The organism is Kitasatospora sp. GP82 (assembly GCF_029892105.1).
Classification (GTDB): domain Bacteria; phylum Actinomycetota; class Actinomycetes; order Streptomycetales; family Streptomycetaceae; genus Kitasatospora.
This window is the reverse complement of sequence record NZ_JARZAJ010000009.1, coordinates 172,268-229,938: the sequence shown is the minus strand read 5'-3', so window position 1 is coordinate 229,938 and position 57,671 is coordinate 172,268. Positions and strand designations below refer to the sequence as shown.

Annotated in this window: 34 protein-coding genes (2 of these 34 running past the window's edge); 13 read left to right on the top strand and 21 right to left on the bottom strand. The window is 71.5% G+C overall.

The features are described 5' to 3' along the window. From P3T39_RS12180 to P3T39_RS12170, 3 genes are all read left to right on the top strand, one after another. Positions 1 to 587: part of a non-ribosomal peptide synthetase coding region (locus P3T39_RS12180; RefSeq protein ID WP_280697505.1), annotated on the top strand (this coding region is incomplete at its 5' end). The annotated region extends 7,553 nt beyond the left edge of the window; the window shows 587 of its 8,140 annotated nt. A 105-nt stretch (positions 588 to 692) separates the two neighbouring features. Next, complete coding sequence (locus tag P3T39_RS12175) at positions 693 to 1,937, top strand: MFS transporter (RefSeq protein ID WP_280697504.1); 1,245 nt, start codon at positions 693 to 695, stop codon at positions 1,935 to 1,937. 123 nt (positions 1,938 to 2,060) lie between these two features. After that, a complete protein-coding gene (locus P3T39_RS12170) occupies positions 2,061 to 3,005 on the top strand; it encodes a ribose-phosphate pyrophosphokinase (RefSeq protein ID WP_280697503.1) in 945 nt (314 codons plus the stop codon). Positions 3,006 to 3,165: 160 nt separating this feature from the next. On the opposite strand, the gene P3T39_RS12165 is transcribed toward P3T39_RS12170, so the two are convergent. Then, a complete protein-coding gene (locus P3T39_RS12165) occupies positions 3,166 to 4,080 on the bottom strand; it encodes a MerR family transcriptional regulator (RefSeq protein ID WP_280697502.1) in 915 nt (304 codons plus the stop codon). A gap of 250 nt (positions 4,081 to 4,330) precedes the next feature. Here P3T39_RS12165 and P3T39_RS12160 point away from each other — a divergent pair, with 250 nt between their 5' ends. Beyond that, positions 4,331 to 5,971 (top strand): serine/threonine-protein kinase, encoded by a 1,641-nt coding sequence (locus tag P3T39_RS12160; RefSeq protein ID WP_280697501.1) that lies wholly within the window; start codon positions 4,331 to 4,333, stop codon positions 5,969 to 5,971. A 53-nt stretch (positions 5,972 to 6,024) separates the two neighbouring features. On the opposite strand, the gene P3T39_RS12155 is transcribed toward P3T39_RS12160, so the two are convergent. Next, positions 6,025 to 6,336 (bottom strand): hypothetical protein, encoded by a 312-nt coding sequence (locus P3T39_RS12155; protein ID WP_280697500.1) that lies wholly within the window; start codon positions 6,334 to 6,336, stop codon positions 6,025 to 6,027. Between the two features lie 154 nt (positions 6,337 to 6,490). Here P3T39_RS12155 and P3T39_RS12150 point away from each other — a divergent pair, with 154 nt between their 5' ends. Then, entirely contained in the window at positions 6,491 to 6,985 is a 495-nt protein-coding gene (locus tag P3T39_RS12150; protein WP_280697499.1) for a hypothetical protein, read from the top strand. A gap of 274 nt (positions 6,986 to 7,259) precedes the next feature. On the opposite strand, the gene P3T39_RS12145 is transcribed toward P3T39_RS12150, so the two are convergent. From P3T39_RS12145 to P3T39_RS12130, 4 genes are read right to left on the bottom strand one after another with little or no spacing between them, the layout of a single operon-like run. After that, entirely contained in the window at positions 7,260 to 7,838 is a 579-nt protein-coding gene (locus P3T39_RS12145) for a sarcosine oxidase subunit gamma family protein (RefSeq protein WP_280697498.1), read from the bottom strand. Next, positions 7,828 to 10,695, bottom strand: a complete 2,868-nt coding sequence (locus P3T39_RS12140; RefSeq protein ID WP_280697497.1) for a 2Fe-2S iron-sulfur cluster-binding protein — start codon at positions 10,693 to 10,695, stop codon at positions 7,828 to 7,830. Before P3T39_RS12140 ends, P3T39_RS12145 begins: the two co-directional genes overlap by 11 nt. After that, entirely contained in the window at positions 10,692 to 10,970 is a 279-nt protein-coding gene (locus P3T39_RS12135; protein WP_280697496.1) for a sarcosine oxidase subunit delta, read from the bottom strand. Before P3T39_RS12135 ends, P3T39_RS12140 begins: the two co-directional genes overlap by 4 nt. Positions 10,971 to 10,986: 16 nt before the next feature. Next, positions 10,987 to 12,204 (bottom strand): sarcosine oxidase subunit beta family protein, encoded by a 1,218-nt coding sequence (locus P3T39_RS12130; RefSeq protein ID WP_280697495.1) that lies wholly within the window; start codon positions 12,202 to 12,204, stop codon positions 10,987 to 10,989. Positions 12,205 to 12,598: 394 nt separating this feature from the next. Here P3T39_RS12130 and betA point away from each other — a divergent pair, with 394 nt between their 5' ends. Beyond that, a complete protein-coding gene (betA, locus tag P3T39_RS12125) occupies positions 12,599 to 14,260 on the top strand; it encodes a choline dehydrogenase (RefSeq protein ID WP_280697494.1) in 1,662 nt (553 codons plus the stop codon). Here the strand turns inward: betA and P3T39_RS12120 are convergent. Next, positions 14,242 to 14,577: a bifunctional 3-phenylpropionate/cinnamic acid dioxygenase ferredoxin subunit gene (locus P3T39_RS12120; RefSeq protein ID WP_280697493.1), complete on the bottom strand. Its 336-nt coding sequence runs from the start codon at positions 14,575 to 14,577 to the stop codon at positions 14,242 to 14,244. The two genes, betA and P3T39_RS12120, sit on opposite strands and share 19 nt — an antisense overlap. A 143-nt stretch (positions 14,578 to 14,720) precedes the next feature. Between P3T39_RS12120 and P3T39_RS12115 the strand changes: the two genes are divergently transcribed. Beyond that, positions 14,721 to 15,515: an IclR family transcriptional regulator gene (locus P3T39_RS12115; RefSeq protein WP_280697492.1), complete on the top strand. Its 795-nt coding sequence runs from the start codon at positions 14,721 to 14,723 to the stop codon at positions 15,513 to 15,515. Positions 15,516 to 15,568: 53 nt separating this feature from the next. On the opposite strand, the gene P3T39_RS12110 is transcribed toward P3T39_RS12115, so the two are convergent. Together P3T39_RS12110 and P3T39_RS12105 are read right to left on the bottom strand one after the other, a co-directional pair. Further along, positions 15,569 to 17,149 (bottom strand): amino acid permease, encoded by a 1,581-nt coding sequence (locus tag P3T39_RS12110; protein WP_280697491.1) that lies wholly within the window; start codon positions 17,147 to 17,149, stop codon positions 15,569 to 15,571. 55 nt (positions 17,150 to 17,204) lie between these two features. Beyond that, positions 17,205 to 18,692: an aldehyde dehydrogenase family protein gene (locus tag P3T39_RS12105; RefSeq protein WP_280697515.1), complete on the bottom strand. Its 1,488-nt coding sequence runs from the start codon at positions 18,690 to 18,692 to the stop codon at positions 17,205 to 17,207. Positions 18,693 to 18,947: 255 nt separating this feature from the next. On the opposite strand from P3T39_RS12105, the gene P3T39_RS12100 reads away from it, so the two are divergent. Together P3T39_RS12100 and P3T39_RS12095 are read left to right on the top strand one after the other, a co-directional pair. Beyond that, a complete protein-coding gene (locus tag P3T39_RS12100; RefSeq protein WP_280697490.1) occupies positions 18,948 to 21,434 on the top strand; it encodes an FAD-dependent oxidoreductase in 2,487 nt (828 codons plus the stop codon). 33 nt (positions 21,435 to 21,467) lie between these two features. Beyond that, on the top strand, positions 21,468 to 22,589 hold the full coding sequence (locus P3T39_RS12095; RefSeq protein ID WP_280697489.1) for an aromatic ring-hydroxylating dioxygenase subunit alpha: 1,122 nt from the start codon (positions 21,468 to 21,470) through the stop codon (positions 22,587 to 22,589). A gap of 145 nt (positions 22,590 to 22,734) precedes the next feature. Here the strand turns inward: P3T39_RS12095 and P3T39_RS12090 are convergent, their stop codons facing one another. Further along, complete coding sequence (locus P3T39_RS12090; protein ID WP_280697488.1) at positions 22,735 to 25,965, bottom strand: cytochrome P450; 3,231 nt, start codon at positions 25,963 to 25,965, stop codon at positions 22,735 to 22,737. A gap of 203 nt (positions 25,966 to 26,168) precedes the next feature. On the opposite strand from P3T39_RS12090, the gene P3T39_RS12085 reads away from it, so the two are divergent. Continuing rightward, positions 26,169 to 27,026: a LuxR C-terminal-related transcriptional regulator gene (locus P3T39_RS12085; RefSeq protein WP_348534331.1), complete on the top strand. Its 858-nt coding sequence runs from the start codon at positions 26,169 to 26,171 to the stop codon at positions 27,024 to 27,026. A gap of 75 nt (positions 27,027 to 27,101) precedes the next feature. Here P3T39_RS12085 and P3T39_RS12080 read toward each other — a convergent pair whose 3' ends face one another. Genes P3T39_RS12080 through P3T39_RS12070 form a run of 3 tightly spaced genes read right to left on the bottom strand, consistent with a single transcriptional unit; the run spans position 27,102 to position 46,254 of the window. Beyond that, positions 27,102 to 37,649 carry a neuraminidase-like domain-containing protein gene (locus P3T39_RS12080; RefSeq protein WP_280697487.1) on the bottom strand — a complete coding sequence of 3,516 codons (10,548 nt, stop codon included), beginning with the start codon at positions 37,647 to 37,649 and terminating at the stop codon, positions 27,102 to 27,104. An 8-nt stretch (positions 37,650 to 37,657) separates the two neighbouring features. Further along, entirely contained in the window at positions 37,658 to 38,332 is a 675-nt protein-coding gene (locus P3T39_RS12075; RefSeq protein WP_280697486.1) for a hypothetical protein, read from the bottom strand. Further along, on the bottom strand, positions 38,332 to 46,254 hold the full coding sequence (locus P3T39_RS12070) for a SpvB/TcaC N-terminal domain-containing protein (RefSeq protein ID WP_280697485.1): 7,923 nt from the start codon (positions 46,252 to 46,254) through the stop codon (positions 38,332 to 38,334). The genes P3T39_RS12075 and P3T39_RS12070 overlap by 1 nt, the downstream gene beginning before the upstream one ends. A 382-nt stretch (positions 46,255 to 46,636) precedes the next feature. Between P3T39_RS12070 and P3T39_RS12065 the strand changes: the two genes are divergently transcribed. Continuing rightward, positions 46,637 to 47,686 (top strand): PP2C family protein-serine/threonine phosphatase, encoded by a 1,050-nt coding sequence (locus P3T39_RS12065; protein ID WP_280697484.1) that lies wholly within the window; start codon positions 46,637 to 46,639, stop codon positions 47,684 to 47,686. Between the two features lie 36 nt (positions 47,687 to 47,722). On the opposite strand, the gene P3T39_RS12060 is transcribed toward P3T39_RS12065, so the two are convergent. Together P3T39_RS12060 and P3T39_RS12055 are read right to left on the bottom strand one after the other, a co-directional pair. Further along, entirely contained in the window at positions 47,723 to 48,850 is a 1,128-nt protein-coding gene (locus P3T39_RS12060; protein WP_280697483.1) for a PP2C family protein-serine/threonine phosphatase, read from the bottom strand. 375 nt (positions 48,851 to 49,225) lie between these two features. After that, complete coding sequence (locus tag P3T39_RS12055) at positions 49,226 to 49,981, bottom strand: TIGR00266 family protein (protein WP_280697482.1); 756 nt, start codon at positions 49,979 to 49,981, stop codon at positions 49,226 to 49,228. Positions 49,982 to 50,151: 170 nt separating this feature from the next. Here P3T39_RS12055 and P3T39_RS12050 point away from each other — a divergent pair, with 170 nt between their 5' ends. Then, entirely contained in the window at positions 50,152 to 50,481 is a 330-nt protein-coding gene (locus P3T39_RS12050) for a cytochrome P450 (protein ID WP_280697481.1), read from the top strand. 72 nt (positions 50,482 to 50,553) lie between these two features. Here the strand turns inward: P3T39_RS12050 and P3T39_RS12045 are convergent, their stop codons facing one another. From P3T39_RS12045 to P3T39_RS12030, 4 genes are all read right to left on the bottom strand, one after another. Next, positions 50,554 to 51,783: a cytochrome P450 gene (locus tag P3T39_RS12045; protein WP_280697480.1), complete on the bottom strand. Its 1,230-nt coding sequence runs from the start codon at positions 51,781 to 51,783 to the stop codon at positions 50,554 to 50,556. Between the two features lie 381 nt (positions 51,784 to 52,164). Beyond that, positions 52,165 to 53,001, bottom strand: coding sequence for a DUF4097 family beta strand repeat-containing protein (locus P3T39_RS12040; protein ID WP_280697479.1), 837 nt, complete (start codon positions 52,999 to 53,001; stop codon positions 52,165 to 52,167). Between the two features lie 89 nt (positions 53,002 to 53,090). Beyond that, the gene (locus P3T39_RS12035; RefSeq protein WP_280697478.1) at positions 53,091 to 53,627 is read right to left on the bottom strand and encodes a hypothetical protein; all 537 of its coding nucleotides are present in this window, start codon (positions 53,625 to 53,627) and stop codon (positions 53,091 to 53,093) included. Between the two features lie 264 nt (positions 53,628 to 53,891). Next, positions 53,892 to 54,215 (bottom strand): hypothetical protein, encoded by a 324-nt coding sequence (locus P3T39_RS12030; RefSeq protein ID WP_280697477.1) that lies wholly within the window; start codon positions 54,213 to 54,215, stop codon positions 53,892 to 53,894. A 523-nt stretch (positions 54,216 to 54,738) separates the two neighbouring features. Between P3T39_RS12030 and P3T39_RS12025 the strand changes: the two genes are divergently transcribed. Beyond that, a complete protein-coding gene (locus P3T39_RS12025; RefSeq protein WP_280697514.1) occupies positions 54,739 to 56,652 on the top strand; it encodes a putative Ig domain-containing protein in 1,914 nt (637 codons plus the stop codon). Positions 56,653 to 56,760: 108 nt separating this feature from the next. Here the strand turns inward: P3T39_RS12025 and P3T39_RS12020 are convergent, their stop codons facing one another. Then, positions 56,761 to 57,459 (bottom strand): transglycosylase SLT domain-containing protein, encoded by a 699-nt coding sequence (locus P3T39_RS12020; protein WP_280697476.1) that lies wholly within the window; start codon positions 57,457 to 57,459, stop codon positions 56,761 to 56,763. Positions 57,460 to 57,579: 120 nt separating this feature from the next. Continuing rightward, positions 57,580 to 57,671 carry the end of a hypothetical protein gene (locus tag P3T39_RS12015; RefSeq protein WP_280697475.1) on the bottom strand. 292 nt of this gene lie beyond the right edge of the window, so the window shows 92 of its 384 coding nt (coding positions 293-384); the start codon falls outside the window, past its right edge; its stop codon occupies positions 57,580 to 57,582.

The window sequence follows — 57,671 nt, the reverse complement described above, 5'->3', positions numbered from 1 at the left end:
TGGTCCAGGCGGACCCGAGGCGCTCCCCGGCCCTGGCGGCCTACCTGGTCGCGGGAACGGAACCGCGCCCGGCAACCGCCGAGTTGACCCGCCGGCTGCACTCCAGGCTGCCCGCCTTCATGGTCCCCGAGGCCGTGGTCTGGCTGGACGCACTCCCGCTGAAGCCCAACGGCAAGGTCGACGAGGCCAGGCTGCCCCAGCCGCAGCGGGAGGACCTGGCGGCCCCCACCGCCTGGGTGGCGCCCAGCGCGGGTCTGGCGCAGCGGATCGCCGAGGTGTGGTCACAGGTGCTGGGCCTGGCCGAGGTCGGCGCCCACGACAACTTCTACGACCTCGGCGGCAACTCGCTGCTCCTGGCGAAGCTGCACAGCCGGCTGACCGCCGCGCTGGAGCGGGACCTGCCGATCTCGCAGCTGTTCGAGCATCCGACGGTCGCGGCACTGGCGGACGCACTCGCCGACCGCCCGCAGACGGGCACCCGGGCGAAGCCGGACGGCTCCCGGAGCGCTTCCCGGGTCGACATGCGCGACCGGGCTGCCCGGTCCAGGACCGCCGCCGCTCTGCAGGCACAGCGTCTCCGACGATGACGGCGTCCCCTCCCGGCCCGTGCCGCACCCGAGACCTCCTCGGGTCGCGCGGCACGGGCCGGGAGGGGCTCGGGCATCGGCACTCCACCAACCGAAAGGGATGACATGGGATCGACGACTCCCGCCGCTCCACCGGCCCAGGCGGCCGCAGCCGGCCGCCTGGGCACGCTACGAACCCTGCTGTGCGCGGAAGTGCTGTCGATGACGGGATCCCAGTTGAGCGCCGTCGCGCTGCCGTGGTTCGCCCTGCAGAGCACCGGGTCGCCCGCCGCGATGAGCCGGGTGATGGCGGCTCAGATGGTCGCCGTCGCGGTGTTCGGGCTGCTGGGCGCGACCCTGGCGGGACGCCTGGGCCCCAGGAAGGTGCTGCTGTTCTCCGACACCGCCCGCGCACCGCTGGTCGCCCTGGTGCCGCTCCTGCACGCGGCCGGTCTGCTCAGCATGCCGGTGTTCATGGTGCTGCTCTTCGCGATCGGCTCCTTCTTCGCCCCGTACGTGGCCAGCCAGCAGGCCATCCTGCCCGCCCTCGTCGGGGACGACGAGACGCTGCTCAGCAAGGCCAACGCGCGCCTCCAGGGCGCCACCCGCCTCACCATCCTGCTCGGTCCGCCGACCGCCGGACTGCTGATCGCGGTGATGGGGGCCCCGGCCGTGCTGTTCCTGGACGCGCTCAGCTTCATGGCCTCCGCGCTGCTGCTCCGCTGGGGCCTGCCGCGCGACCTCGCCATCGCGGTCGCGCCACGCCGCGGCCGGCTGCGCGACAGCCTGGCCGTACTGGTCAAGGACAAGTTGCTCGGCCGGTGGACGGTGGCCCAGATCCTCGGCGAGGGCGCCTGGCAGGCCCTGTTCGCCCTGATCCCGGTCTTCGTGCTGCTCCGGCACGGCTCGTCGGCCCTGTCCGGTGTCCTGCTGGGTGCCTTCGGCGGTGGCGCGCTGCTGGGCACCTTCCTGGTCGGGCCCGCGCTGCACAGGCTGTCCAATCTGCGCCTGGCCGTCCTCGGCCGCGTCGGCCAGGGCATCGTCTTCCTGACGCTGCTGCTTCCGCTCGGGCCCCTCTCGCTGGCGGTCTTCCTCGCCGTGGTGGGCCTGTTGAACGGCCTGTCGAACGCTCCGATGGTCGCGGTGCGCACCGCCGCGATCCCGGCGCCGCTGCGCTCCTCCACCCTCACCGTGATCGCGGCCAGCGCGCTCTCCGGCGGCACCCTGGGCCTGGCCGCGGTCGGCACCGCAGTGGAGTCCGCGGGCATCGCGCGGACGTTCATGGGCCTGGCCGTCGTCCAGGTCTGCGGGGCCGTGCTCTTCCTGCTGGGCGCCGCGGCCGCACCCCGCCCCAGGGCGGCAGCCGGCTGACCCGCGTCACCGTGCTCACCCTCGGATCATCGCCCGCCATGACGTGATGGCATGTCAGGCCGCTTGTTCCTGAGCCAGTAGCATGTGGCTGGCATCCCAGGTTGATCACGTGAGGAGCGGTTCGTGCGAGACATCGCCGTGTTCAGCGGTAGTGCCCACCCCGAGTTGGCGGCGGAGGTCTGCGCTCAGCTGGGAGTGCCGCTCAGCCCGGTGCGGGTCGACCGATTCGCGAACGACTGCCTGGAAGTCCAGCTGCAGGCCAACTGCCGTGAGCGCGACGTCTTCCTGATCCAGCCGCTGGTCACACCCGTGCAGGAGAACCTCGTCGAGCTGCTGCTGATGTGCGACGCCGCGCGGGGCGCGTCGGCGGGTCGCATCACCGTGGTGATGCCGCACTATGCCTACGCCCGCTCGGACAAGAAGGACGCTCCACGGATCTCGATAGGCGGGCGCCTGGTGGCCGACCTGCTGGCAACCGCCGGTGCCGGCCGGGTACTGGCCGTGACCCTGCACTCGCCGCAGGTGCACGGGTTCTTCTCCGTCCCGGTCGACCACCTGCACGCACTGCGCGAACTGGCCGAGCACTTCCGCCGCTACGACCTGTCCCGGACGACCGTCGTCTCGCCGGATCTGGGCAACGCCAAGGAGGCCGCGGCCTTCGCCCGGCTGCTGGGCGTGCAGGTGGCCGCAGGCGCCAAGCAACGCTTCGCCGATGACCGGGTCACCATCAGCTCCGTCATCGGTGAGGTCGCCGACCGCGACGTCATCGTCCTGGACGACGAGATAGCCAAGGGCAGCACCGTTCTGGAACTCCTGGACCGTCTCCGCGAGTTGGGCGCCCAATCCGTTCGCATCGCCTGCACGCACGGGCTGTTCACCGCCGGTGCGCTCAAGCGCCTGTCCGACCAGCCCGACGTGCTGGAGATCATCTGCACCAACACCGTCCCGATCCCCGCCGAGGACCGCACCGACAAACTGCGGATCCTCTCGATCGCGCCGGCGCTGGCCGAGGCGGTCCGACGCATCCACAACGGCGAATCGGTGAGCGCCCTGTTCGACGCGTCCTGATGGGAGGCTGAAGTCTCCCATCAGGACCGGCCCACCCGGCGTCTCGCCGGCAACGCCACAGCCCCGCAGCCGGCAACGCCGACCGCCGTGATGGCGTGGTGGTTGGGGCAGCCTGTCCGACCCGGACTGCCCCTCCGCAGCGGAGATTCGCCAACCACGGCTATTGGGTGGGGCCGCCCGGAACAGGGGCTGGACGGGCGATCTGGGCCTTCAGGGCGACGCAGAGCCAGTAGTGGGCAGCGCCGGCGGTCGGCTCCGCCGGGCCGGACAGTTCGGCGGCGAGTTGCCAGTAGCGGATGATGACGGGATCGGCGCTCCGGGCGAGCAGGCCGGCGAGCCGGCGGCGGAAGGCGGGGGTGTCCCGCGTGCCGCGTGAGTGGGCGTGGGCGGAGACGAAGCAGTCGAGTGCCTCGCCTTCGTGCGGTGGCCGCTGTGCCCGCAGGTCCATCGAGGCCAGCGCGTACGCCTCGCCGAGACCGTCGTAGAGCACCGCCGGGCGGTAGTCCTCGTCGGGCCGGCGCGGATTGGTGGCAGGGCACGGAGCTGTGGCGATGGCGTGCAGCCGGGCGAAGGCCAGTACCTGGGCCGGGGTCGGATCGGCGGGGAGCTGCGGAACAGCCGCGTCGAGGACCATCGAGGCCAGCCGGGCCGGAAGTCGTGCGGGTAGCGTGCGCCGCCAGAAGCGGGCCAGCGCGGCCGTGTCGGGCGGGGTGGTGACGGCGCCGATCAGGCGCAGTCGGTCGGGGCGTTCGTGAGCGGTGGAGTCGCGGAGGAGCTGGAGGGCGGCTTCGCGCCAGCGCAGGGCGGTCAGTTGGGAGCCGAGTTCGCGCAGTTGCTCCGCGATGACGTCCTCCAGCGTGTCCTCGTGGTCGAGGACCCGGCCCACCTCCGAGACGGGCAGGTCGAGGGTGCGCAGGGAGCGGATCAGGTGGAGTCGGTCGAGGGCTTCGGGACCGTAGCGGCGGTGGCCTCCGGTACTGCGGGTGGTTTCGGGCAGCAGGCCGCGGTCGGAGTAGAAGCGGACGGTCTTGACGGTGACGCCCGCGTGTTCGGCGAGCTCTCCGATGCTCCACATGCCGTCAGGGGACAAGGCTTGAACCTCCCTCAGGGGGAGTTCCTACCGTACTGGTGTGCGCGGGCGGCCCGTGAGGCCGGCCGCGCGGACCGAGGTCTCATTCATCTGGGCCGGTGTCAGCGGCGCCTGGTGATGTGGGCGGCTGGGCCGACAATGGTGAGATGCTGAAGTTGCTGCCTGAGGTTGTTGCGCTGAAGGGCCGGCAGACCCCCTGCGGGCCTGACCGGGCCGGACCCATACGATGACCGCCATGAACACAGGGGGGCCGAACACCCAGCTCATTGATGGTCGCTTCGAAGTCCTGGAGCGGCTCGGCGGCGGAGGCATGGGACTGGTGTGGCGGGCCCGCGACACCGCGTTGCACCGCGAAGTCGCACTGAAGGAGGTACGCCCTCCCGACCCGGCGCTGCTCGAAGGCGACCCGAAGGCCGCGCGCGTGCTGCGCGAGCGGGTGCTTCGCGAGGCCCGTTCGCTGGCCCGTCTCAACAACCCCCACGTGGTGACGATCTATCACATCGTGGACCTGCCCGAATTCCCGCATCCTTGGCTGGTCATGGAGCTGGTGACCGGCGGCTCGCTGCACGAGCGGCTGGCGCGAGGCCCGATGTCGCCGGCCGAGGCGGCCCGGCTCGGCCGAGGTGTGCTGTCCGCGCTGAGCGCCGCTCATGCGGCCGGTATCCAGCACCGCGATGTGAAGCCCGGGAACGTCCTGCTGCGCCCCGACGGCACGCCGGTGCTCACCGACTTCGGCATCGCCGCCCTGCGGGAGTCGACCAGTCTGACCACCACCGGTTCGCTGATCGGCTCACCCGAGTACATCGCCCCCGAGCGGATCCGCGGCGAGGAGGGCAACCCCGCCTCGGACCTCTGGTCGTTGGGGATGATGCTCTATGTCGCCGTCGAGGGCCACCATCCGCTGCGGCGCGCCACCAGCCTCGCCACGCTCGCCGCCGTGCTCGATGAGCCGGTCCCGCCGCCCGTGCGCTCCGGACCGCTCGGCCCCGTGCTCTCCGCGCTGCTGGTCCGGGACACCGCGGCCCGGCCGGACGCCGAGCAACTCGACCGGCTCCTCGCCGCGGCCGAGTCAGCGGCCGGGCCGGGGCCCGGGTCGGCCGCCGGAGCCGTGTCCGAGGCCGAGCGCGCCGCGCTGGAAACCCTGAGGCTGAGCGCGCAGCCCGGCACGCCCTCCCGGACGCGGCTGGACGGCGTGCACCCCGAGCTGCCCGAGGATCTGCCGCCGCCCTCCGGCGGCCCGTCGCAGCGGCACCGGACACCGGCTGGGACGGTCCGGCCCCGCCCGGTCCGGCTCCAGGCCAGGCGCAACGCGATCCGGTCCAGCTGGGCCATGGGCACGGTGCTCGCCGCCGTGGTGGCATACGTGATGCACTACGGCTTCCAGGACTTCGCGCCGAGCAGCACCACGCCGACCCCCTCCGACACCGGCCCGGGCCTGGTCACCCCGCAGGGTGTGCGCTCCGTGGTCCAGGCCATGAGCCCGGTGATGGGAGGCACCCAGGTCGCGAGCTTCGAGGTCTACCAGGACCACGCAGCCGCAGCCGCTCCGACCGCGGCGAATCCGAGGCTCTTCGACCGGTTCGACTACCGCAAGGGCAAGACCACCCACAGTGCACTGGGTGGCGGCACCATGGGCACAGAGGACAGGACGGTGGACCTCCAGTCCGTCAACTGGGACGCACTCCCCGGGCTCCTGCAGCAGGCCGCCACCACCCTCGGCATCCAGCACCCGACCGAGGAGTACGTCGTCGTGCAGTACGACACGTTCAACCCGGGGCCCGCCGTACTGGTCTACGTCACGGACGCGTACGGCAGCGCCTACCTGTCGGCGGACTTCAAGGGCCTGGTGAAGAGGACCAACCCGCGCCCCGGGTGAACCGGTGCGGCCACGCTCCGGGTTCGGCGTGCCGCACCGGCCCCCGGCGGGCGCTACTGCGCGAACGCCTTCAGCTTGCGGAACTCGCGCACCGCGAGGAAGAGGATGAGGAGCGCGATGGCGGCCAGGACGAGGGTGACCGTGGTCTGGCCCAGCCTGTTCATGAGGTTCGCCAGCCAGGCGCCCCGGCCGTGGTGGTGCTCGCCTGCTATCTGGTCGTCCCAGAGCGAGGTGTTGAGGGCGACGGCAAGGCCCACGGTGACGAGGAAACCCATGACGTACCCGTAGAAGCCCGCGCCTCCGTCGTGTTCGTCCTCTTTGTTCTCTTCGTCGTCGATGACTCGGGTGTTGCTGGTGTCGGACATAGGGGCGACTCTAAGCCCCGGCCTTCGGCCCTGCTGACACCCCGTCGAAGCCGGGATCCGAAGCGCTCATGAATCAACTGTGCATTTGTGTCCGGTTTCTGTAGCCTGACGCCCTCATGCTGCACGAACAGCACTACTGGAAAGGCGACAACACGTGTCGCAGAACCCTGGACTGACCAGCAAGCTCGATTCCGTGGAGGGGCTCAAGGAGCTCCTCGGCGGTGGACTCTTCGGGCGACGGGCCAAGAAGAACCACGACCTGTTCTCCCGTGCGAGCACGAAGGGAGTGGCGCGCGCCAGCGTCCTTGCCACGCGTGACTACGGCGACAGCAACGTCTACCACGTCGTGGCGTTCAGCACCGGACCGGACGCCATACCCGAGGCGCGGCTCGCCGGGCTGAGGGAGCAGGCCGAGAGCATCGCCGACGAGCTGCGTACGCATGGCTACTTCTACTACGACACCCCGACGGTGTGGGACGGCGACGACCGGATCTGGATCAGCAAGAAGCCGCTGTTCCGCGATCTCAGTGTGCCGACGGAGGGCGTCTACGTCTTCCCGCTGCAGGAGAGTGGAACCGCGGGGACGCCGTCCGACGTCTCCTGGGCCGTGGTCGACGGCAAGCTGCACATCGCGGTGGTCTCGGCGTAGCAGCGAGCGAGCCGAACCGCTCTGTCCCGGGCCGTCGGCCCGGGGCCTTCGGCAGTTGAGGATTGGTAATTGGCGTCTCCTCAACCGTTGTTCCAGGCGTTTCGGGGACAAGAGCTGCCCGTGCGATGTCACCGATGCCGGCGGCGTGATCGCGTACCGGCGGGCCCCGCGCATACCGCTACTCGACGGATAGATAACGTGCAGCAGGTCGTAACCGCACAGCGCCTGCGAACCGGCTCAGCGCCTCCAGGACCATCCGCACGGTGAGCGCCGGTCAACCGATCAGCGCCGTGTCCGACATCGCGTCGAGCAGCCAGTCGGCGAGGTAGCGCGCGAACGAGCCACGGACGAGCAGTCGGTAGCGCGGCTCGGCGTCCAGTTGGTCGAGCACCACGTTGACCTTGGAGACCAGGGTCTGCGCGCAGCGGCCCGGCGTGAACGCGCGCGGGTGCAGATCCAGGGCGCAGCCCTTCTCGAGCACGGTGCGGGCACCGGGCCCGGACAGTTCGAGCGTGGTCCGGTTGGCGGAGACGTCCACCAGACAGGCGTGCTCGCCCGGCAGGGCGGTGCGGATCCGCCCCTCGGTGTCCGGAGCGGCGCCGTCCGGGCCGACGATCAACCACTCGTCCGGGCCGAGCCAGAGCAGCCGCAGGTCACCGGAGTCGGTGACGGTGTTCGGCTCGGTCGGCAGCGCTGCGCCCAGGACCTCGGCGACGCGGGCAGCGGCTCCGCCGCCGGGTGCGAGGCGGAGGTTCAGCTGGGTGAGGAAGGGGATCTCGCGCAGCCGTACTCCGTGGCCGAGCGTCTCGGGGAGGTCGCCGAGCGGACTGCGCCGGAGGCCGTCAACCGTCACGGCGGGCTCCCTTCGGGTCGAGGAGGACGGGTTCGGTGACGGTGGCGGCGACCAGGCGGCCGTCGGGCAGCGGCGCGTAGACCTTCTCCCCGATCCGGTCCCGGCCGCGCTCGACGAGGGCCAGCGCGAAGGTGCGCCCCAGTGCGGCGCTGCGGTAGCTGGAGGTGACGTGGCCGATCATCCGGACCGGTGGGCCGGTCAACGCGGTTTCGTCGGCGATGAGTTGGGCACCTTCGGGGAGCAGCTCGGCGCGGTCCAGCGGGAGCAGTCCGACGAGCCGGCGGCGGTCGGCGCGGGCGGTGTCCGCGCGGCGGAAGGAGCGTTTGCCGATGAACTGCTTGTGCTTGGCGACGATCCACTCCATGCCGAGGTCCTGCGGGGTGACGGTGCCGTCGGTGTCCTGCCCGACGATGGGGTAGCCCTTCTCGGCGCGCAGCACGTGCATGGTCTCGGTGCCGTACGGGGTGATGCCGTGCCCTTCGCCCGCGGCGAGCACCGCCTCCCAGACGGCGAGGCCGTACCAGCTCGGCACGTTGATCTCGTAGGCGAGTTCACCGGAGAAGGAGATGCGGCAGATCCGGGCCGGGATGCCGTTCGACAGCGTGGCCTGACGTGCCGTCATGAACGGGAAGGCCTCCTTGGACACGTCCAGGTCCGGTGCGAGGTCTGCCAGGACCGCTCGGGACTCGGGCCCGACCACCGCGACCGTGGCCCACTGCTCGGTCACCGAGGTGCAGTGGACCCGCAGTTCGGGCCACTCGGTCTGCAACCACTCCTCCAGCCAGTCGAGCACGGCGGCGGCATTGCCCGTGGTCGTGGTGAGGTAGTAGTGGTCGTCGGCGAGGCGTACGGTGACGCCGTCGTCGAAGACCATGCCGTCGGGGCGGCACATGATGCCGTAACGCGCCGACCCCACGGCCAGTCCGGCGAAGCCGTTGGTGTAGACACGGTCGAGGAACGCTCCGGCGTCTGCGCCGATGACGTCGATCTTGCCGAGCGTGGAGACGTCCATGGCGGCCACAGCGCCACGGGCCGCGCGGCACTCGCGCAGCACGGCGGCGTCCATGTCCTCTCCGGGGCGCGGGTAGTAGCGGGGGCGCTTCCACTGGCCGACGTTCTCGAAGACCGCGCCGTGCTCGGCGTGCCAGGGATGGATCGACGTGGTGCGGACGGGGTCGAAGAGCCCGCCGCGCTCGCGGCCGGCCAGGAGCGCGAAGGAGACCGGGGTGTACGGGCCGCGGAAGGTCGTGGTGCCGACCTCGGCCGGTGAACTCGCGCCCAGGAGCCTGGAGATGACCCCGATCGCGGTGGGCCCGGCGGCCTTGCCCTGGTCGTGCGCGGTGCCGATGGTGGTGTAGCGCTTGATGTGCTCGATGGAGCGCATCCCGGCCCGGATCGCCCGGTGCACGTCCGCGACGGTGGCGTCGCGCTGCGAGTCCACGAAGTGGTCGCGCCAGGTGGCCGGTTCGCCCTCTTCGGCCGGTACCAGCCAGACCGGTCGCGGCAGGGCGGGCCGCGGGTCGCCGACGCTCGGCGGTACCGGCGGGGCGGCGGCTTCGAAACCGGCGAGCGTCGCGGCCTCCGCTCCGGCGGCGGACCCCTCGCGCAGGCAGCCGGCCAGGTCGTAGGTGCCGCGCGCGGCTCCCACGGCCCGGACCTGCTGCGCCGCCTGCGCGGGGACGAAAGCGGCGAGCGCCTCGTCGAAGCGCAGACTGCCGCGGGACTGACTCCACAGGTGCACGGCGGGGCTCCAACCGCCGGAGACGGCGAGCAGGTCGCAGCCCAACTCGCGTACCGGCCCCCGGAGAGTGTCGTCGGGGGCGAGTTCGGCGATGCGGGCCGAGGCGATCCGGGTGTCGCCCGAGGTACCCACCACGGCCGAGCCGGCGAGCACCTCGATCCCGGCCCGGCGGGCGGCTTCGGCCAGGGCGACGGGCGGCTGCGGACGGGTGTCGACCAGCGCGGCCACCTCGACGCCGGCGGCGGCCAGGTCGAGCGCGGTGCCGTAGGCGTGATCGTTGGTGGTGAGGACGACCGCTCGGCGGCCGGGCAGCACGGCGTACCTGTTGAGGTAGCTGCGCACTGCGGCGGCGGACATGACCCCCGGGCGGTCGTTGCCCGCGAACACCATCGGGTGCTCGTGCGCTCCGGTGGCCAGGACCACCTGGCGGGCGCGGACGTGCCAGAGCCTCCCTCGGCCGGCGGCCGGGAGGGGCTGCGGGCCGAGGTGACCGGTACGGCGTTCGGCGATCAGCAGGTAGTTCTGGTCGTGGTAGCCGATCGCCGTGGAGCGGGTGAGGATCCGTACCTCGGCCGTGTCGGACAGCTCGGCACGGACGGCTTCGACCCACTCCAGGGCCGGCCGGCCGCCGATCTCCTCGTGCCCGCTGAGCAGGGCGCCGCCGAGTTCCGGCTGGTCGTCGACCAGGACGGTGCGGGCCCCGGAGCGGGCGGCGGCAAGAGCGGCGGCGAGTCCGGCCGGGCCGCCGCCGATGACCACCACGTCGGCGTGGCCGTACATCTTGTCGTGGACGGCCTCGTCGGACGCCTGATCGAGCCGGCCCAGTCCTGGGAGGCTGGTGGCCGACAGTCCGTCGTGCAGCTCCACCGTGGTGGCCGCCAGCATGGGCTCGGCGACCTGCACCAGCGCGTGGGGCTCGTCGACGCCGGCGGTGGCGATCCCGCGCGGACGCCTGCGGTAGAGGCTGGGCGCGACCTCGATCACGCCGTTGGCGAGCAGCGCCGAGGCGAGGGTGTCGCCCGGGTACCCGGTGTACTCGGTACCGTCGAAGGTGAACCGGACGGGGGTGCTGCGGTCGAGACGTCCGCCGTCGGCGAGGCGGTGGGGCTGGGTCATGCGATCACCGGCTTCGGCCGGCCGGCCGGGTGGACGGCCAGGATCTCGTGGGTGACGGTGTGGCGGACCACGTTGAACCAGCGACGGCACCCGGCGGCGTGCGACCAGCGTTCCGCGAACGGCCCCTTGGGGTTGTCGCGGACGAAGAGGTACTGGGCCCACTCGGCGTCGGAGAGTGCCTCGGGGTCGCTCGGGTAGGCGACATGGGCCTGGCCGCCGTAGTGGAACTCGACCTCGTCACGCTCGCCGCACCAGGGACAGGCGATGAGCAGCATGCGTCCTCCCGCAGGGTCAGTGGGCGACGGCAGCGGCGCCGTGCTCGTCGATGAGGGCCCCGGTGGTGAAACGCTCCAGCGCGAACGGCGCTGCCAGCGGGTGCGGTGTACCGGTGGCGATGGTGTCCGCGTACACCCGGCCGGAGGCCGGAGTCGCCTTGAAACCGCCCGTCCCCCAGCCGCAGTTGAGGTAGAGGTTCTCGATCGGCGTGCTGCCGATGATCGGGGAGGCGTCCGGGGTGACGTCGACGATCCCGCCCCAGGTGCGCAGCACATGCGCACGGGCGAAGATCGGGAACAGTTCGAGGGCGGCGGCCATCTGGTGCTCGATCTGGTGGAACGAGCCGCGCTGGCCGTAGCCGTTGTACGAGTCGATGCCCGCCCCCATGACCAGCTCGCCCTTGTGCGCCTGGCTGACGTAGACGTGCACATGGTTGGACATCACGACGGTCGGGTGTACGGGTTCGAGCAGTTCGGAGACCAGGGCCTGGAGCGGGTGGCTCTGCAGTGGCAGCCGCAGGCCCAGCAGATCGGCCAGGGTGCTGGTGTGCCCGGCTGCGGCGAGCGCGACCCGTCCGGCGCCGATCCGGCCCCGGGTGGTCTCCACTCCGACGACGCGCTCGCCGTCGCGGACGAAGCCGGTCACCTCGCAGCCCTGGATCAGGTCGATGCCGTACGCGTCGGCCTTGCGGGCCAGTGCCCAGGCGACGTGATCGTGCTTGGCGATGCCGGCGCGGGGCTGCAAGGTCGCCCCCAGGACCGGGTACCTGACCTCCGGTGAGGTGTTGACGATCGGGCAGAAGGCACGGACCTCGTCCGGGTCGAGCCACTGGGCGTCGATGCCGCCCAGCCGGTTCGCGTGGACGCGCCGGATGCCCTCGCGGACGTCCTGGAGGGTGTGGGCCAGGTTGAGCACACCGCGCTGGCTGAACAGGAAGTCGTACTCCAGTTCCTCGGGCAGCGTCTCCCACAGCTTGAGCGCGTGCTCGTAGATCGCGGCGCTGGCGTCGCACAGGTAGTTGGAGCGGATGATCGTGGTGTTGCGGGCCATGTTCCCGCCGGCCAGCCACCCGCGTTCCAGCACGGCGACGTCGGTGATGCCGTGGTCGCGGGCGAGGTAGTAGGCGGTGGCGAGTCCATGGCCGCCGGCACCGACGATGACGACGTCGTAGGCCCGCTTCGGGTCGGGGGTGCGCCACAACCAGTCGGGGTGTTCGGGCAGTTCGTGGGACATCGCATCAAGCCCCTCGACAGTGTCTCGGACTACGCACACTGTTGCGCCTACGACAACAGCCGTCAAGGGGCCGTGTACGTCTTGACGCCGTCCGACGCCACCGGAAAACTGTTGCGCCATCAGAAGCCGGTTCCGTATGAGGAAACCTGCCGGTCGACCCATCTGCTCGATCCGTCCGGCCACCAGGCGCCGTTGACCCGACCTCGCAGTACTGAGACCGACCGGCAACAGGGAGCGCGGGTCAAGGAGCGACGCCGGGGCAGGCACCCCGCCCCGGACATCAGCCGCTGACGCGGCGGGCGCTCCTTCACCCACCCCCCATTGCCGGAGGGTCCAAGCCCCGTTCGGTAGCGCACCCGCCGGGTGCCGAAAGAGAGCCAGGGCAGGAACTCACATGACCTTGCAGCAGTACGACTTCATCATCGTCGGCGGGGGTTCGGCGGGCTGCGCCCTCGCGAACCGGCTCAGCGCCGACCCCGGCAACCGGGTGCTGGTCCTGGAGGCCGGGCGACCCGACTACCTGTGGGACGTCCTCATCCACATGCCGGCGGCCCTCACCATGCCGATCGGGAACCGTTTCTACGACTGGAAGTACGAGTCCGAGCCCGAGCCCTTCATGAACGGGCGCCGGATCTACCACGCCCGGGGCAGGGTGCTCGGCGGCTCCAGCAGCATCAACGGCATGATCTTCCAGCGCGGCAACCCGCTGGACTACGAGCGCTGGGGTGCCGACCCCGGCATGAAGACCTGGGACTACGCCCACTGCCTGCCGTACTTCAAGCGGATGGAGAACTGCCTCGCCGACCGGGACGGCGTCTTCCGAGGGCACGAAGGGCCGCTCGTGCTCGAACGCGGGCCGGTCACCAACCCGCTGTTCAGCGCCTTCTTCGAGGCCGTGCAGCAGGCCGGCTACCCGCTGACCGACGATGTCAACGGCCACCGCCAGGAGGGCTTCGCCGCGTTCGACCGCAACCTGCGGCACGGCCGCCGCCTCAGCGCCGCCCGCGCGTACCTCCACCCCGTCCTCCGCCGCCCCAACCTCAGGGTGCTGACCCGGGCGTTCGCCACCCGGGTGCTCCTGGACGGCAGGCGGGCCGTCGGCGTGGAGTTCACCCGCGGCCGCAGCGGCGCGCCGCAGCGCGTACGGGGCGGGAGGGTGATCCTCTGCGGTGGTGCGATCAACTCGCCCCAGCTGCTGCAGCTTTCCGGCCTGGGCAACGCGGACGAGCTGTCGGCGCTCGGTGTCACACCGGTGCACCATCTGCCGGGCGTCGGCGAGAACCTCCAGGACCACCTGGAGGTCTACGTGCAGCACGCCTGCAGGCAGCCCGTCTCGCTGCAGCCCCAACTGAAGCTGTGGCGCAGGCCCTTCATCGGCGCCCAGTGGCTCTTCCTGCGCAAGGGCCCCGGAGCGAGCAACCACTTCGAGGGCGGCGGCTTCGTCCGCAGCAACGAGGACGTCGACTACCCCAACCTGATGTTCCACTTCCTGCCGGTCGCCGTCCGCTACGACGGCTCAGCCCCGGCCGGCGGGCACGGCTACCAGGTGCACATCGGCCCGATGTACTCCGACGCGCGCGGCTCGGTGAAGATCAGGTCGCGCGATCCGCGCCGCCACCCGGCTCTGCGCTTCAACTACCTCTCCACGGAGCAGGATCGCCGCGAGTGGGTGGAGGCGATCCGGGCCACCCGGGACATCCTCGGCCGGCCCGCCTTCGCGGAATTCAGCGGCGGCGAGATCTCCCCCGGCGCGGCCGTCGAGACCGACGAGCAGGTTCTGGACTGGGTCCGCCGCGACGGCGAGACCGCCCTGCACCCCTCCTGCACCTGCCGGATGGGCGTCGACGAGATGTCGGTGGTCGATCCGACGACCATGCAGGTGCACGGAGTCGACGGCCTGCACGTCGTGGACGCCGCCGCGATGCCGTATGTGACCAACGGCAACATCTACGCACCCGTGATGATGCTCGCCGAGAAGGCAGCCGACCTCATCCTCGGCAACACACCGCTCGAACCGGATCACGCCGAGTTCTACCGTCACCACAAGGCGGGGTGATCCGGCTCGCCGACCGTGACGTGCAGCTGGATGTAGCCGTCCGCCACGGTGACCCGGTGGGTACGGAGCGGCTGCCTGGCCGGCGGGCAGGTCGGCTTGCCGGTCCGCAGGTCGAACGAGGCCGCGTGCAGCGGGCATTCGATGAGGCGGCCCTCCAGCCAGCCGTCGGCCAGCGAGGCGTCCTGGTGCGTACAGGTGTCGTCGACGGCGTAGAACTCGCCGTCCGCGTTGAAGACCGCGACCGGAGCCGGGACGCCGTCGGTCACCCGGACGACCTCTCCGGGCGGCAGGTCCTCCGGGCGGCACACCCTGATCATGTGGGAGTCTCCCCTCCGTTGCGCAATAATCAACGCGACGCGGAATGCGCAACTCTGCATCATGGTTTCGGCAGCCTGAACCCCTGTCAAGAGGGCCGCCGAATCCCCTTCACGAGGCCGGAATCCCTGCCTATTGTTGCGCCATGAGCAACAGCTTCAGACCGTCGGGAACCCCGCGCGTGGCAGAGTCCCCGGTGCAGTCCGTGGACCGCGCCGTGACGATCCTTGAACTCCTGGCCGCCCGGGGCGAGGCGGGGGTCACGGAGATAGCCGCCGAGCTCGGCGTGCACAAGTCGACCGCGTTCCGGCTGGTCGCCACCCTGGAGGTCCGCGGCCTCGTCGAGCAGCCGGGTGAGCGCGGCAAGTACCGGCTGGGCCTGGGACTCGTCCGGCTCGCGGGCGCGGCCACGGCCCGGCTGGACCTGTCCCAGCAGAGCCGGCCGATCTGCGAGCGCCTGGCGGTGGACGTCGCGGAGACCATCAACGTGGCGATCCTCGACAGTGACGCCGCCGTCAACATCGACCAGGTGCTGGGCCCTTCGGCCGTCACCACGCACAACTGGGTGGGCCAGCGCACGGCCCTGCACGCCACCTCCAGCGGCAAGGTCCTGCTGGCCCATCTGCCGGAGGCCGCGCTGGAACGCCGCCTCGCCGAGCCGCTGACCGCCTACACCCGGCGGACCATCACCGATCCCCGGAAGCTGCGCGAGCAGCTGGGGAAGGTCCGTGCGGACGGCTTCGCCTGCACCGTCGAGGAGCTTGAGACCGGTCTCAACGCCGTCGCCGCACCGCTCTTCGCCTACCACGGGCAGGTGGTGGCCGCCGTCAGCGCATCGGGGCCCTCCTACCGGCTGACGGAGCGTCGGATCCCGGAGGTGGCGGCTGTGGTGCGGGCCGCCGCCGAGGAGATCTCGGCCCGGCTCGGGTACGTCGGGTGAACGGCGGGTGAGGGGTCTTCGGAGGGTCTTCGGCGCCCGTCACGGACGGCCCGTCAGACCTTCTCCCGCACCGGGCCCGCGGTGGACGGAGCCGGCCCGAGGCTCCGGCGCCGAGCGAGGTACAGGCCCGCGCCCACGGCCGTGATGACGGCGGTGAAGACGACGGCGCCCCACCGGTAGTACCAGTGGTCGCTGCCGTAGACGGCCGCGCGCGGCCAGGCGAGGTTGACGGTCATCGCCCCGCCGTAGAGAACGGCCACCAGGTTCACCGCGGTGCCCCAGCGCCCGAGGTTGAAGTACGGCCCGTGTCCGGGGACCGGCCACCGGCCACGGAGCCGGCGCAGCAGCATCGGTGCGGTGACCATCAGGTAGGGGATGTAGAACAGGATGATGGCGACGGAGGTGAGGATGTAGAACACCCGCTGGTTGCCGATGTTGACCAGGAGCAGGGCGATGGTCAGCACGCCGGTGAGGACGGCGGGCACCACGGGCGTCCTGGAGCGGGGCGAGACCCTGGCGATCGCGTGGCTGAACGGGAGCCCGCCGTCGCGGGCCATGGCGAACAGCAACCGGATCGCGGCGGTCTGAACGGCCAGGCAGCAGACGGTGATCGCGATCGCCGAGCAGACCAGGAAGGCGTCGCCCAGACCCGTGCCGAGGGTGGACTTGATGAGGTAGGGCATGCCCAGGGTGCCCAGTTCCCGGGCGTTGACGTCGCCGACCGCCATCATGCCGACGAGCATCAGCAGGCCTCCCGCGACGAACGCGGTGGTGATCGCGCGGATGATGGCTCGCGGGGCGTGGCGGCGCGGCTCCCTGGTCTCCTCGGCCAGTGATCCCGCGGTGTCGAAGCCGTAGAAGACGTAGGCGCTCATGATGGACGCGACCAGGAAGGCGCCGAGGTAGCCCCAGGAGTGGCCGGCGCCGGCGCCGTGGGTGCGCAGTGCGACCTGCGGGCCGCGGTGGATGTGGATGGCGAGCATGGCGATCAGCAGGGTGACGCCGATGAGTTCGACGGCCACGCCCAGGTTGTTGATCTTCGCCATCAGGCGGACGCCGACGATGTTGACGACGGTGGTGAACACCACCAGGCCGAGGGCGAGCAGGATCGCGTTCTCGGCGCCGTTCGGCGTGGCCGTCTGACCGGCATCGTCGGCACCGCCGACGATCTGGAAGGCCAGCGAGACCTGCGGCAGGATGACCTGGTAGGCGACGGCGACAGCGGCGGCCGTGACGATCGACCCGATGGCCATGATCCAGCCGGACATCCACGAGGTGGCCGGGCGGGCGATCTGCTTCGCCCACTGGTACACGCCACCGGCCAGCGGGAACTGCCCGGCCAGCTCGGCGAAGCAGAGGGCGACGGCGAGCTGGCCCAGGAAGACCGGCGGCCAGGTCCAGATGAAGGCCGGCCCGCCGGAGGCGAACCCGAAGCCGAAGAGCTGGAAGACGCCGGTCATGATGGAGATGTAGCTGAATCCGGCGGCGAAGCTGGAGAAGGAGCCGAGCGAGCGCTCCAACTCCTGGCGGTAGCCGAAGCGTTCGAGGTCGCGGCCGTCCTCGCCCGCCGGCCCTGGCAAGGCGGCGGGCACGGTCTTGGCGCTCGGTCCGGCGTTGCCTGATCGCTCACTCATGGGGACGCTCCAAGGCAGGCAGGATATGGATGGTGCGCTCGGGGGGCTTGCCGCGTCAGCTGGCGAACCAGCGCTGCGGCGCCGGGCTGACGGTGCGCCAGATGTGCTTGGTCTCCTGGTACTCGCGCAGGCCCGACGGGCCGAGCTCGCGGCCGGTACCGGACTGCTTGCGCCCGCCCCACTCGGCCTGCGGGACGTACGGGTGGTAGTCGTTGATCCAGACCGTGCCGAGCCGCAGCCGGGCGGCGAGGCGCTCGCCGCGGCCGGCGTCCCTGGTCCAGACCGCGCCGGCCAGGCCGTAGGGCGTGTCGTTGGCGAGGGCCACCGCCTCGCTCTCGTCCTCGAAGGTCTCGACGGTGAGGACCGGGCCGAAGACCTCCTCGCGCACCACGGCCATCCCCGGGTGGCAGCCGTCGAGGACGGTCGGCCGCAGGAAGTACCCGTTCCTCAGGTCCGGTTCGGTCGGGCGAGTGCCACCCGCGCGGAGGACGGCGCCCTCGGCGAGGGCGCCGGCGAGGTGGCTCTCGACCTTCGCGCGATGCTCGGCGGAGATCAGCGGGCCGGTCTCGGTCTCCTTCGCCAGGCCGCTGCCCAGTCGGATCAGGTCGGCGCGCCGGGCCAGTTCGGCGGTGAACTCCTCGTGCAGGCTGCGGTGCAGAAGCAGCCGGGAGCCCGCCGAGCAGACCTGACCGGAGTGCAGGAAGGCGGCGGTGAGGGCGAAGCCCACGGCCGCGTCCAGGTCGGCATCGGCGAAGACGATGTTGGGGTTCTTGCCGCCGAGTTCCAGCGCCACCCGTTTGACGGTTCCCGCGGCCCCGCGCATCACCGAGCGGCCGGTGGCCAGCCCACCGGTGAAGGAGACCAGGTCCACCATCGGATGCTCGGCGAGGGCCGCCCCGACAACTCCGGGGCCGAGCAGCAGATTTGCGGTGCCGTCCGGGGCACCGGCCTCGGTCAGCCGCTCCTGCAGCAGTTCGAAGAGGCGGATCGTGGTCAGCGGGGTGAGCTCGCTGGGCTTGGCGACCAGCGTGTTACCGGCGGCCAGTGCCGGTGCGACCTTCCAACAGATCTGCAGCAGCGGGTAGTTCCACGGTGTGATCAGGGCACAGACGCCCACGGGCTCGTGGACCACCCGGCTGACCGCGTCCGCCCGCCCGGTGTCCACGGTCCGCCCCGCATCGGCGGTGACGAGCGCCGCGTAGTAGCGCAGTACCGCCGTGGCGTCGTCGACGTCCGTCCGACTCTCGGTCAGCGTCTTGCCGGTGTCGAGGGTCTCCAGCAGGGCCAGCTCCTCGCGGTGCTGTTGCAGCGCCTCCGCGGTGGCGGTGAGCACGCTCGCGCGCCGGACGGCCGGGGCAGCCGCCCAGGAGCCCTCGTCGAAGGCGGCCCGGGCAGCACATACCGCCGACTCGGCCTCCAGTGCCGACGCCTCGGCGACCATGACCAGGTCGGTCGCGTCGTAGGGGTTGACGACACGACGCTCGCGACCGTCCGCGGCGGCGGTCCAGGAGCCGCCGATCAGCAGGGAGTTGGGGTTACTGATGGGCTGCACGCCACCGCCTCCTGAGCTGAGTTGCGCAATACGGGACGTCTGTCCTCATTCGCAACTCGATGCCGCCTCAGCATGGGAGGCGGACCCATCGACGTCAATACAACCGAGTTAATCCGCCGTAAACGTCCGCGAGTTGGCGACGTCGTCTTGACAGCCCTCGACAGCGAGCCCGACGCTGTTCCTCATAGCGAGCTATTTTGCATAATGCGCAACTGTGGCCTACCTCCGGAGAGGACGGACCCAGCGATGGCAGCCCGCCCCGAAGTCGCCCCCGCCCCCGACGTCGCCCCCAAGGGCTCGCCCAGAGTCGTGGTGATCGGTGCCGGCATCGTCGGCTGCGCCCTGAGCGACGAACTCACCGCACGCGGCTGGACGGATGTCACGGTGCTGGAACAGGGCCCCCTGTTCGCCACCGGCGGCTCCACCTCGCACGCCCCCGGCCTGGTCTTCCAGACCAACGCGTCCAGGACGATGACCGCTTTCGCCGCCTGCACCGTCCGCAAGTACAGCGGCCTTGAGCTGGACGGACAGTGGTGCTTCCGCCAGGTCGGCGGCCTTGAGGTGGCCACCACCCCGGAGCGCGTCGAGGAGCTGAAACGCCGTCACGGATACGCCACCGCCTGGGGCGTCGAGAGCCGCCTGCTCGACCCCGCGGAGTGTGCCGAGCTGCACCCGCTGCTCGACCGCGACCGGGTCCTGGCCGGCTTCCACACCCCGGGCGACGGCCTCGCCAACGCGGTCCGGGCCGCCGAGGCGCAGGCCCGCCGGGCAACGGCGCGCGGCGCCCGGTTCCTCCCCCGCCACACCGTCACCGGTATCGAGTCCTCGGGCGGACGGGTCACCGCCGTCGTCACCGACCGGGGCACCTTCGCCGCCGACATCGTGGTCTCGTGCGCCGGATTCTGGGGGCCGAGGATCAGCCGGATGGCCGGCCTGACCCTGCCCCTGCTGCCGATGGCCCACCAGTACGCCAGGACCACCCCGCTGCCCGCGCTCGCCCGCTCGCGCGCCACCGAGGCCGACGAGGCGCTGCTGCCGATCCTCCGCCACCAGGACCGCGACCTGTACTTCCGCGAGCACGCCGACCGGATCGGCATCGGCTCCTACGCCCACCGCCCGATGCCGGTCGACCTCGACCGCCTGGCAGCCGGCGACGTCATGCCCTCGATGCTGCCGTTCACCGAGGAGGACTTCGCCCCCTCCTGGCGGGACGCCCGCGAGCTGCTCCCCCCGCTCGCCCGGAGCAAGGTCGAGGAGGGCTTCAACGGCATCTTCTCCTTCACCCCCGACGGCTTCCCGCTGCTGGGCGAGGCACCGCAGCTGCGCGGCTTCTGGGTCGCCGAGGCGGTCTGGGTGACCCACTCCGCGGGCGTGGCCGCCGCCATGGCCGAGTGGCTGGTCGACGGGCGGCCGCGCACCGACGTCCACGAGTGCGACATCAACCGCTTCGAGGAGGTCCAGCTCGCCCCCTCGTACGTGCACCGGCGCAGCTGCCGGAACTTCGTCGAGGTCTACGACATCCTGCACCCGCTGCAACCCGCCGAGGAGCCACGACCGCTCCGGGTGAGCCCGTTCCACCAGCGGCAGCGCGAACTCGGCGGCTGCTTCCTGGAGTCCGGCGGCTGGGAGCGACCGCACTGGTACGAGGCCAACGCCGGGCTGCCCGCCGTCCGCGGCATCCCGCCGCGCGGTGCGTGGGCCTCGCGCTACTGGTCGCCGATCGCCGGGGCGGAGGCGCTGGCCACCCGGGAACGCGTCGGGCTGTTCGACATGACCCCGCTGCGCCGGCTGGAGGTCACCGGGCCGGGTGCGCTCGCCCTGCTCCAGCGGGCCACCAGCAACCAGCTGGACAAGCCGGTCGGCTCGGTCACCTACACGCTGCTGCTGGACGAGTCCGGCGGGGTCCACAGCGACCTGACCGTGGCCCGGCTCGGCGAACACAGGTTCCAGGTCGGCGCCAACACCCCCCTCGACCTGGACCGGCTCACCCGGCTGCTCCCCGCCGACGGCACCGCGCAGGTCCGCGACATCACGGCGGGCACGTGCTGCATCGGCGTGTGGGGCCCGTTCGCCCGCGACCTGGTCCAACCGCTCACCACCGCGGACTTCTCGCACCGCGGCTTCAGCTACTTCAAGGCGAAGCAGGCGTACCTCGGCGAGGTGCCGGTCACCGCGCTGCGGGTCAGCTACGTCGGCGAGCTCGGCTGGGAGCTGTACACCAGCGCCGACAACGGGCTGCGGCTGTGGGACATGCTCTGGGAGGAGGGCCGGACGCTGGGCGCCGTCGCCGCCGGGCGCAGCGCCTTCAACAGCCTTCGCCTGGAGAAGGGTTACCGAGCCTGGGGCACCGACCTGACCACCGAGCACAACCCGTACGAGGCGGGCCTCGGCTTCGCCGTCCGGCTGGACAAGGGCCCCTTCATCGGACGGGACGCCCTGCTCGCCGCGGCCGGGAGCGAGCCGCTGCGCCGACTGTCCTGCCTGGTGCTGGACGATCCGCACGCGGTGGTGATGGGCAGGGAGCCGGTGTACGCCGCCGGGTCACCCGCCGGGTACGTCACCAGCGCGGCGTACGGCTACACCGTCGGCAAGTCCATCGCCTACGCCTGGCTGCCGGCCCGGGCCACTGTGCCGGGCAACCGGGTCGAGATCGAGTACTTCGGCGAGCGGCTGCCGGCGACCGTCTCCGCCGAGCCGCTCTTCGACCCCCGGATGGCCTGCATCCGCCGCTGACCCCTGAGCCCCCATCAACGAAAGGCGACCGTGGTGACCAGCACCGATCTCCCGGCCAGTCTGCTCCGCACGCTCCCGGGCACCGCGTACACGGACCCGCGGGTCTTCGCGCTGGAGCAGGAGAAGATCTTCGAAGCCATGTGGTTCTGCGCCGTGCGCGCCTCCGAACTCGGTGCACCGGGCAGCTTCCGGACCGTCCAGGTCGGCCGGGAGAGCGTCCTGGTGACCCGCTCCCGCGACCACCGTGTCAGGGCCTTCCTCAACATCTGCCGCCACCGTGGTGCGCGGATCTGCACCGAGGAGTCCGGTGAGGTCAAACGGGCCTTCCAATGCCCGTACCACGCCTGGACGTACGGCCTGGACGGCACGCTGGTGGCCGCGCCCAACCTGACCGGCATGCCGGACGTCGACCGGAAGGCCTACGGCCTCGTCCCGGTGCATGTGCGCGAATGGCTCGGCTACGTCTGGGTGTGCCTGGCGGCGGAGCCGCCGTCCTTCGAGGAGGACGTCGTCTCGGCCGCGACCGAACGGCTGGGCGACCCGCAGGCCATCGGCCGCTACCAGGCCGACGAGCTCGCCGTGGGCCGCCGCATCCGCTACGACGTGCGCGCCAACTGGAAGTTGATCGTCGAGAACTTCATGGAGTGCTATCACTGCGCCACCATCCACCCCGAACTCACCGAGGTGCTGCCCGAGTTCGCCGACGGCTACGCCGCGCAGTACTACGTCGGGCACGGCGCCGAGTTCGCCGCAGAGGCCGAGGGCTTCACGGTGGACGGCGGCCCGGGCGTCGACCGGATCCCCGGTGTCTCGGCGGAACAGGACCGCAGGTACTACGCGATCACGGTCAAGCCGCAGGTGTTCATCAACCTGGTGCCCGACCATGTGATCGTCCTTCGGATGTACCCGCTCGCCGCGGACCACACGCTGGTGGAGTGCGACTGGCTCTTCCTGAGGGACGTCGTCGACTCGGGCAAGGACCTCACCCGCTCGGTGGAGCTCTTCCACCGGGTCAACGTCCAGGACTTCGACGCGTGCGAGCGCTGCCAGCCCGCGATGGACTCCCGCGCCTACGCCGCCGGCGGTGTGCTCGTACCCAGTGAGCACCACATCCGGGCCTTCCACGAGTGGGTCGAGGGCAGGCTCCGACGCTGACACCCGCACTCGCTCCTGACAGCTCGCGCGGACGGCCCCGGGGTAAGACCCGTTCTCACTACCCGCGAGAAACCTGGCAATCCCCTCACCGAGGACGGGCGCCCGCAGCGCACCGGGCGGTGGGCTGCGGGCGGGTTCGGTTCGGTCAGCCTCCGTAGACGTCCTCGACGTACCGGCCCTGGGCGATCAGGGTCTGCAGCCAGTGGTGGGCGCCCGCGCGGTCGGCGCCGGGGATGCGCTCCAGGTAGAGGGTCCGGAACGCGTCGCGGACGCCGGGTGCCATCCGGGCGCCGTCGCCGCAGACGTAGACCCGGGCACCGGCGTCAAGGAGGCTCCACACCCTGTCGGCCTCGGCGGTGATCCGGTCCTGGACGAAGCGCCGGCCCTCGACGGGGGCCGCGCTGAAGGCGGGACGCATGGAGACGGCCCCGGCCCGCTCGGCCGCGTGCAGTTCGGCGGCGTGCAGGTAGTCGGCGTCGGGGGCGTCGCAGCCGAAGTAGCACAGTGCCGGGGCGAGCGGGGTGTCGTCGGTGCCCTGCGCGAGGCGGGCGCGGCGGTCTGCGATGGCGCCGCGGAAGGGGGCCAGTCCGGTTCCCGCCGCGATCATGATCACCGGGGTGTCGGCGCCGTGGTCGATACGGAAGGCCTCGCGGCACGGCTGGATGCGGGCGAGCACGGTGTCGCCGGGCCGCACGGCGCTCAGATAGCCGGAGCCCGTGCCGCGGAAGGTGCCGCGGCCGGAGCGCGCGGGGGCGTGGAGCAGGGAGACCATGAGGTCGACGTGGTGCGGGTCGGTGGCCGGGGAGGACGACACGGAGTAGTGCCGGGGTCTGATCGGAGGCAGCAGCTCCAGCAGTACGGGCCAGGTCAGGGCTTCGCGCAGGGCCGGGTGGTCCTCGATGACGTCCAGCAGGCCGCGGTGGTCGGCACACCGCGCGTCGGCGTCCTCGGCGAGGGCGCGCAGGGCGGCCTGTTCGGGCGGGCAGGGGTTGACCGCCGCAAGGGTGTTCAGCTGTTCGGGGGTCGGGCGGTCCTGCAGCTCGACGTGGTGGGTGAGCAGCTCGCGAACGGTCAGCGGCCGGTCGACGGCGAGGCCGCCGCGGCGCGGACGGTTGGCGACGATGCTGAGGACGGTGTCGAGGTCGGCGTGCAGCAGCCGGGCGGCACGTTCGACGAGGGCGGGGTCGTTGGCAGGGAGCACGGTGAGGTGGTCACCGGTGCGGTAGGCCGTCCCCTCCGGCAGGGCGAGGCGGACCAGGCGCTTGACGCGCGGATAGTCCGGGCGGGTGAGGTCACCGGTCTCGGTGACGGTCATCGCCGCCATACCGTGGCGGGTGGCCAGGGCGTCGAGTGTGCCGCCGGTGACCTCGGTGACGGTGTAGGCGGGACCGTCCCGCTCGGGCCGCTGCCGCGCGGTGCCGGGGTCGCCGTGCCGTTCCAGCAGGGCGGTGCGCAGCGCGGCGGTGAACTCCTTGACGCTGCCGCTCAGATCGCCGGAGGCGTCGGCTTCGGCCCGGTCCAGGATGCGGGTGGCGCCGAGGGCCGCGAGCCGCTCGTCGATCAGGGTGGGGATGCGCTGGTAGGTGGCGGACCAGTTGCGGTCACCGACGCCGAGGACGGCGTAGCTGACGCCCTTCGCGGCACCGGGCTCGGCCGTCTCGAGCCACCGGACGAAGGCTGCGGCGTCGTCGGTGGGCTGTCCGTTGTAGGAGGCGGCGGTGATGACGACGGGCCGGTCGGTGGGCAGTGCGGCGCGGTGGGCGTCGAGCGGCGCCGTGGCGGTGTCGCACCCGAGCTCGGCGGCGGCGTCGGCAAGCCCGGCGGCGAAGCCGCGGCAGGTGCCGTAGTTGGAGCCGTGCAGCAGCAGCACGCCGGTGCCCTGCCGGACGTGGGTGGGCCGATCTGCGGCGTCGGTGGGTGCGCCCTCGGTGGGCGCGGGGGTGTCGGCCGGCAGTGCGGCACGGGTTGCGGCGCGGTCGGCGGGGGTGCGCGGGACAACGGTGAGGGTGAAGCCGTCCGGCTTGATGGTCAGTGACTGCTTCAGCGTCAGCCGGTAGTCGGCGTGGTCGATCAGCCGGTAGCGGCGGACGAGCATGCCGAGCAGCATGGTGGCCTCGTGCAGGGCGAACTGACGGCCGATACAGGCGCGTTCGCCGGTACCGAACGGCTTGAACGCATGCGGGGACCGGGCCGCTTCCGCCTCGGGGGCGAACCTGGCGGGGTCGAACAGCTCCGGATTGTCGCCCCAGGCGGGGTCGCGGTGCAGCATCGGGGTCATGACGATGACGGGCTGCCCGGCGGGCAGCGGGATGCGGCCGCCCAGGACGGTGTCCTGGCGCGCCTGGCGTCCGAATCCGGGAGCGGCGGGCCACAGCCGCAGGGTCTCGTTCAGCACCTGGCGGGTGTAACGCAGGCGGCCGACGTCCTCGAACGTGGGCTCCGGGTCGGCGGTTTCGCCCCACAGCTGGTCCACCTCGCGCTGTACCCGGTGCAGCGCAGCCGGATGCCTGACCAGATTGTGCAGGGCGAAGGCCAGGGTGCCGGAGGTGGTCTCGTGCCCGGCGATCAGGAAGGTGATCACCTGGTTGCGGATGTTCTCCAGGTCCAGGGCGGTGCCGTCACCGGGATGCGTCGCGCTGAGCATCAGGCCGAGGAGGTCCTGCACCTGGTCGCCCGGGCCGACCCCGGCTGCCGTGCGCGCGGTGACGACCTCGTCGACCACCGAGGCGAGGTAGGCGGCGTCGGCGCGCATCGCCTCGTCGTGCTCGCTGTAGTCGAGGCCGGGAGCGCGGCCGAGCCGCTTCATCGCCCAGTCCAGGCAGCGCACCATCGCGCTGACGAACGGGTGCGGCTCGTCGCGGTCGAAGGAGCCGAAGTCGAACCCGAACCCGGCAAGCCCGATGGTGTCCAGGGTCATCCGCGTCATGTCCTCGGGAACGTCCACGGGGGCGCCGGACGCGGCGCGGCGGTCCCAGGAGGTGAGGAGCCGGCGGGCGACCTTCAGCATCACCGGGTGGTAGGTGCGCATCGACCCGAGCGCGAAGGCCGGCATGAGGATGTCGTGGGCCTTGGCCCAGTTGGGCTCGTCGTTGTAGGCCGTGAACAGGCCGTCGCCGGTGAACTCCCGCACGTTCTGCAACGCGGGACCGACGGCCTTGGTGAAGCGCTGCTCGTCGGCCAGCTCGGTGACCAGGTCCAGGCTGCTGACGAACAGGGTGTCGTGGCCGTGCAGGCGCTGGACGAAGGCCGGGCCGTGGCGCCGTGCCAGCTCCATGTGCCGCAGGACCGGCGTCGCGGTCGGGCCTTCGGCGGAGACGTCGATGACGGGAACGCCGTCACCGCTGCCGGCCCGCGGTGGAAGCAGGGTCTCGGTCATGGGTGAACTGCCCTCCGGGGTCAGGGATTCCGGACTACCGCCGCCACGGTGCGGGCGGCTGGCTCCACCCTGGCGCAGCGGGAGTACCGTGTGGTCCACCCCTCCTACATGATTGTGTAGTGACCTCGGGAGCGTCGGTCTTGCGCCGTCCGGCTCCGGGGGTGTAACGGCAGGGGCGACAACACGACGATCAGGGATGCGGCATGGATTCCCACGACATGGATTCCCGAGGACAGTGTCCGGGTGGACCGCCGGACGACGGCGCCCGGACGCCGGATCGGAACCGGGCGGTCGTCTGGCGCAACTGGGCCCTGCTCCTGTTCGACCACCTGCCGGTACCGACCGCCCTCTGCGACGCCTACGGCACCGTACTGCTGGCGAACCCCGCGATGGCCGCGGAATGGGGCACCCTTCCCGGGCGGCTGACCGGACGCAACGCCCTGGACCTCTTCCGCCCGAAGACCCCGCCCCGGCTCCATCCACTCGCCGAGGCCGTACGGCTGCGCCGCAGGTCGCGGTATCCGATCGAGGTGTCCTGGTCCACCGGGACCGGCATCGAACGGCACGGCGAGCTGACCGTCGACCTGGTCAGCGACACACCGGACGCCCTTCCGCACCTGCTCCTGCTGCTGAGCGTGCTGGACGAACCCGCCCCGCCTGCCCCCGAACCCGGCACGCACGCCCGGGTGAGCCCCATGGAAGCGCGGATCCTCGCCCTGGCCGCGGGCGGCTCCACGAACACACAGATCGCCACCGCCGTGGGACTGACCGTGGACGGGGTCAACTACCACCTGGGACGCCTGTCCCGGCGCTGGGGAACGCCGAACAGAACGGCACTGGTCGCGCGCGCCTACGTGACGGGAGTCCTCGCGCCGGGCGCCTGGCCCCCGGAGCCCAGCAGCGCAGCGCCCCCAGCCTCGGCTCCAGGTCCGGCGGCCGTCGCTCCAACCGGCCACCAGGCCACGGGCGCCGCCGTCGGACCAGCGGTCCTGCTGGAGGACGGTGACCACGTGCCGCGGGTCGCGCGGGTCGACGGCAAGGTACGGCAGCGGCCGATGTGACGGTGAATCACCCGGTGCGATGCAGCGCGACGGTCCGGGGCGCCCCGGACCGTCGCGCTGCATCGCACCGACGCTCTACCGCTCACGCTGCCGGTAGCCGCAGACCAGGAAAACCCGGGCGAGCGCCCCGACGCCGTGCGGAAAGTGGAAGAAGCCCAGCTCGCGCTCGCTGCCCCGGCTGCGCAGGGGCAGCGAGGTGTCCAGCACACCGTGGTACAGCCCCTGCCACTCGGCACTCGCCAGGCAGTCGAGCTCGCGGCCGGCGCAGGTGCACTCCGCCCCGTCGGGATGCTCGGCCTCGTGCTCGGTGAGGAATCTGACGCCGAGATCGGCCCGGCAGTCCGGGTCGGCGAGTTGGACGAACAGCTCCAGTCTGGTGATCTCCACCGCCGCGGTGCTGAGCAGGAACGGGAAGTGCTCGCGCGCCAGGCGCAGCGGCAGCAGCGCCCGGCCTCCCCCGCCCGGCCGGCTCGGCCGCAGCCGGTACCAGTCGTCAGGGAAGTCGTGCCGGATGTCGAAGAGCCGAAGTCCGGCACCGGGGAGCCACCGCTGGGCGTCCGCGTTGGCGGCCCGGCGCAGCACCTCCCCGCCTTCGCGGGCGGTGTAGTTGAGATGGAGGACGGCATCGCCGAGCGTGTCCAGGTCGAACCGGTTGTTCTCCGGCGGCAGTTCGATCCGCCAGCGGCTGACCGCCCCGGCGAACTCGAACGGCAGGTACCGCTCGTCCCGGAAGTTGAGCTCGAACAGACCGGAGTCGTTCTGGCCGCTCGACGTCGCGATCGCCTCGGCAGCACCGTAGTTGCGCACCAGCCGGGGGTCGTCCGGCACGGCGCGGTAGCCGTCCGGCACCGCCTCTTCCGACTCGGTGCCGCAGGTGGTGCAACAGGTGCCGGCCGGCCGGCGGTGCCCGGGGCCGGGCCGCTCACCGCCGGCGTGGTCGCAGCACCCGGCGGGTGGCGCGGTCAGTCGCGGATCCACCCGGGTGGTGCTGCTCAGCAGCGTCAACCGGCAGTGCACTCCGGTGTACGGGCCGACCACACACGGGATCGTCATGGTGACGTTCCTGATTCGGCGCAGGTAGTGGCCGGGGTAGTCGAGGTCGAACATCCACTCCGGCACCTCGATCTCCGCCCGGCCGGCCGTCTGCAGATGCAGGAACGCCAACGGGAAGTCCAGCCGCAGCGACAGATGCTTGGTCAGCTCGTACTCGCGGCAGTTGGCGTCCAGGTACGCTCCCTCCATCTGGCGCAGCGCCAGCTGGAGGCGTTCCCCGGCGAGCAGCCCTTCGTGCAGGTTGTCCCAGTCGTCCGAGGGCAGGAACTCCCGCGCCGTGTGGCCGCGTTCGTAGTTGAACGCGCGCTGGGCCCGGCGTGCGGTGTGCCGGGCCAGTTCGTACAACTGGCGGTGCAGCGCCGCGGTCTCCTGCTGGAGGAAGAGGTAGAGCTCCGGGTTGGTGAACTTGCTCCGCAGGAAGTCCTGCACCTCGACGGAGTTCTCGATCTGCTGCTGATGGTTGTTCAGCTCGCGCAGGGCCGCGTCCCGCCGCCGCTCCGCGCCGAGGATCTGACGTTCGATCTGCTCGATCTCGATGCTGGTCACGTCGACCTGGTGGTGCCACTCGTCCAGGCGCCTGTCCCAGCCGCCCTCGGTGAGGCTCAGCCCGGCACTGGTGTTGGCGATCTCCGCCAGTGCGTTCATGATCCGCGCTGCGGTGGAGAACCCGGCGGCGAGCTTGTTGCCCAGCGGCAGTTGCTGGAACTGCAGGGGCGATCCGGCGATCCCTGCGACGCCGAGCCAGAAGTCGGGGATCATCCCGATGCCCTGGGCGATCGCCTCGGACACGTTGCCCGCGACCCGCGAGCCGATCGACACGGCGGTCAGCGCCTGGTACCCGGTCTCCCCCGCGTTCAGGCCGCGCTGGACGAGCTGCTGGTAGTAGCGCAGCCTGGTCTGCGCGCCCTCCTTGGTCCTGTCCAGTGCCTGCACCTGCCAGTCGGCGTCCCGCCACTGGTTCTTCCGGACGTCGAGGGCCAGTTCCAGCAACTGCCGTTCATGCGTGGCGCGCAGTGCGCCGAGTGCTTCCGCGTCTCCCTTCTCGTAGGCCGAGAGCAGCGCGGCGCCGAGCCCGCGTACCTCGCTGGCCAGGTCGATCGCCTTCTGCACGAGGAAGGTGAATCGGTAGGGGCTGGCGCAGCAGCGGCACTCCTGGGCGCCGTCGCAGTCCGCGTCGCAGGGGTCTTCGGACTCCCGTCGGCCGTCGCGCAGTTCGCTCGCACCCCAGTAGTCCGCGTCGCCCCACAGCCTGGTGCCCTGGCGGCGCGCGGGTCGGCGCAGCCGACGGCCGTTCAGACTGTGCCTGACCAGTGCGAGCCGGTCCGCGGTCAGGTCGTACAGGGCGAGCAGCCGGGGGTTGAGCGGCGCGGGGCGGGGCCGGAACCCCGCCACCGTCTGCGCGGTACCGACGGTGTCCCGGGCGAGGACCCGGACGGGCCGTCGGCCGAGCAGCTGGTCAAGGACGCCGAACACCACCGTGGCCTGCTGGTCCGACTCCGGCGTGTTACGGCAGAGCAGCGCGTCGCCCCACTGCCGCAGTGTCTCCAGATAGGCGAGCAGGACAGCCCGGTCGCGTGCGATGTCGTCGCCGACCGGTGACGACGGGCAGCACGCCACGTCGGGCCGGTGCTCGCCGCCCTCGGTCTCCCGCTCCTGGGCCACGCAGCGCGCCCAGGTGTTGTCGCGGTGCAGCGGCGGGTGGGCGATCTCGTACCACTTCAGCGCGGCCTCGTACCGGCAGTGGGTGCGCAGTGTGGCGGCGACGGTCCGCGCGACACTGTGGCCCGAGGGTGGGACCAGGCACGCTCCGGGCGCGACATATGCGAAGTAGGGGTAGGCCGCCAGCCCGCCGATGAAAGGGGACGGGGTCGGCAGTACCGGGAGCTGAGGTCCGGCCACCCGTGGCAGCACCACGGCGGAGTCGGTCGCCAGGTCGTAGCGGAAGCCGGGTGGCGGGATCGCGGGCGGCTGCGGTCTCGGGTATCCGACCGGCACCTGGCCGCCGGAGACCTCGAACCGCAGCGAGTCCAGTGTCCGTCCCTGGAAGAGCAGTTGGGCCGTCGGCGCCGAGTCGACCCGCACGCCCTCGGCCGAGCGCCGCACCGGCTCGAACTCGCCGCGGTGCATCCGGCTCCAGTAGAGGTGGACGACCGGCTCCGGCTCCCACCTCAGCAGCCCGGGCAGCTTGTCCTGGCGGTGCCAGTCGGAGGTCTCGTCGACCTGGCGGTCCGGGTTGGCCGGGTCCGGGTGGGCGACGCCGAGGTCGGCGTCCTGCTGCGCGTCGAAGTCGTCGAAGGCCGCGGAGTCGGCCAGCCAGAAGTAGTACTCGTCGGCGGCCGGCGGGTGGCCGCACCGGCATGGGGCACAGCAGCCGCTCGACGGTGGCTCGGGGTGCTCGGTGAAGGTGCTCGAAGCGGGTGGGATCCCGGCGGCGGCCAGCCGGACGAAGCGGGTGCCCAGGCGCACTGCCGCTTGCAGCCAGAGCGGCGGTCGGTCGGCGGTGAAGGGGGGCGGAGCGGTCGCGGCGGCGGTGGCGGCCGCGACGACGGTCTCCGCATCGCCGCCCGTCGGCCGGAGACCGTCAGGTCGCGGTACGTCCGGCGCGGACGTGGGGGCGGTCGATGGGGCCGCCACCTCGGCGAGCCAGGACGGCCGGGCGGCCCGTTCCGGCATCCCGAACACGTCCAGCCCCTCGTCCGGGGCCTTTCCCGCGGCCACCGGGGGGACGAGGCGGATCTCGGCCGGTTCACGGGCCTGCAACACCGTCAGTCCGGGGTGCTCCGGCGGTGTCCGGTCCGGCCACCATTCCAGCCCGCCCGGGACGGGAACCGTCAGGGTGGCGCGGCGCAGCTCGGCCTCCAGGAAGCGGAACGCCTCGGACTCCCTGGCGGCCCGGAGGTCGTCCCACTCGATCCAGTTCTCCCGGTACACCTCGCGTCGGCGGCAGGACTCCCAGGTGCGGAAGGTCGCGAAGCGGCGCTCCCACAGCAGCACGAAGGCCGGGCCGACCGTGAAGCCCGACGCGTCCTCAAGTCCGAGCCGGGCTCGCTGCACATAGGCCTGGACGGCGCGGACGGCATCCTCGATCCGGCTGGTCCGCTCGTCGATCCCGGCCAGGACGTCCTGGAGCAGCAGGTCCGAGAGATCGCGCGGCTCCCGGGCGAACGCCCCGGGCGTGAACGGCAGCGGTACCCGGTCCATCCCGCAGAGGTAGCCGAGCAGGGCCGTCCTGGCCCGCTCGCGCAGCCCGTCGTTGAGCCGCCGCAGGTCCTCGTAGCGGCGCGGCGCGCCGTTCTCGAAGCAGCCGTTCCGGACGAATGCGGCAAGGTCGGCGTTGCCCGACCGAGGGGGCGTCACCCATGGCGGCGCGTCCACCGGCGTACCCGGATCGTCAGAGGCCCAGAGCGCCACTCGGGCATCGGTGATCCACCGGTCGTCGCCGCGCGCGCCCGGCAGCCCGCACCGGTGCAGTCGCCGCAGCCACGTCTCGCCCTGCCGGATGCGCACCGCCCAGCGCTCGTCGGCCAGATCGAGCGCGGTGGCCGTGTCGAGGACATAGAGCTCGGGGGTGCCGGTGGTGCCGTCGGTGAAGTAGTAGTGCAGCACCTGCTGGGCGTGGCGCAGGTCGACGCCGAGGTGGCGCAGCAGTTCGGCCGGGTCGTCCGGCTGCCGTTCGCAGACCTCGGCGAAGAGCAGCCAGGCCGGGTGCTCCCGTGCGCGCCCGGTCTGGGCGCGCAGGCGTGCGTAGTCGAAGAGCCTCTCCCAGCCGTCGAACAGCGCGGCCTGCCGCCGAGCACTGGGCCGTGCCCGCTGATCGGACGCCGGCTGCGGCGGGTAGGGGTCGCCCACCGGCAGCAGGTCGAGGTCGAGCCAGGCGTGGTGGGTGGCGAAGGCCGTCGTCCCGGTCCTCGGGTAGGACGTCCCCTCGAAGGTCTCGGGATGGTCGAGCAGGTAGCCGAGCTCGGACTGCCGGTACGGGTGCACGGGGTGCGCCGAGAGCGCGAACCGCTCGGCGAGCAGCAGCGCCTTGAACGCCCGCTGGTAGGTCCGGCGGATGTCCCGGAGGGTGCTGGTGTAGCGGGTCTCCAGGTATACGGCGGCGGTCTCGTGGGCGCCGATCCGGGCGGTCGGCCCTTGCTCCTCACCGCCTGCGCCGCCTTCACCGCCTTCACCGTGCCGGACGATGCCCTCGCCGAGCGTGCCGTCCTTCTCCCGCAGGAAGAGCCTGTCGTGCGGGATCTCGCCGAGCACCCCGCCGGTGTCCGGTCCGGTGTACTTGAGCTGGAAGCCGGTGCGGGTCGGGCAGACGTCCTCGGGCCGCGCGAACTCCGGTTGGCACTGCTCGAATTCGACCGTGATCCGGTACGTCCCCCGGCGCAGCGCGAGCGGCCGGGAGGCGGCGGCGGGCGCGTCCTCCCCGGGCATCCCGTGGTTGAGGAGCACCCAGCGCCGCTGGCCGCGCTGGAGCGTCAGCCGCCAGCGGCGGCCGGGCGCCGCGGGGTCGGGCTCGTGGTCGCCCTCGGTCGGGGCACCGGCGTGGAAGCGGTAGCTTCCGCCGTGTTCGACCAGCAGCTCGCCCGTCCAGGTCACCGCGAACGGCTGGGCGCCGCCCAGCGGCGTGCCGTCGGCGTCGCTTCGGGCGAAGCCGTTGTGCACATAGACCTGCCTGCGCTGCTCCACGGTGAGGGCGTGGTCCAGCGCGGGCAGGATGGTCGGCACCGGCGCGTTGTGGGCGTCGCGCACGGCCCCGAAGGCGGTGAGCGGCCCTCTGGTCTCGCGCCAGAGGGGGCCGGGCGAGGCCCCCTGGCCGAGGCCGCGGTACTCGCCGAGCAGTCCGGTGCCGGCGATGCCGAGCAGCGCGGCGAACGCACCGCCACTGGGCTGCGGCTGCCAGGTGGGCACGGGCGGCTCGCCGGAGTCGTCCTCCCAGGGTGTCAGACCGCCGTTCTCGTCGCCGAGCAACCTGCGCAGCACCTGCCTGGCGGCCGCCCGGCCTGCTTCCGAGGGCTGACCGCCGGTCACATCGGCCACATGTGCGGCGAGATGGTCGGCGATTGCGCGACAGCGGTGGTGGAAGAGCGCGAACTGCCGCTGGAAGAAGGCGAACCGCTCCTGTTCGTCGGGCTCGCTCACCAGCCGTTCGATGGCGCTCTCTGCGTTGTCGAACAGGGCGGCGAAGGGGGCCAGCGCGGCTCGGGGCGCGAAGTACAGGTCACGGACGGCGATCTGCTCGGCCTCCCTGAGCGGGCGCAGTTCGCTCAGGGAGGCGATCACCTGCTCGTCCTTCAGCGGCAGTCCGGTCCACAGCTCCCCGGTGTGCCGGTCGTAGCCGAACGGGCCCTCGGGCGGGCCCAGCCACATGTCCGGCGAGGTGTCGTCACCGGCGAGCGGAGTGCGGTACTGGCGCCGGAGCCGGTCCACCGGATGGCCGGCGCGTTCCAGCGTCCGGGGGAAGAAGTGCTCGCCGAGCTCGGCCAACGGATCGGCACCGCCGGGCGGTGGGGCCGGGTAGCCGAACTCCTCGCGCAGCGCCGTGGTGATCCGCGCCCAGCTCCACCGGCGGGCCTCCTCCTCGTCGACCTCCACCGCGAGGACGCTGCGGCGCAGCGACCACAGCGAGGACCGGCCGTCGTCCTCGGCCGGCCCGGACTCGGGCAGCAGCAGCGGGTCGTCGCAGGACTCGTTGCGGTCCGGCAGCGGGAAGGGGTCCGAGCCGTCGAGGTGGTCGTCGACGGTGTAGAGGAACAACAGCTCGCCGACGGTGAAGTCGGAGGCGTAGATCTTGCCCAGGACCTCGGCGAAGCGGAGGGTGTGGGTCGGTAGCGCGTACCAGGTGTCCGACTCGCTGTCAGGAGCGAAGCCGGCCAACCGGGAGAGCGGGGCCAGGTTGTCCGCGACCACCTTCGCGAACTCGGGGCCGCGGCGGCGGCAGGCGTATCGGGCCTCGGCGTGGTCCTCGACCCCGTCGAGCAGCAGCTCCACCGCGCGCTGCCGGCCGGGGCCCGGCTGCTGGGAGCCCCAGAGCGCGAGCAGCGGTACTCCGCCGTCCGGCTGCCCGGGGCCATCGGACGGTTCGGGCAGCGAAAGCCGCAGGTCGGCGCAGAGGATCAGCAGGGCTGCCAGCTGGCGCGGGAAGTCCGGGTTGACCGCGCCGGCGGAGTCGAACAGGTGCAGCACCTCGCCCAGGGCCCGGAGCAGCGCGAACGAGAGCGAGAGCTCGGGCCGTTCGCCGAGTCGTCGCCAGAGCCTGATGAAGACCGCGAGCCGGTGAAGCGCGCTGCTCGGGTCCTGCCGGTCGGCCGGTTCGGTGAACCGGATCCTGAGATCGTCCGGGCAGCAGGGCTCGCAGTCGGGGAACCCCGAACCGGCCTCCCCGTCCGTACGGGCGCCGGGGCCGTCCGCGTCGAAGCCGACCACGCCGCACTTGTGCAGGTCGAGCAGCTCGCAGTAGGTCAGGCCCGTCCGCCGCAGGAACTCCGGCACGGCGAGGACGGTGTCGGCCCACTGCTGCCCGTCGTCGGGGGCGACGCCGTACAGCTCGCGCAGCAACGCGTCGTCGGCCTGGCCGGTCGCGTACAGCCGCTGGTACTCCGGCTCGGAGATCCCGAGGTACTCCAGGGCGAGTTCGAAGCGGACCGGGTAACGCCACCGATGACGCTGGAAGCCGGCCGGTTCGTGCGCGGGGTCGCTGTCGAGGACGAACTCCGTGATGTCCCGCCGGAATCGGCGCATCGCCGCGTACCGGCTCGTCCCGAGACGGCACAGGTAGGAGCGGCAGACGTCGAGCGGCTGGTCGTACGGCAGGACGGGGGCGGAGAGGTCGGAGCGCAGCGCGGCGTACGCCTCCGTCGAGGCGGTCGGCACGTCGACCGTGGCGGGGGAGGAGTGCTCGGGGAGCGCGGCGAAGAGCGTGGCGGGGTCGTGCGCGAAGCCGGCTGCCGGGTGACTCTGCGCGTTGACGCCGTCCGGGGTGGTGCCGTCGGTTCCTGCGGGGTCCGTGGCCGGGTCGTACTGCCGCAGCCGGTGCCCGGCCAACTCGGCCTGGGCCGTGTCGAAGACCGCTCCGGCGATCGAGCCCGAGCCGCCCGGTGCCACCCCGGCGGCCAGTGCCTCCAGGCTCTCGTTGACCAGGTCGATCACCGGCAGCGGCGTCTGAAGGTTGGCCCGGGTGGCGTGCAGGCCGGCGATCGGGCCCCGGCGGTCGGCCAGCGCCTGCGCCAGGCGCCGCGACTCCCCGACGCCCCGGGGGTGGTCGCAGGTGGACGTGGCGGAGGCGGCCAGCAGCTCACTCAGATATGCCACCGGGCCGAACGGCGACAGATGCGGGGGCGGCACACAGTCCGTCAGCGATCCGTCCGGGTTGACCGGGAGGAAGGTGCCGGGGTCCTGGCCCGGGTCCGGTCCGGGACCGCCGGCCTCCTGCTGGATCGCGGCGGCGTACGGGTGGGCGACCGTACCGCTCAGCGCCGCCTGGAACTCCTGTGCGGTGAGCGCGTGCACGGCGGCCCGGCTGGTGAAGCCTCGCGCGTACAGGGCCTCCAGCAGCGAGAAGCGCAGCTCCGCCGGGACGGCTGCCGGCGAGGTCAGCCGGTACAGCTCGTCCAGCGCGTGGAGCGCCTGCCTCAGCCAGGCCTGTGCGTCCGGATCGCCGGGGAAGGTCTCCTGGACGGCTTGCGTCAGTGCGTTCGGGTCCGGGTCGGTACCCAGCGTGAAGGCGCCGACGTTCTGGCCCTGATAGGCCGTCACGAACCGGTCGAACACGTCGTCGACCGATCTCCCCAGCGCCGGGATGACGGTGGTGACCTGCTGCCCGGGAGGCCCCGCCTCGATCGGCACGGTGAAGAACCGGCGCAGGTGGCGCAGGAACGCCTCGACCCGTTGGGCCGGTGTGCCGGGCGCGGCGAAGGCAGGCAGCAGATCGAGGTGCACCGGCGGGCCGAGAAAGAGCTGCCGCCACTGCTGATCGGTCTTCAGAACGAGGTCCGCCACACTGGCTACCCCGAACGCCGGTGCCTTGATCGCGGCGATCAGCGGCTGGAGGTTGCCGGTGACGATCCGCAGCACCAACTCCAGGTAGGCGGCGGGCTGGGCGGCCACCTCGTGGACCCAGAAGCCCTGGTCGATGCCGGCGCTGTCTCCCGGGTGGGCCAGCCAGTCGGTCACCAGGGTCGTGATCGGCGCGTCCAGACTGACGCTGGGCAGTGCCCCCGCCGCACCGCCGAGCGCCCGAAGCCGACGGGCCGCGCGCACCGGCTCGATCGCCCCGAGCCCCGGCGCGGTGGCGCAGCTCTCGACGGCGCCCACGCTCCCGGCCTCGACCGCCGCCCGAAGGGTCTGCAGAACGGTCGACTCGGCGGCGAACCGGGCCGCGTCGTACCGCTGAGCCGCATCCAGCTGCGGCGGGAGGACCGCCCCGAGCGCGTAGAAGTAGGCTGCGGGGACGGCGAAGGCCGGTGCCAGCCCGGTGGCGCCCGTCGGCGCGGTCAGCAGCACGGCGGTGTCCAGGAAGACCGGATGCGCGGCCGGCCCGGTGATCACGGGGAAGGCCAGGGCCGCGCTGTCCGCGGTGGGCGGGTCCGGTGGGGTGCCGGTGACGGCGTCAGGTCCTGCTGTGATCCGCTCGCAGACCATGGCGGCCGAGGCGGAGAAGACGAAGCCCGCCAGCCGGGCCGCCTCGGCGTCGTGCGTGGCGTGGTAGCCGGTCTGCTGCGCCTCGAACTTCTGCCGCTCGTTCTCGGCGTTCTGCGCCGCGTCCGAGGTGTCGCCCGGAGCGTGGGTGTAGATCGCGCCCAGCTCGGCAGGCTCAGCGGGCGGTGGGTAGCGGACGCGGTCCCACACCAGCTCGGCGGCGATCTGCCGGCACTGACCCACCGTCAGCTGCGGCCGCTGGTGCAGGTGCCCGCCGGTGCCCGGGTCCTTGTCGAGGACGTGGTTGACCGCGTTGACGAGCTGGTCGAAGTTGGGCGCCGAGCCGTCCGCGGGCAGCTCGACCCGGTCGGGGACCGGCCCTCCCCCGGTGGGCGGCGCGGGCGGGATCGCCGCATACCCGGCGACCGGCAGGGCGTTGGGATCGGGCGTGAAGAACTCGGCCTGCAGGACGGGCAGGTTGGAGTCACTGATGGTGGTGATGTTGTAGTTGACGGTCGGGTCGGCGATCTCCGTGCCACGTGTGAGCGCCAGCCTGACGTCGTACGACGTCGGGGTCGGGTACTCCGCATGCGGCGTGGCCGGCTGCACCGCCATCACCACCGTGGCGGCGGCCTCCAGGAGCGGATTCCCCGTCAAGGGATCCAGGACCGGGAGGTCGGTCAACGGATCCACCACGAAGTGCTGGACGACGGCGGGCGCCGTCTCGGGCACGGTGACCCCGTCGACCGTGGTGGTCGCCGGAGTGAACACCACCCCCAGGCCCGGCGTCACCACGTCCTTCGCATGTCCGATCGGCACTCCGGCGCTGCTCTGATCGAACGTCATGTCGTAGGCGGTCAACTCCAGCCCGGTGAGCGCGGACGTGAAGAGATCACCGGTCGTCGGCACCGTCGGATGGAGCCGGATGATGATGTAGTCCATTTCCCTGCTCACTCCTTGACGTCAGAGATGCCGGACCCACCGGGCAGAGCCTTCGGCGGGTTGTCCACCAGATCGCGAGCGAGCCGGGTGAATCGGGCGAGATAGAAGCTGTCGTTCACGGTCGCCATCTGTTCGCGGTAGGCGGCCAGCAGCAGGCCGTAGTCCGGCCGTCCGACGAGCCGTGCCACGATGAGCCCGGTCGAGCAGCGCAGCCACGGCATGGGCCGGTTGGGAGTACGACATTCGGGGTGACTGTTCAACTCCCGGTCCACCTCTGCCAGATCGCTGAACCGCGCGAAATAGCGCTCGGCCGGTTCGACGGTGGAGATCAGGCGCCGCACCGCTTCCCCGACATCGCCCGGCGGGGCGATCTCGATCCTGGCCGAAGGGATGCCGGTGACCTCGGCGAAGTCCCCTCCGATCGTCGATGTGCCGGCCTGGTATCTCTTGTCGATCCCCGAGGTCCGGTGGAAGACGGATTCGACGGCATCGTGTCGCACTGCCAGTTCGATACCGACCTCGACCACCGGGGCGTAGTCGACAAACACGAGCTGGAGAAGATGCTGGACACCATCGGTCCGTCGCCGGAACGCACTCCGGCGCGGTGACCAGACGAATCCCCTGGCCTCCAGCACGGGTGCGAGCGCCGACACCAGATCCCGGGTCACCGCGGAGACGGACATCAGATGCCTCCCTTGAGGATCGACGTGCCCGGCCCGGGCCGGTAGACGTCGATCCTGGTGGGCGGGATCGGCGTACCGGCCGGAAACGCCGCGCCTCCCTTCGTGCCCACCACCGTCCCTCCGAACTGCTCGATGAGCGGGTAGCCGGTGGTCTGCCGGGCGGTGAACGGTGCTGTCGCGCTTGCCTTGGCGTCACTGATCCGGAGGTCTCCGCCCTCCAGCCCGAGGAAGTCGACTCGCACCCGGTACGGAGCGGGCGTGCCGTTGGCGTCGATATTCGGGCGGATGCTGACCTGGGCGCGGATATCGGTCTGCCCCTCGACCTGTTCGAGATGAGGACGGACCTGGTTCTCGAACCGGGTGCCCGCCGCCGCCCTCTGCACCACTGGGTCGTTGAGCGACCGGTAGTACGCCTCCGCGGCGTCACGTGCGGTGTTGCCCTGAGGGCCGTAGGCGGTACGCGCCAGCGAAAGCCCGAGCCGCGCCGGAGCGGTGACCGCCGCGCGGACGCCCGGGACCCGCGACAGCGGACTGATCAACGGTCTGACGGCAGGACTCGCCGCCCGCACTCCTCCACCCGCCACGGCGCCCTGGCCCGCCGCGGTGAGCACACGACCGGCATCGAAGCTCTCACCGGCTACCAGCTGGCGGGTCGTCTCACCCGTGGCACCGCCGGCCGCCCCCTGCGTCGCCGCCCGCACCACGGAGCGGGCATATGTACCGGTGTTCCGTGCTGCCGCACCGCTGATTCCGGCCGCAGCGGCTCCCCCCGACGACAGCGAGCCGAGGCCACCGGTCACCGCCCCGGCGGCGGCACCGGAGACCGATGCCCGACCGACTCCGCGCCAGTCCACGCTGCCGCGCTCCGTCGCCTCGCCGCTGGCGACCTGACGGGTGATCTCGCCTGCCGCACCACCCGCGGCGCCCGCCGTAGCACCCACCACGACGCCCGTGGCGACCGTTGCGGCGACGGTCCCGCTTCCGAAGACGGTGGCAGCCGCACCGGCCACCACTGGTCCCGCCGCACCCGCGGTGGCCACGGTCACCGCCACACTGACCACAACCACCGCGGCGATGACGGCGACCGTGCCCCAACTGATCAGCCCCGTGGGGTCGGACCGGTTCACCGGGTTGCCGCGCACATACACATACAGGTTCGCGCCGTCGGCGGCGCCGATCGGATCGCAACTCGTCCACCGCCCCAGCCACGGCGAGTAGTACCGCGCGCCGTGGTAGTAGAGCCCGTTCTCCGGGTCACGCTCCTTGCCGGTGAACCGATAGCGCTTGGGCACCTGTGTCCTACTGCGCACCGCCCGGTAGGCCGTGGTGCCGTACGGGTAGTACTCCTCGTACGTGATCACCCGTGCTGTTCCGTCGAGCTCCAGCACCGACGAGCCGAGGTGGTCGGCGAACTGATAGCGGATCAGCTTCTCGGGGCCCTCGTCGCTGCCTCCGGTACGGGTCTCCACCAGGGCCACGCGCTGCTTGTCGTCCAGGATGTGCAGCGTTTCGCGCTCCAGCGCCGTCTGCCCGTCCGGCCCGTACTCGCGGAGAACCTCGAACGCCCCGAGGTAGATGCGTTCGGACCTCCTGGTCGGCCGCCCACCAGCGGCACAGGCGCGCTCGGTGACCTTCCGCACCCGCTGCCCGGTGGCGTCGTACACGTAGTACGTGGTTTCGGGGATTCCGTCGCTGCCGATCCGCTGACGCGTCGTCCCGGCAAGCTGATCCTCCGGGTCCCAGCGCATCACCGGCAGTTCGGGCAGCGAGGTGATATTGCCGTGCGCGTCGTATCCGAACCGGTGCAGCGCGTTGTCGTCACCGGTGGTCGTACCGGTCAGGCGGTTGCCGAACCGCTCCGGTTCGAGGAGGCTCGGCTCCACATACCGGTAGCTCCGTGTCCAGCCGTCACGGCCGGGCGCGGTGGAGCGATGCGTCATCGACAGGAGATTGCCCGCGCCGTCGTAGGCGTACCGCTGTACATAGCGGCCCACCGCCCCACCGTCGTCGGGCTGGTGTGCCGGCGGACCGTCCGTGGCACCGGGTGGCCTGCTAGGACCGCCGCTCTGTCCGAGGTGCTCCCGTCCGGTGGCCTCCAGCAGCCGGTACAGTGCGTCGTAGATGTAGTCGGCTCCGGGATCCACCACCCGGTTGCGGAAGAACACCGTCTGCTGGGCGTCGTCCTGTAGTCCGCTGATGTTGCCGACGGGGTCGTAGGTGTGGGTGAGATCCTGCAATGTCCGCCCGCCGCGCAGGCTCCGCAGCCGGGTCAGCCGGAAGGTGAGCGGATCATAGGCGTAGGTGGTCCTGGCGCCGTTGCCGTACTCGACCAGCATCCGCTGTCCACGGGCGTTGTAGTCGACATCGGTTACCAACGCTGTCGCTCCGGGCGCATCGCGCAGTTCGCCGTCGAGTGCCTCCAGCAGACCGGCTTCGTTGTACCGGGGACGGACCGTGCTGCCGTCCGGGGTGGTCAGGCTGATGGTCCGGCTGAGCGCGTCGTACCGAGTGCGGCTGACGAAGCAGTCCGCTTCGAGGGTCACCTCGCCGCTCCAGTCGACCACCTCCCGGTATTCGGCCGCCAGTTGCCGCTCGGCGTCGAGCAGGTTGCCTTTGAAGTCGTAGCCCGTGTGCGAGGCGACCCCGGACCCGTCGTACTGGCGATGGACTCGGCTGCGAAGGTTCCGCAGGACGGCATCGGGCTCGTCCTCGCCGTACCGCGTCCGCTGACGGAGCACCTCGGTGGGCAGTCCGCCGCCTTGAACGTAGGACTTCACCGGCCGGTGCAGAGCGTCGTACTCGGTACGGATCCGGAAGCCGCGGCCGTTCCAGGTGAGGACCGGCTTGCCGACGACGTCGGTCAGGAAGCGGCTCTCGCCGGTGTCCATGCCGACCCGGGTCAGCCGGTTGCCCAAAGTGTCGTAGCCGTACCGCATGACCGTACGCCCCAGAGGGTCCTGGACCTCCCGGATGTTCCCCTCGACATCCAGCAGGCTGCGTGTCGCATGGAACTCGTCCACGGCCGGCTCCTGGGCCCGGCGGGGCGGAATCCGGTTGTGCGCCACAGTGAGAAAGGCCCTGCTGAGCGAGTCGTGCCAGTCTCGGGCAGGGGTCCTGGCATGCACCGCGGCCCGCTCGGCCGCGAGCTGCTGTGCGCGGCCGAGTGCACCATCGGCCCGCTGTGCGTACCAGGTGGCCCAACCGCCGTGCTCGGCACTGAGGTGCGCGAGGTAGTGGCGAACGTAACCGCCGATGTCGGGATCCTCGCCCGGATCGGACAGCACCGTGTCGTTGACGTCCCACATGGCTTGGCGCCAGGGGTCGACAACGACCTTCTCGTAGGTGTCGTCCGGCCGCAGCGTTGCGACTACCCGCCCCACCGGATCGTAGAAGCGGACCGAACCGACCCCCGCGCGTCTGTCGAACTCGAATTGGTGGGTGGCGGTGAAGAACGGCTCGAAGGTGCGGATCGGCCTGCCCTTGTTGTTGAACACAGTCCATCCGGTGCCGACCCAGCGCGGGTCGGTGTCCGGGCCGCCCTCGACGAGCGGGCCGGGTTCGGCTCGGCCCTTTCGCTGGACCTCGCGGGCGAAGCCGTCCGAATACGTGAAGCCGTGCTGGATTCGGGTCCGCTCTCCGTCGGCAAGGTCATGCAGGTGGGTTTCGCGGGCCAGCCCGGCCGAGACACACGGACGAGGGTCCGGATCCTGCCGGGTGCGCCAGAAGGCGTCAGCGTCGTACACCGTCCTGGTCGTCGCCTTACCCAGCAGGGCGTACGGGTCGGCGAGGGGGTCGGCCATGTACCGGGCGACCGCATCCGGGTCCGGGTCCGGGTCGAATCCGGAGAGGGAGTCCCCGAGTTGTTCCTCACGCTTACCCATCACCGCGGTACCGGCCACCCTGCCCAGGGCGTCGAAGCAGACCTCGACGCGGTTGCGGTTGGCGTCGGTGGCGAGCCGGGGCTGGAGCACCCGGTAGTCGTTGCCGTTGGTCAGGACCTGGTCGTCCGGGCCGCGCTCACCGGCCGTGACCAGGTTGCCGAGCGGGTCACGGGTACCGGTGACGAGGAGGGTGTACCCGTCGTACGCGACTTCGGCGGTCGCGCCGAACGGGTCGCGGAAGCGGTACGGAAGGAAGAAGTGGTCACGGGCGAAGGCGAGTTCGTCGACCGGGGCGTCATCGGCCCCGGGTGAGTAGAAGACCCGGCCCGACGGGATCCACCAGCCCCCGTCGTGCTCGACATAGCCGGCGGCCGCGAGTTGCACCGTACCCACCCGCTCACCGTAGAGCTCGACGAGCAGCCCCGGCGTGAATGCCTGGCGGTAGTCCTCGTACGGCAGCGCCAGCGGTTCGAGGACGCCGTGAGGCAGCGGACCGGCCAGGTCGTCCCGGCGGAACAGGGTGCGCCTGTGCTCGATCATTCGCCGGGCCGGTCGCTCCAGTCCGGTCGGGTCGGTGTCCCATGCCTCGTACGGAAGTTCGTCTGCGGGCGCGTCCAGCAGGCTGCGCAGCTCCACGAAGCCGAACAGCCGATGGGACGGGGCCAGACCGAGTACCTCGAAAGTCCGGGCCTCGGCCGGCCGAGGAGTCCGGTGGACATCCGCCTGCTCAACCGCGTTGGTGTAGCGGTTCTCGGTGACCACGACGTGCAGCCGGCCCTGGTTCGCGTGGTCGGCGGGGGTGAGCAGCGGGTCCGGATCCCGGTGGCGACGGCCGTACCCGACCTCCGCGGAGCGCAGGACGTCGCCGAAGTCGTCGACCTCCAGGACGACTTCGTGGCCGATCCGAGGGTCGGGCAGCAGCTCCTCGCCCACCGGGTACAGGGCTCGCTCGTAGTGTGCGGTCACCGTCTCGCGCGGGTGGGTGAAGTACACGGCGGGCCGACGGCCCTCCGGGTCGGGGTGCTGTTGGACGGCCGGCTGGAGGAGCTCGACCGTGTAGCTGTGCTCGGCGATGCTGTAGGGGCGGCGCTCGGCCTCGCTGCCGTCGAGTGCGTAGATCTCCTGACGGAGTGTCAGGCCCTTGAGTGCCCGGTACGCCTGGCGGGCCTCGTCGGCGGACAGCCGCCAGGGCAGCTCCGGACCTCCGGGGCGCCGGACGGCGGTGGGAAGCGCGGAGTCGCCGATCGCCCGCTCGTCGGGATGGTACTCGTCGGCCAGGTGCCGGGAGACCTGGCCTTCCATCGGAACGGCACCGGTGTGGAACCACGTCCGCGTCAGCACGGGTGGCACGTACGCGGCCTCGTCCCAGTTGGCCGCGTCGCGCGAGAGATCGGTGCCGAGCACGGTGATCGCCTCGGAGTCCCACTGTTCGACCAGGCCGAAGCCGCGGAACTCCCGCTCCACGGCGTCGAAGTAGCCGTGATGGTACGCATATCGCGTGGTGAACCGGTTGCGGCCGATCCGGTCGACGGTCTCGACGCGCTCGACCACCTGGACGGGGAAGGGCAGTCGGGTGACCCAGGGCCGTCCGGCCTCCTGGTCGGCGCTGTAGAAGCGGGTGGACGGCGCGTATCGCACACACGTCCGGGCACCGAGGTTGTTGCAGGCCGAGGTCAGCAGGTGGGGCTTGGTGCCGCCCATCAGGTCCAGGTAGCGCAGTGGCTGTGCGGCGGCCCCGGGCAGCGGCGAGGACCAGACGAGGCAGGCGGTGCCGTTGCCGAGCAGGTCGCTCACGGAGACCTGCGCCGCACTGTCCGCCCGGGGGAAGGCCACGCCCAGCCGCCGCGCCGGCCCCCAGGCGTTGCCGGACCGGTTGAAGTGGATCAGGACGCCGTCGCGGTGCAGGTAGATCAGGTCGGCCGTGCCCGAGCCGTCGATGTCGGCCACGCGCAGGCGCTGAGGGTCGAACTGGTCCGGATCGTCCAGCCACGGGGCGTCGTCCATCGCCACCTTGGCACCGAACCGGCCGTACCCGAGGTTGGGCCAGTAGCAGATCTCGCCGTTGCGGATGCGCACCAGGTCGGCCAGGCCGTCGCCGGAGACATCGGCCAGGTGGATCGCCTGAGTCCGATCGGCGAACACCAGTCGCGGGCCGCGTTCCTCGTCCAGCGGCACGAACTCGCGGCGTCCGGGGCCGAACCCGTCCTCGCCCAGGGAGGAGTGCCAGGTGAAGGCCTGTTCGCCGGTGATCAACACGTCGGCGCGCCCGTCCCCGTCGAGGTCGACGAAGCGCAGGTTCGGGTCGTCCCAAGCGATGTCCGGCCGGAAGCGGAAGGGCCGGAACTGCTGCCAGGCCCGGCTCTCCGTACGGCCGGTGAACCCGGGGGCGGCCCCCGCGAGGTCGACCAGATCGAGCCTGCCGTTGCCGTTCAGGTCCAGCAGCTCCTGGCGGCCTCCGCGCAGTGCGGCCTGGGAGGGCCGGGCGGCAACGGGTTGCAGCGGGCCGAACCGGCCGTCGCCACGGTTGGGTTTGTAGAACCAGGAGCCGCCCTGTTCGGTGAGGATGCCGGACAGCCCCTCGCCGTCGAGGTCGACCCAGCGATAGACCGAACCGTCGAGCCCGGCCGGCAGGTTGGCGGCGCTCTGCGGATCGAGCGTGTGCTGCCGCATGTCCAGCACGGCTTCGGTGTAGCCGAACTCCAGCGGCGGCATGGAGCGGACGAGGTAGCTGCCGTCGGGGCGCCGGCGGTAGCCGCGCTGGGTGACGGACTCGGCCACCGAGACGACTGCCTCGCCGCGCGCCGGGTCACCGCGGTAGAGAAGGTCGGTGGAGCGGACCAGGCAGTCGCGGCCGACCCCGGGCTCGTCGGGGAAGTGATGGAACATCAGCACCCGGCGGCACAGTCGGTAGGTGCGCACCTCGAAGCCGGCCCGGTAGGAGGAGAACGGGTCCAGGCGACACGTCCAGGGCCTGACCTCCTGCGGGGCCGGGCTGTCCGGATCGTGTTCGCCGTAGTCGAAGACCACCTCGAACAGCCACTGCGCCCGGGAAAGATCCGGCTCCACCAGCAGCGGCACGCGGTTGCCGTAGCGGATCCGCTTCAGGTGGCGGTTGGCGGCCCGATCCGCTTCGGTGCGGTTGCGCTCGTGACTGCGGGCGATGTCCAGCCCGGCCCCGTCCTCGGGTTTGTACTCGTACACCACGGCGTTACCGGTGTCGTCGAAGCTTTCGCAGACCAGCCAGCTGAACACGCGAAGGGGGTCGTGCGGGTCGGCGATACGGCTCTCGGCCGTGCGTCCGTAGACGGTGGTGACGTTGTCGCGGCTGATCGACCGCCAATGCGGCTCGCCGGAGCGGCAGTCGGTCCAGCGTTCGATGCGCGCGAATGCGGCTTCGATGCGAGGCCGGTAGTGCTGGACGGTGTAGGCACGGCCGTTGACGGTTCGCCGGTGCCTGACGGGACGCCAATGGCCGTCCTTCTCCTCCAGCACCGGGACGAGATCCTCGGCTCCGGCGAGAATGAAGGTGTCCTCGGCCTCGCCGAGGGGGTGGCCGTCCCCCTCCTGCTCGTCCCGGTCGTCGAAGGAACCGACTCCGGCGTCGCGGTAGGAGGGCAGCCCCTTCTCGGTCTTGCGGGTGATCGCGGGGAGGCCGAGGTGCCAGCCGAGGCCGAAGACGCCGTTGCCCTGGCCGGAGTCGTAGGAGAGGGCGAGCGTCGGCCCGACGCTGCCACGCCCTGGGCTGACAGCCAGCCGAACGCTCAGGGTGCCACTGCCGGTGACCGGGTTCGCGGCGAACTTCTCGTCGACACCGCGGATCGCTCCACCGCCCTTCGGGAGCGAGACGACGGGCGCGGCCGGCACGAAGGAGGATGCCGAGGGCACCGCCGGGCCGGGCGACGGAGCAGCGCCAGAACCGGAGGTGACATCCGAGGTGCCGGACGCAGCGTCGGGCACGGGGCCGTCGGAAGCAGCCCATGACGGTGCCGCACCGAACTGTCCGGGGGACGGGACGCCCTGGGTGAAACTCATGATGGGCATGCCTCCAATCGGCATAGCGCGACCCCGGACAGACGGAAGATCGACGACGAACCACCAAGGGCCGGAGCGCCCATGGCCGTCAGATTAGGCGGCGCACAGATCGGCTCCGGCGGCCACCTGAATAAACCACCCCATCGGGCGACGTCATGGTCGGATCTGGAAAACCAGTTCGACTTGCGTCGCTCGGCAGACACAGTCATCAGGGACTTCCAGAACACGCGCCGCGCGGCACCGGCGGCTGACGACCTGCACCCGCCTCCCTGAGCTCGTCCTCTCACGGCGGGGTCGGGGTGTGGAAGAGCTGCGCGGGGTGCAGGGTGGAGGCGTGGGTGTGCGGCAGGGTTTCTCGGAGTTCCGCAGGCCGGGTCGGACGGGCCTATTGGTGCTGATCCCGCTCGCGTTCATCCTGTTGATCTCCGCGATCGACATCGCCTCGCCGCCCTACATCCACCTCGGTCCGTTGCTCGTGGTGGCGCCCGCGATCACCGCATCGTTCGCCGGGGCCCGACTCACCGCCCTGATCGGAGCCGTGGCCGTGGCCGCACAGGTGGTGATCGGCCTGTACCACGGCGGACTGACCACCTCCAACCACGAGGCGCAGCTCGTGGCTCTGATCATGGTCTCGGCCGTGATCGTCCTCTACTGCCGGGTACGGGAGCGGCACGGCCGGGAGCTGACCCGGGTGAGGTCGGTTTCCGAAGCCGTCCAGCAGGTCCTGCTGCGGCCGCTGCCACCGCGGCTGGGTCCCCTTCGGGTGGCGACGATGTATCTGGCTGCCGAGGACGAGGCCCATGTGGGCGGCGACCTCTACGCCTCCGCCCGGATCGGCCGGGAGACCCGTCTGATCATCGGGGATGTGCGCGGCAAGGGCCTGTCGGCCATCGGCGACTCCGCCCACCTGGTCGGGGCCTTCCGCGAGCTGGCTCACCAGCACAGGGACCTGACCGCGCTCGCCTCGGGTCTGGAGAAGAGCTACTGCCGTCACCTGGCAGAGCTCGCGCAGACCGACGGGGAGGTGGGCGAGCGGTTCGTGACCGCCCTGCTGCTCGATCTGCCCGACGCGACCCCCATCGTCCGCCTGACGAACTGCGGACACCCCCCACCCCTGCTGCTGACCCGGCGGCAGGTCACTCCGCTCGATGTCCAGTACTCGGCTCCCCCGCTGGGCATGTGCGAGCTGCCGGTCATCCGGCACAGTCTGGAGACCTTCGCCTTCGAGACCGGCGACACCCTCCTGCTGTACACCGACGGCGTCACCGAGGCCCGCGACCACTCCCGGGCCTTCTACCCCCTCGCCGACCGGATCGCCCACTGGTCCACCCTCGGACCCGAGTCGCTGCTCCACCACGTCCGCCGCGATCTGCTCGACCATGTCGGCGGCCGGCTGAGGGACGACGCCGCTCTGATCGCCGTCCAGCGCATGCCCGAGTGACGTCCGCGGCGGTGCGTCGTGGCTGCGCGCGGCGCCTTACAGGTGTGCTTGCGGGGCCGGGCGTCGCTGTGGGGCGATGGCGAGGATGGCGACGTCGTCGTGGAGGGCCCGGGCGTGACGGGGCAGGTCGGTGTCGAGGAAGTCGATGACATCGCTGGGCCTTGGGGCGGGCCGGCCGCCGAACCGGTGCCGCAGCCGGTCGAGGAGAGGGTAGAAGGCCCCGGTCGAGTCGCGGGCTTCGATCAGTCCGTCGGTGCAGAGCAGAAGGACGTCGCCGGGCGCGAGACGGTGGGTGTAGGCGACGGGGAGTTCGGCGGCCAGAGTGCCCAGGCCGAAGGGGAGGGCGGGCGGTCCGGTGAGGGCGTGGACTTCGCCGCCGGAGATCAGCACGGGCTCGATGTGGCCGTGGTTGATGATCGTCACACGCTGGGCGAGGGAGTCGTACTCGATCAGGGCCGCGGTGACGAACAGCTCGGCGTCGGGGATCTCCTCGACCTCCCGGGCCATCCGGCGTTCCATGCTGGAGGCGACCTGGAGCAGATCGCCCGGTTCGTAGGCGGCCTGGCGGAAGCTGCCGAGGACGTCGGCGACGGTACGCACGGCGTCCAGGCCCTTGCCGCGGACGTCGCCGATGATGGCTCGCTCACCGGCCGGGGTGACGCAGATGTCGAAGAGGTCGCCGCCGACCATGGTGCCGACCTCGGCAGGGCGGTAGAGACCGGCCGCCAGCACATGGCCGACCTGGTGCGGCACCGGCCGCAGCAGGGTCCGCATCAGCGCCTCGGCGACGGAGTTCGCGTGGACCAGGTGGGCTTCCTGGCGTTTCCGATGGGCGGCGAGGGCGGTCCCGAGCGCGCCGACCAGGGCGGTGGAGATGTAGGCGCCGACGTAGTGGCGTTCCCACAGGTCGTGTGAACTGCGGCCGGCGCAGCACGGCGTACCGGCCAGGACGCCTTCGAACACTATGGCGAAGACCGTGATGGCGGCGACGCTGACCGGGCCGCGGGTGTAGGCGGTGATCACGGGCAGGGCGATGAGCAGGAAGCTCACCGGCCATTGCACGGGAGTAACGGGTTCGAGCAGCAGGACGGCCGCGACGTAGGCGGCCGGCAGCCAGCGCATCCAGGCCGGCGGAGCGGGAACCTCCAGGCCGGTGCTGCTCAACCTCACCGCGCTGCTCTCAGCCTTGTCGCGGCCCGGCCGCCTCACCGCTCGCCCCGGGGCTGCCTCGGCAGCAGGCGGAGCTCGTGCGGATCCTGGCGGGCGCGCCGAGGAGGATTGAGCGACCTGGCGTCCGCCGGGTCCGACCACGGCCCCCGGCGGACGCCTTCGAAGATCCACTCGCGCGACCAGTACACACGGGCTCCTGAGACGACCGTGATCAAGACCCACAGCCTGACGCGGCCAAACAACCCAACCCGACCATTGCGCCATCAGCGGCATGTCACACGCAGCCGGCCACGGTGGATTCGGACAACCACGGTGCCGGTCTCTGCGTCGTCTCCTGATCACCTGCCCCGGCGGCCCGGCGCTCCGGTTTCAGCTGCGCAGAATCCCTCCGACGATGGACCCGATGCCCGCACCCTCGGCGGTGGCGGCGGCACCGTCGCGGGCCAGGTAGGGCTCCAGGGCGTGCGCCAGGCCGGACAACGGCATGCTCTGCAGCCAGATCTGGCCGGGCCCGGTCAGCGCCACCAGGAAGATGCCGTCACCACCGAAGATCTTGTTCGCGATGCCCGGCACCCTGGTCATCGTGAACTGCACCTGCTCGTCGAACATGCCTACGTGCCCGGGATGCACCAGCATGGTCTGGCCCGGCGCGAGCGTGTACTTGGTGAGTTCACCGGACAGCTCGACCCAGGCCCGCCCCTCGCCCTGCAACCGCTGGAGCACAAAGCCCTCGCCGCCCCACAGGCCACTGCGGAAGGACTGCTGCAGGGCAACCGTCGGGCTGACCCCGGGGGTACCGCAGATCCAGCCGTGCCGGTGCACCACAACGCCCCGGCCCGGCGCGATGTCCACCGGCACTATGTGCCCCGGCACCTTCGCCGCGAAGGCCACCAGGCCGGACCCGCCCTGCGCCTGGTACTGGGTCAGGAAGATACCGCCACCGCTGACCGCGCGCTTGAGCGTGTTCATCAGCCCGCCGCGACCACCACCGGCATTCGTGGTCTGCGACATCTGCATGTTCGACGACATCCACGACAGTTCGCCATGGGCGGAGATCACTGTCTCCCCCTGCTCCAGCTGGATCTCCAGCACCGGCATCGTGCTGCCGTTGACCACAGCCTGCATTTCGGCCCCTCCCCCGTTTCGACCGGCCGTCCGCACCCGGTGGCCGCAGGCGGCCAGACGCCGCCCGCTGCGCACGGTATCGCTCCTGTCCGACACCGCCCAGGGCGGGGTCCGCCCCGTGGGGTGCGGGGAGGGCGTGCGCCGAGGTACCTCACCACGCTCGCAGCGATGTGCTCTTCTGCGCGTACGCGCTCCACCGCGATCCACAGGTCTTCGAGGAGCCCGGGCTCTTCGATCCGTACCGCTGGCTGCCGGAACGGGTCACCGCCGCCCAGCGCAAGGGCCTCTTCTCCCTGGGCGCCGGACGACGCAAGTGCATCGGAGACTCGTTCGGCCTCGTCGAAGCCACCATCACCCTGGCCACGGTCACCGCCCGCTGGCACCTCAGACCTGCGGACAAGCGCCCTGTCCGGCCGGTCATGCGGACGACACTGGCACCTTCCTCCCTCCTCATGCCCCTCGAACGGCGGGCCGCCGCAGGTCCGGCGGCTGCGGAGTGAGGGTGGCGGGCGGACCTTTCCCATCCCCGCTCAGTGAGCGGGGATCGCCCGGAGGGCACAGGTTCCGCCCGCCTACTCCTCGTCCCAGGTCACGGGGAGCCGCTGCACCCCGTCGAGGCCCATGGTGGTGCGCAGCGGCACCTCCTCGGGCGGGACGGCCAGGCGCAGCGTGGGGAACCGGGTGAACAGCGCCGGGAAGGCGACCCGCATCTCCACGCGGGCCAGTTGCTGGCCCAGACACTGGTGGACACCGTGGCCGAAGGCCAGATGACCGGTGGCCTTGCGGTGCAGATCGAGGGTGTCGGGCTCGGGGAACTTCTCCGGGTCACGGTTGGCGGCCTGCACCGAGAGGGTGACCGACTCGCCGGCCTTGATCAGTCGACCGTTCAGCTCGACGTCCTCCAGGGCTGCCCGTACCCCGGTGTGGGCGATGCTCAGATAGCGGAGCAGCTCCTCGACCGCCTGGTCGGCGAGGCCGGGGTCGGCGCGCAGGGCGGCGGCCTGCTCGGGGTGGCTGAGCAGGGCGAAGGTACCGAGACCGATCATGTTCGCGGTGGTGTCGAGGCCGGCGGCGAGCAGGAAGCTGCCGATGCCGGCGAGCTCGACATCCGTGAGATCGGTGGTGGTCAGATCGCTGAGCAGGTCGTCGGTGGGGTGGGCACGCTTGGCCGGGACCAGCCGGGCCACGAACTCCCCGAGGGCCGTCATGGCGGCGATCTGGTCCTCCAGGGGGGATTCCGGGTCGCTCACCGCCGCGGCACGGCGCTTGAAGTCCTCGCGTTCGGACTCGGGCACACCGAGCAGTTCACAGATCATCAGCGCCGGGACGGGGTGTGCGAACGCCTTCACCAAGTCCACCGCCGGCCCCTGGCGCTCCATGGTGTCGAGGTGCTCGGCGGTGATCTGCTCGACGCGTGCGGTGAGCGCGCGCATCCGGCGGACCGTGAACTTGCCTGCGAGCAGCTTCCGGTAGCGGGTGTGCTCGGGCGCGTCGATCCCGGTGAGGTCGCCGACCGTCGCCGAGGGGATCTTGACGCCTTCCGTGCCCGGGAAGGGGATGTGCATGAGCTCGTACCGCGAGCTGAAGCGGTGGTCGGCAGCTATCGCTCGGACCGTGGAGTGGCCGGTGGCCAGCCAGCCCAGATGCCCGTCGGGGTAGCGCATCCGGGTGAGCGGCTGTTGCTCGCGCAGTCGCGCCAGCTGGTCGGGCGGGTCGAACGGGCAGCCCGCGGGGCGGCCCACCGGCAGCGTCGCCGGCTCGGAGTCGGAGTGCGGGGCTGTTTCCTGCGGTTCGTGCTGCATGGTGTCCTCCAGTGCAGAGCGATGTGCAGTGCAGGGCGATGTGCGAAGTGGCTTGCTGCAGTGACTAGTTACCGTTTGGCGTCGTGGTTGAACGCCGCCCGTGCCCAGAGGCGGCCGGCCAGAGTGGGGCCGAGGCACCAGGCGAGGGCGACGACCGCGCTGTTGCCGATCCGGTGCCCATCAGCAGGCCCGACCGGCGGCCGCGATCCACTCGACGGGCGGGGCGTTGGGCCTGAAACCCATGAGGAGCGCGACGCCGATGACGAGCGCGGTGCCGACCAGCGTCTGGATCACACTGCCGACGACATGCCCGGTCAGAAACGATGCGCGGGAGCTCGCGATCGTCAGGCATCTGTGGCGCCGATCGTCAGGGGCGGATGGTCAGGGGCGGCGGATCACGATGTCGCCGATTCCGGTGCGGGCGCGCACCTCGACGGTCCCGTCGGAGGTTTCGGGCCCCTGGGACGGGCTGAGGGAGTTGCGCACACTGCCGAGACGGGTGTTCACGTCGAGCCAGGCGGCGGTGGACTCTCGGATGCCGACCTCCAGATCACCGGCGGCGGTCTGGAGCACGATCTGGCCGCGCACCACTTCGCCGATCCGGATGCCGCCGTTGGCGGACTTGGCGTCGACCGAGGCGTGCGCGACGCCGACCGAGATACGGCCGTTGGACGAGTTCGCCCGCAGCCTGCCGGTGACCTCGCCGATCGTGGTCTCGCCGTTGAGGTTCTTGACCGTCGCCGCGCCCGCGATCTCGCCGACGTCGACCCGGCCCGCCCCGGCGACCTCGGCGTCCCCCGCCGCCCGGTCCAGACGGATGTCGCCGTGGTCGGTCTTCAGGTACACCGCCCGTGCCTCGTCGACCTGGATGTCGCCGACCGAGGTCTTGAGCCTGCAGTCGCCGAGACGGCCTTCACAGGTGAAGTCCGCCAGGGGCGAGGTGCCCTGAACATCCGAGCCTGCCGGGAGCTCGATACTCACGTCGAGCGACCCGCTCTTGCCGAACAGGGAGCGCTTCCTGGGTCCCTTGACCAGCAACTTGCCGCCCGAGCAGGTGACTTTGGTCTGCTGCGCGGCCCGCACGTCGGCGTCGTCGGCGCCGTTGCTCGGCAGGACCTCGACGACGGTGTCCGTGCGCCCGCTCGCGGTGATCCGGGCGGACCCGATGTCGAATTCGAGGGTGACGGAGATCGGTTCGGGAGTGTCGAAACTAGGCATGGCTATCCCGTCCTCGTGGCTGTGGAGTGCGTTCCCGCTGGTAGAGCGGGTGAGGGAGAAAACTGGGTGAAGGAGTAAGACCGACCGGGCTAGCGGACCCAGCCCGTGAAGCCCTGCCCGCTCCCCCGGCGACTGCGACCCGGCGTGCCGGCGCGCTCGCCGGGCTCCAGGGCAGTGGCGACGGCCCGTACCAGCCAGGCGTTGACCGAGAGGCCCTCCTGCCCTGCGGCGTCCTCGACCCTGGTCTTGAGGTGGGCGGGCAGGCGGAAGTTGATACGCGCCGTACTCCCCTCGTCGCCGTCCGAAGGAACGGGTGGCACGGGCGCCCGCACAGCGCTCGGCGCGCGCTCGTGCTCCTCGGGCTCCTGGTACGACTCCTGGCTCGGCGGTGGCGTCACCACGAACTCGGGGTCGAGCCCGCGCAGCCGTACGTCGACCGAGCCCGGCGCCAGGTCACGGGTGACCTCGCCCATGGCGGCGGAGAGCGCGTTCAGCAGGGTGAGCCGGGCAGCCGACTCCAGGGGGGCGGTGAGCCGCTCGGCCAGGGCGCGGGCCTCTTCTCCGCCCGCGTCCGCGGCGACCGCGAGCTCGTGCCGGAGGTTGTCGACATACGGCGCGAGGTCCATGACGCCACTATGGCACCACAATGGCGCCATCACAAGCGACTACGGCACTCCTTGGCGCCACCAGGAGATTGCGGGTCGCCCGCCCGCCCTCGGCGTCGATGGCGGCGAGGGCGAGCAAGGGGTTGGCCAACGAGATGGCTCCGCACCGGGTGCGTGTCAACACGGTCTCACCGGCTTCACGCAGACCACACACCGCCACCAGGACAACCGTGACCGCGCAGCCTGCCTGACGGGTCCTCACCCGAGGGGCCGCCGAACAGGGCGTCAGTCCTGGATCGCCTCCTTGCCGACCCCGGCGAACCGCCGGTACGAGGCGCGGTACTCCTTCAGTGCCTCCGGCCGGAAGAGCGTCGACTCCTCGACGGTCAGCGGGGCGGTCCGGGCCGCGACCTCCCCGAGGGACTCACCGGCACAGGCCGCTGTCAGCGAGTACTCGTCGCCCTGCTCGCAGCAGACCTGCATCAGTGCCGCACGAGCGCGGGGGTCATCGCTCTCGCACAGGTCCATGGCGGCGTCCACCCGTTCGTCCTCACGCGCCTCAGAGTCCAGTACGAGTTCGGTCAACGCCTCGGTCCGCCATTCCTCCATGCGCACATCCTGCCCGATCAATCGGACGAGTTCCTTCCCGACTCCTCCCCGACCGGTGGCACCCCGACCGCCCCGCTCCGCGTGCACCGTCCGGGGCGCATGGTGCGCGCCGAACCCAAGTCACCTATCTCATCCGGCAATTGATGGGCAAGCGGAAGTAAAGGCTGCGCACTCGGCCTTGTCGCCGCCGGTAACCCGTCAGTAGCGTCGTGAAGCACCGGTCCACAGGACGGCGCGCGGGGCAGCCATCTGCCACGGGCCGCCGTATGTCATGGTCCTGCCATCGGTGCCGGAGTACCCCAGCTCCTGTACAGCGCAGTCAGACGGGCGCGCGGCCACCAGCCGCCGCCGCTCAGCTCATGCCGAGATCCGTCACCCGGGCACGGGCCGGTACCTGCGTAACCCCAGGCCGGACCACCGTGCCCTCGCCCCCACGGAGGGTCGACCCTTGCGCTACCACTCCCCCACCGGCTCACGCCTGCCACGGCCGCGCCGGCTCCTGGCCGCCCTGCCGGCCCTGGCCATGGCGGCCACCGGTCTGCTCGGTGCCACCGCCCACGCCGCGAGCGCAGCCACCGCCACGTCCGGTGTCGCCACCAAGCGGGTGTGCGCGGCCCCCAGCCACGCCGGTCAGATGGCCTGTCTGGCGCTGGAGCGGACGGACATCGCCCAGCAGCACACGCTCGCGCCGAACGCGACCCCGTCCGGCTACGGCCCGTCCGACCTCGCCTCCGCCTACAAGCTGCCATCCTCCGCCGGGTCCGGCGCCACCGTCGCCATCATCGACGCCAACGACGACCCCAACGCCGAGTCGGACCTGGCGACCTACCGCTCGACGTACGGCCTGCCCGCCTGCACCACCGCCAACGGCTGCTTCAAGAAGGTGGACCAGCGTGGCGGCACCAGCTACCCCGCCGCCGACAGCGGCTGGGCCGGGGAGATCTCGCTCGACGTCGACATGGTCAGCGCCATCTGCCCCAACTGCCACATCCTGCTGGTCGAGTCGGACGACGCCAACATGAGCAACCTCGGTGCGGCCGTCAACGAGGCCGTCACCCTGGGCGCCAAGTACGTCTCCAACAGCTACGGCGGCTCGGAGGACTCCACCGACCCGAGCTCCGACAGCAGTTACTTCAACCACCCGGGCGTCGCCATCACCGTCTCCTCCGGCGACTCCGGCTACGGCGTGGAGTACCCGGCGGCCTCCCAGTACGTGACCTCCGTCGGCGGCACCAGCCTGAGCCGCGACTCCAGCTCCCGCGGCTGGAGCGAGTCGGTCTGGGGCTCCAGCGCCGGCGGCAACGGCGCCGGCTCCGGCTGCTCCTCCTACGACCCCAAGCCCAGCTGGCAGACCGACAGCGGCTGCTCCCAGCGCACCGTCGCGGACGTCTCCGCGGTCGCCGACCCGGCCACCGGCCTGGCCGTCTACCAGACCTACGGCGGCAGCGGCTGGGCGGTCTACGGCGGCACCAGCGCCTCCTCGCCGATCATCGCCAGCGTGTACGCACTGGCGGGCACCCCCGCCTCCGGCGGCTACCCGGCCTCGTACCCGTACGCCCACGCCTCGTCGCTCTTCGACGTGACCAGCGGCTCGAACGGCAGCTGCTCACCGTCCTACCTCTGCACGGCGGGCACCGGCTATGACGGCCCGACCGGTCTCGGCACCCCGAACGGCACCGCGGCGTTCACCTCCGGCAGCAGCTCCGGCAACATCGTGACCGTCACCAACCCGGGCAACCAGACCACGGCGCAGGGCGGTTCGGCCAGCCTTCAGGTCTCCGCCAAGGACTCGGCCTCCGGCCAGAGCCTCAGCTACAGCGCAAGCGGGCTGCCCACCGGCCTGTCCATCAACTCCTCCACCGGCCTGATCAGCGGCACCGCGAGCGCGGCCGGCACCTACAGCGTGACGGTCTCGGCGAGTGACACCACCGGCGCCAGCGGCTCGGCGAGCTTCACCTGGACGGTCACCGGATCCTCCGGCGGCTGCACCTCGGCCCAGCTGCTCGGCAACCAGGGCTTCGAGACCGGCAGCGCCGCACCGTGGAGCGCCACCAGCGGCGTGATCGACAACTCCTCGGGCGAGGCCGCCCACTCCGGCAGCTGGAAGGCGTGGCTGGACGGCTACGGCAGCGCCCACACCGACACCCTCTCGCAGTCGGTGACCATCCCGGCCGGGTGCAAGGCCAGCTTCAGCTTCTGGCTGCACATCGACACCGCCGAGACGGGCAGCACCGCGTACGACAACCTCACCGTCCAGGCCAACTCCACCACCCTGGCCACCTTCAGCAACGTGAACGCGGCCAACGGGTACACGCTGCACACCTACGACCTGTCCTCCTTCGCCGGAAAGACGGTGACCCTCAAGTTCACCGGCACCGAGGACTCCTCACTGCAGACCAGCTTCGTGATCGACGACACGGCGGCCAACGTCTCCTGACGCTTCGCCGGCTCCATCCGCCCGTCCGGCCCCTCGGGGCCGGACGGGCGCTCTGCGTCAACCGGTCGGTCTTAAGCCGATGTCCCGCCGGGCGGCGTGCTCCGCCGGTCAGTCCGGCTGTCCCAGGGCCGCCCGGGCCTTGGGCAGGTTGTCGTGCAGACGGTCCAGGTAGGAGCGCGCCGCCGGACCGGGGCTCGTGCCACGGGCGAAGAGCAGCATGTTGCCGGCCCCGGTGTTGTAGCCCAGGGCCAGCAACTCGTTCTCGGTGAAGGGCGCCGACGGGTGCGCGGGGAGCTGGGCGGCCAGATCGTGCAGGTACCAGGCCGCCGCCTCGATCGCGAGACCCGGGTCGTCCGGCAGTTCCTCCCAGGCCCGGCCGGCGAAGTCCCGCCCCTGCCTGGTCTCTTCGAACGCGGCCCGGTGCATATTGGCGATACCGAAGGCGGAGTCCGGCTTGAGCCGTTGCCAGGCACGTTCCAGCGCGGGGTCGTGCGGTTTGTACGACTCGTTGTAGAGGATCGCCATCAGCAGCTGCGGATCGACCCGGGCCCTGCCCGCGTAGGTGCGGACCGGACCGGCGAACCGCGCCGGGTCGTAGGCGGCGGCCTGCGCCGGGGCGGACGGGCTCGCTGCGGGGGCCGGGCTCGCCGTGGAAGCCGGGGAGGAGGCCGGTGCCGCGGTCGGCTGCGGACTGGAGGAGTCCGGGGACGGCCGCCCCCCGGGGTGGCCGCCGCGCGCCATCAGCCAGACGGCCAGGACGGCTGCCGCCGCAGCCGGCACCCACCGGTACTTCCGCTGCTCGCCCACCCCACGACTCCCCTACGCCTCGACGTCCGTGCTGCCCTTCCGCCATCGCCCGCACGGTGGGCGGGCGATGACGGAATCCCGGCCCGCCGCCCCGGGCGACGACGTGTCGGGGGAAGCATCTCACCGGCCGGACAGCAGCTCGATGACCGGGGCGAAGGTGGTCATGTCGCGTTCCTGAACGCAGATGTAGGAGAACCCGTAGCGCTCCCGCC

Bases quoted from the DNA above. Each gene is read 5' to 3' on its own strand.
- P3T39_RS12130 (WP_280697495.1), bottom strand. From the start codon at position 12,204: ATGTCCCACGAACTGCCCGAACACCCCGACTGGTTGTGGCGCACCCCC.
- P3T39_RS12140 (WP_280697497.1), bottom strand. From the start codon at position 10,695: ATGACCCAGCCCCACCGCCTCGCCGACGGCGGACGTCTCGACCGCAGC.
- P3T39_RS12120 (WP_280697493.1), bottom strand. From the start codon at position 14,577: ATGATCAGGGTGTGCCGCCCGGAGGACCTGCCGCCCGGAGAGGTCGTC.
- P3T39_RS12025 (WP_280697514.1), top strand. From the start codon at position 54,739: ATGGCGGCCACCGGTCTGCTCGGTGCCACCGCCCACGCCGCGAGCGCA.
- P3T39_RS12175 (WP_280697504.1), top strand. From the start codon at position 693: ATGGGATCGACGACTCCCGCCGCTCCACCGGCCCAGGCGGCCGCAGCC.
- P3T39_RS12100 (WP_280697490.1), top strand. From the start codon at position 18,948: ATGGCAGCCCGCCCCGAAGTCGCCCCCGCCCCCGACGTCGCCCCCAAG.
- P3T39_RS12110 (WP_280697491.1), bottom strand. From the start codon at position 17,149: ATGAGTGAGCGATCAGGCAACGCCGGACCGAGCGCCAAGACCGTGCCC.
- betA (WP_280697494.1), top strand. From the start codon at position 12,599: ATGACCTTGCAGCAGTACGACTTCATCATCGTCGGCGGGGGTTCGGCG.
- P3T39_RS12030 (WP_280697477.1), bottom strand. From the start codon at position 54,215: ATGGAGGAATGGCGGACCGAGGCGTTGACCGAACTCGTACTGGACTCT.
- P3T39_RS12155 (WP_280697500.1), bottom strand. From the start codon at position 6,336: ATGTCCGACACCAGCAACACCCGAGTCATCGACGACGAAGAGAACAAA.
- P3T39_RS12045 (WP_280697480.1), bottom strand. From the start codon at position 51,783: ATGCAGCACGAACCGCAGGAAACAGCCCCGCACTCCGACTCCGAGCCG.
- P3T39_RS12165 (WP_280697502.1), bottom strand. From the start codon at position 4,080: ATGTGGAGCATCGGAGAGCTCGCCGAACACGCGGGCGTCACCGTCAAG.
- P3T39_RS12115 (WP_280697492.1), top strand. From the start codon at position 14,721: ATGAGCAACAGCTTCAGACCGTCGGGAACCCCGCGCGTGGCAGAGTCC.
- P3T39_RS12135 (WP_280697496.1), bottom strand. From the start codon at position 10,970: ATGCTGCTCATCGCCTGTCCCTGGTGCGGCGAGCGTGACGAGGTCGAG.
- P3T39_RS12160 (WP_280697501.1), top strand. From the start codon at position 4,331: ATGAACACAGGGGGGCCGAACACCCAGCTCATTGATGGTCGCTTCGAA.
- P3T39_RS12055 (WP_280697482.1), bottom strand. From the start codon at position 49,981: ATGCAGGCTGTGGTCAACGGCAGCACGATGCCGGTGCTGGAGATCCAG.
- P3T39_RS12040 (WP_280697479.1), bottom strand. From the start codon at position 53,001: ATGCCTAGTTTCGACACTCCCGAACCGATCTCCGTCACCCTCGAATTC.
- P3T39_RS12085 (WP_348534331.1), top strand. From the start codon at position 26,169: ATGGATTCCCACGACATGGATTCCCGAGGACAGTGTCCGGGTGGACCG.
- P3T39_RS12080 (WP_280697487.1), bottom strand. From the start codon at position 37,649: ATGGACTACATCATCATCCGGCTCCATCCGACGGTGCCGACGACCGGT.
- P3T39_RS12070 (WP_280697485.1), bottom strand. From the start codon at position 46,254: ATGCCCATCATGAGTTTCACCCAGGGCGTCCCGTCCCCCGGACAGTTC.
- P3T39_RS12035 (WP_280697478.1), bottom strand. From the start codon at position 53,627: ATGGACCTCGCGCCGTATGTCGACAACCTCCGGCACGAGCTCGCGGTC.
- P3T39_RS12075 (WP_280697486.1), bottom strand. From the start codon at position 38,332: ATGTCCGTCTCCGCGGTGACCCGGGATCTGGTGTCGGCGCTCGCACCC.
- P3T39_RS12090 (WP_280697488.1), bottom strand. From the start codon at position 25,965: ATGACCGAGACCCTGCTTCCACCGCGGGCCGGCAGCGGTGACGGCGTT.